General features: G+C 53.8%; 40 protein-coding genes, 1 tRNA gene, 3 rRNA genes and 3 pseudogenes (2 of these 47 only partly in view). 6 read left to right on the forward strand and 41 right to left on the reverse strand.

The window, feature by feature from the left end; translation table 11 throughout:
• A protein-coding gene (locus NL510_RS21660) for an ABC-three component system protein (protein ID WP_253380262.1) crosses the window boundary here: on the reverse strand, positions 1–690 show its 5' portion. The gene continues 459 nt to the left of window position 1, outside the view; only the first 690 of its 1,149 coding nucleotides appear in the window; the start codon lies at positions 688–690; its stop codon lies off the left edge, out of view.
• Between the two features lie 8 nt (positions 691–698).
• Here NL510_RS21660 and NL510_RS21665 point away from each other — a divergent pair.
• Positions 699–1,543 (forward strand): IS5 family transposase gene (locus tag NL510_RS21665; RefSeq protein ID WP_253376809.1). Its coding sequence is split into 2 segments (ribosomal slippage): positions 699–1,044 and positions 1,044–1,543, totalling 846 coding nucleotides; the frame shifts between segments, so codons are not numbered across the junction.
• Here the strand turns inward: NL510_RS21665 and NL510_RS21670 are convergent.
• From NL510_RS21670 to tssB, 31 genes are all read right to left on the reverse strand, one after another.
• Positions 1,540–1,692 carry a hypothetical protein gene (locus NL510_RS21670; RefSeq protein WP_253385078.1) on the reverse strand — a complete coding sequence of 51 codons (153 nt, stop codon included), beginning with the start codon at positions 1,690–1,692 and terminating at the stop codon, positions 1,540–1,542. The genes NL510_RS21665 and NL510_RS21670 overlap by 4 nt on opposite strands.
• A 122-nt stretch (positions 1,693–1,814) precedes the next feature.
• Complete coding sequence (locus NL510_RS21675; protein ID WP_253380264.1) at positions 1,815–3,932, reverse strand: family 16 glycosylhydrolase; 2,118 nt, start codon at positions 3,930–3,932, stop codon at positions 1,815–1,817.
• Between the two features lie 24 nt (positions 3,933–3,956).
• Positions 3,957–4,826, reverse strand: coding sequence for a glycosyltransferase (locus NL510_RS21680; protein WP_253380266.1), 870 nt, complete (start codon positions 4,824–4,826; stop codon positions 3,957–3,959).
• A 69-nt stretch (positions 4,827–4,895) separates the two neighbouring features.
• Complete coding sequence (locus NL510_RS21685) at positions 4,896–6,509, reverse strand: carbamoyltransferase C-terminal domain-containing protein (protein ID WP_253380268.1); 1,614 nt, start codon at positions 6,507–6,509, stop codon at positions 4,896–4,898.
• Between the two features lie 120 nt (positions 6,510–6,629).
• Positions 6,630–7,373 (reverse strand): SANT/Myb-like DNA-binding domain-containing protein, encoded by a 744-nt coding sequence (locus NL510_RS21690; RefSeq protein WP_253380270.1) that lies wholly within the window; start codon positions 7,371–7,373, stop codon positions 6,630–6,632.
• Between the two features lie 171 nt (positions 7,374–7,544).
• Positions 7,545–8,924 (reverse strand): VasL domain-containing protein, encoded by a 1,380-nt coding sequence (locus tag NL510_RS21695; RefSeq protein ID WP_253380272.1) that lies wholly within the window; start codon positions 8,922–8,924, stop codon positions 7,545–7,547.
• A 47-nt stretch (positions 8,925–8,971) separates the two neighbouring features.
• Positions 8,972–10,216, reverse strand: coding sequence for a GIY-YIG nuclease family protein (locus NL510_RS21700; protein WP_253380274.1), 1,245 nt, complete (start codon positions 10,214–10,216; stop codon positions 8,972–8,974).
• Between the two features lie 67 nt (positions 10,217–10,283).
• Positions 10,284–10,682 carry a YdcA family protein gene (locus tag NL510_RS23125; protein ID WP_436298708.1) on the reverse strand — a complete coding sequence of 133 codons (399 nt, stop codon included), beginning with the start codon at positions 10,680–10,682 and terminating at the stop codon, positions 10,284–10,286.
• 129 nt (positions 10,683–10,811) lie between these two features.
• Positions 10,812–11,282, reverse strand: a complete 471-nt coding sequence (locus NL510_RS21705) for a hypothetical protein (RefSeq protein WP_253380275.1) — start codon at positions 11,280–11,282, stop codon at positions 10,812–10,814.
• 14 nt (positions 11,283–11,296) lie between these two features.
• Entirely contained in the window at positions 11,297–11,746 is a 450-nt protein-coding gene (tssE, locus tag NL510_RS21710; protein ID WP_253380277.1) for a type VI secretion system baseplate subunit TssE, read from the reverse strand.
• A gap of 2 nt (positions 11,747–11,748) precedes the next feature.
• On the reverse strand, positions 11,749–12,975 hold the full coding sequence (locus tag NL510_RS21715; RefSeq protein WP_253380279.1) for a DUF3396 domain-containing protein: 1,227 nt from the start codon (positions 12,973–12,975) through the stop codon (positions 11,749–11,751).
• A 9-nt stretch (positions 12,976–12,984) separates the two neighbouring features.
• Positions 12,985–14,268 carry a VRR-NUC domain-containing protein gene (locus tag NL510_RS21720; protein WP_253380281.1) on the reverse strand — a complete coding sequence of 428 codons (1,284 nt, stop codon included), beginning with the start codon at positions 14,266–14,268 and terminating at the stop codon, positions 12,985–12,987.
• Positions 14,268–16,799, reverse strand: coding sequence for a type VI secretion system Vgr family protein (locus NL510_RS21725; protein WP_253380283.1), 2,532 nt, complete (start codon positions 16,797–16,799; stop codon positions 14,268–14,270). Before NL510_RS21725 ends, NL510_RS21720 begins: the two co-directional genes overlap by 1 nt.
• A gap of 4 nt (positions 16,800–16,803) precedes the next feature.
• A complete protein-coding gene (gene tssJ, locus NL510_RS21730; RefSeq protein WP_253380285.1) occupies positions 16,804–17,331 on the reverse strand; it encodes a type VI secretion system lipoprotein TssJ in 528 nt (175 codons plus the stop codon).
• A 76-nt stretch (positions 17,332–17,407) separates the two neighbouring features.
• A complete protein-coding gene (gene tssG / locus NL510_RS21735) occupies positions 17,408–18,487 on the reverse strand; it encodes a type VI secretion system baseplate subunit TssG (protein WP_253380287.1) in 1,080 nt (359 codons plus the stop codon).
• On the reverse strand, positions 18,451–20,220 hold the full coding sequence (tssF, locus tag NL510_RS21740) for a type VI secretion system baseplate subunit TssF (protein WP_253380289.1): 1,770 nt from the start codon (positions 20,218–20,220) through the stop codon (positions 18,451–18,453). The genes tssG and tssF overlap by 37 nt, the downstream gene beginning before the upstream one ends.
• Positions 20,221–20,304: 84 nt before the next feature.
• Complete coding sequence (gene tssA, locus NL510_RS21745; protein WP_253380291.1) at positions 20,305–21,924, reverse strand: type VI secretion system protein TssA; 1,620 nt, start codon at positions 21,922–21,924, stop codon at positions 20,305–20,307.
• Positions 21,925–25,296 (reverse strand): ImcF-related family protein, encoded by a 3,372-nt coding sequence (locus tag NL510_RS21750; RefSeq protein WP_253380293.1) that lies wholly within the window; start codon positions 25,294–25,296, stop codon positions 21,925–21,927. It abuts the gene before it with no gap.
• Between the two features lie 26 nt (positions 25,297–25,322).
• Positions 25,323–26,483 (reverse strand): KPHS_23130 family T6SS system protein, encoded by a 1,161-nt coding sequence (locus tag NL510_RS21755; RefSeq protein WP_253380295.1) that lies wholly within the window; start codon positions 26,481–26,483, stop codon positions 25,323–25,325.
• 2 nt (positions 26,484–26,485) lie between these two features.
• Complete coding sequence (locus NL510_RS21760) at positions 26,486–26,743, reverse strand: PAAR domain-containing protein (protein ID WP_072000524.1); 258 nt, start codon at positions 26,741–26,743, stop codon at positions 26,486–26,488.
• Between the two features lie 56 nt (positions 26,744–26,799).
• Positions 26,800–27,738 (reverse strand): hypothetical protein, encoded by a 939-nt coding sequence (locus NL510_RS21765; RefSeq protein ID WP_253380297.1) that lies wholly within the window; start codon positions 27,736–27,738, stop codon positions 26,800–26,802.
• A gap of 12 nt (positions 27,739–27,750) precedes the next feature.
• Positions 27,751–28,284, reverse strand: coding sequence for a hypothetical protein (locus NL510_RS21770; protein ID WP_253380299.1), 534 nt, complete (start codon positions 28,282–28,284; stop codon positions 27,751–27,753).
• Position 28,285: 1 nt separating this feature from the next.
• The gene (locus NL510_RS21775) at positions 28,286–30,547 is read right to left on the reverse strand and encodes a pesticin C-terminus-like muramidase (protein ID WP_253380301.1); all 2,262 of its coding nucleotides are present in this window, start codon (positions 30,545–30,547) and stop codon (positions 28,286–28,288) included.
• Positions 30,548–30,558: 11 nt separating this feature from the next.
• On the reverse strand, positions 30,559–32,913 hold the full coding sequence (locus tag NL510_RS21780; RefSeq protein WP_253380303.1) for a type VI secretion system Vgr family protein: 2,355 nt from the start codon (positions 32,911–32,913) through the stop codon (positions 30,559–30,561).
• A complete protein-coding gene (gene tssH, locus NL510_RS21785; protein ID WP_253380305.1) occupies positions 32,913–35,570 on the reverse strand; it encodes a type VI secretion system ATPase TssH in 2,658 nt (885 codons plus the stop codon). The genes NL510_RS21780 and tssH overlap by 1 nt, the downstream gene beginning before the upstream one ends.
• Positions 35,571–35,738: 168 nt before the next feature.
• Positions 35,739–36,230, reverse strand: coding sequence for a type VI secretion system effector Hcp (gene hcp, locus NL510_RS21790; protein ID WP_253380307.1), 492 nt, complete (start codon positions 36,228–36,230; stop codon positions 35,739–35,741).
• 4 nt (positions 36,231–36,234) lie between these two features.
• The gene (locus NL510_RS21795; protein WP_253380309.1) at positions 36,235–37,917 is read right to left on the reverse strand and encodes an OmpA family protein; all 1,683 of its coding nucleotides are present in this window, start codon (positions 37,915–37,917) and stop codon (positions 36,235–36,237) included.
• Complete coding sequence (tssL, locus tag NL510_RS21800; RefSeq protein WP_253380311.1) at positions 37,917–38,645, reverse strand: type VI secretion system protein TssL, short form; 729 nt, start codon at positions 38,643–38,645, stop codon at positions 37,917–37,919. The genes NL510_RS21795 and tssL overlap by 1 nt, the downstream gene beginning before the upstream one ends.
• On the reverse strand, positions 38,642–39,991 hold the full coding sequence (gene tssK / locus NL510_RS21805) for a type VI secretion system baseplate subunit TssK (RefSeq protein ID WP_253380312.1): 1,350 nt from the start codon (positions 39,989–39,991) through the stop codon (positions 38,642–38,644). The genes tssL and tssK overlap by 4 nt, the downstream gene beginning before the upstream one ends.
• A gap of 17 nt (positions 39,992–40,008) precedes the next feature.
• On the reverse strand, positions 40,009–41,556 hold the full coding sequence (gene tssC, locus NL510_RS21810) for a type VI secretion system contractile sheath large subunit (RefSeq protein WP_253380314.1): 1,548 nt from the start codon (positions 41,554–41,556) through the stop codon (positions 40,009–40,011).
• A 33-nt stretch (positions 41,557–41,589) separates the two neighbouring features.
• Entirely contained in the window at positions 41,590–42,090 is a 501-nt protein-coding gene (tssB, locus tag NL510_RS21815; protein ID WP_253380316.1) for a type VI secretion system contractile sheath small subunit, read from the reverse strand.
• 700 nt (positions 42,091–42,790) lie between these two features.
• Between tssB and NL510_RS21820 the strand changes: the two are divergent.
• From NL510_RS21820 to NL510_RS21830, 3 pseudogenes are all read left to right on the forward strand, one after another.
• A pseudogene (locus NL510_RS21820) lies at positions 42,791–43,390 on the forward strand (DUF932 domain-containing protein); the annotation flags it as partial.
• A 35-nt stretch (positions 43,391–43,425) separates the two neighbouring features.
• Positions 43,426–43,659 (forward strand): annotated as a pseudogene (locus NL510_RS21825) (IS3 family transposase); the annotation flags it as partial.
• A 30-nt stretch (positions 43,660–43,689) separates the two neighbouring features.
• A pseudogene (locus tag NL510_RS21830) lies at positions 43,690–43,968 on the forward strand (integrase core domain-containing protein); the annotation flags it as partial.
• Between the two features lie 212 nt (positions 43,969–44,180).
• Here NL510_RS21830 and rrf read toward each other — a convergent pair.
• The 8 genes from rrf to pepQ all read right to left on the reverse strand — a co-directional run bounded on the left by rrf (position 44,181) and on the right by pepQ (position 53,525).
• Positions 44,181–44,296 (reverse strand): 5S ribosomal RNA (rrf, locus tag NL510_RS21835).
• A 64-nt stretch (positions 44,297–44,360) separates the two neighbouring features.
• Positions 44,361–47,267: ribosomal RNA gene (locus tag NL510_RS21840) — 23S ribosomal RNA — on the reverse strand.
• 184 nt (positions 47,268–47,451) lie between these two features.
• Positions 47,452–47,526 (reverse strand) — tRNA-Glu (locus NL510_RS21845).
• An 87-nt stretch (positions 47,527–47,613) separates the two neighbouring features.
• Positions 47,614–49,153: ribosomal RNA gene (locus tag NL510_RS21850) — 16S ribosomal RNA — on the reverse strand.
• The 16S, 23S and 5S rRNA genes sit together here with 1 tRNA gene alongside, the layout of an rRNA operon.
• Positions 49,154–49,532: 379 nt before the next feature.
• Positions 49,533–50,078 carry a menaquinone-dependent protoporphyrinogen IX dehydrogenase gene (gene hemG, locus NL510_RS21855; RefSeq protein ID WP_253380320.1) on the reverse strand — a complete coding sequence of 182 codons (546 nt, stop codon included), beginning with the start codon at positions 50,076–50,078 and terminating at the stop codon, positions 49,533–49,535.
• A gap of 10 nt (positions 50,079–50,088) precedes the next feature.
• The gene (gene trkH, locus NL510_RS21860) at positions 50,089–51,540 is read right to left on the reverse strand and encodes a Trk system potassium transporter TrkH (RefSeq protein WP_253380322.1); all 1,452 of its coding nucleotides are present in this window, start codon (positions 51,538–51,540) and stop codon (positions 50,089–50,091) included.
• Between the two features lie 39 nt (positions 51,541–51,579).
• Positions 51,580–52,194 (reverse strand): IMPACT family protein, encoded by a 615-nt coding sequence (locus NL510_RS21865; RefSeq protein ID WP_253380324.1) that lies wholly within the window; start codon positions 52,192–52,194, stop codon positions 51,580–51,582.
• A complete protein-coding gene (gene pepQ / locus NL510_RS21870; RefSeq protein WP_253385057.1) occupies positions 52,194–53,525 on the reverse strand; it encodes a Xaa-Pro dipeptidase in 1,332 nt (443 codons plus the stop codon). The genes NL510_RS21865 and pepQ overlap by 1 nt, the downstream gene beginning before the upstream one ends.
• Positions 53,526–53,715: 190 nt before the next feature.
• Here pepQ and fadB point away from each other — a divergent pair, with 190 nt between their 5' ends.
• Together fadB and fadA are read left to right on the forward strand one after the other, a co-directional pair.
• Positions 53,716–55,905: a fatty acid oxidation complex subunit alpha FadB gene (gene fadB / locus NL510_RS21875; RefSeq protein ID WP_253380326.1), complete on the forward strand. Its 2,190-nt coding sequence runs from the start codon at positions 53,716–53,718 to the stop codon at positions 55,903–55,905.
• Positions 55,906–55,914: 9 nt separating this feature from the next.
• Complete coding sequence (gene fadA / locus NL510_RS21880; RefSeq protein WP_253380328.1) at positions 55,915–57,078, forward strand: acetyl-CoA C-acyltransferase FadA; 1,164 nt, start codon at positions 55,915–55,917, stop codon at positions 57,076–57,078.
• Between the two features lie 107 nt (positions 57,079–57,185).
• Here fadA and fre read toward each other — a convergent pair whose 3' ends face one another.
• Positions 57,186–57,671 carry the 3' portion of an NAD(P)H-flavin reductase gene (fre, locus tag NL510_RS21885; protein ID WP_253380330.1) on the reverse strand. Its footprint extends 216 nt past the window's final position, so 486 of the gene's 702 nt are visible here — the last part of the coding sequence; its start codon lies off the right edge, out of view; the stop codon is at positions 57,186–57,188.

Below are 57,671 nucleotides of genomic sequence, written 5' to 3' on the forward strand. Positions count from 1 at the left end.
TTTGCGAATATGCTCACTCAGAAGTCTGGCTCTCTCATAAGTGGCATCACTCATTGTTGGTAGCATCTGATCCAATCTTTCTTCTAAATGGGTTTGGAGCCTGGCCTTTAATTCAACTGCATAGTAATCCCTATTCTGGTAGGGGTTTTCGGTCAGCAGTTCAGTTAAAATACGCCTAGCCTTGATACGCCCCTCGTATGCGGCTTTGTCTTCTGAGATCCCGTCAACTTGATTCAATTTATGGTTATATATTGCCTTGGTGCTAATTTTTTCTGACAGTAAGCAGTAGTTAAAATTTATAAGGTTATCGCTGACAATGATTGACTGTTTTTCACATAATTTTTTTATGAGTTCTTTGGTCAGTCCTTCAATCTCATCCAAACCACAATGATAGTTGTCTCCATAGCGATAGAATTTTACTGTTTCTCCGCTAGTGCCTCTGTGATCGCCTGTCTCATCTAGCGGGACAGACACATGGAAGTAACGCGTTGTCCCCTTGATTTTATCGTGTTCGATTAAAGTTGACTGTTCCAGCGCCTTGATATAACCACTTCGATATTTACTTATCTTAGCTTTGACTTGATGGGCGGTGTGTAGTTTTCCGTTTTTATAAATAGCGAAGTCGTCACTGCTGTCTAGGCTGTGTCCCTTAATCGTTTGAGCTATAGTAACTGTCTGTTTCCACAACATATTGAACTATGGCTCGCTACGACCTTCCTGATGAAGCATGGATTATCATCCAGCCTTTATTGCCTGCTGAACCCGTATCTCCACGGGCCGGACGCCCATGGGCTGAGCATCGTAAAATTATCAACGGTATGTTCTGGGTGTTGTGTTCCGGGGCTCCGTGGCGTGATTTACCTGAACGATATGGACCATGGAAAACGGTTTATAACCGCTTTAACCGGTGGTCAAAATCAGGTGTTATTAACATTATTTTCAACAGGTTGCTTTCGCTACTTGATGCCAGCAATCTTGTTGACTGGTCTGCTACGGCGCTGGATGGCAGCAATATCCGGGCGTTGAAATGTGCTGCCGGGGCTCAAAAAAACATCCCGATATCGCCGGAGATAATGGGCTGGGTCGCTCTCGCGGTGGTTTTGGCACCAAAATCCATCTGGCGACAGACGGAAACGGTCTTCCGTTAAACATAGTGCTGAGTCCCGGACAGGCTCACGAAAGCCAGTTCGCGCAACGTCTTCTCGACGGTATTGGTGTTCAGCGCCAGAACGGCAGCATGAAACGCCGTGGCCATGCGGTACTGGCCGACAAAGCGTACTCCGGGCATGCGTTACGCAACGAACTGAAAAGCAAAGGTATAAAAGCAGTCATTCCCCGAAAATCAAATGAGAAAATGGCATTGGATGGGCGTTCACAGCTCGATCGTAATGCGTACCGCAATCGCAACGTTGTTGAGCGATGTTTTGGTCGCCTGAAAGAATACCGTCGCATAGCGACGCGTTACGACAAAACGGCGAGAAATTATCTGGCGATGGTGAAGCTGGGCTGCATCCGGCTCTTTTATCAACGACTATATAATTAAGGGACACAGCCTAGCTGCAGCTCGAAGTCCAGATCGTTATCGTGAATCAGTTTAAGGGAGTGATATAACGCAATTTTCCCTTGATAAACGAAACCGCTCCACGAGGATACGGCGCTGGCTGGATACTTCTCATCATCTTCTTGGCTCACATAACCTCCTTTTATCATTAGCAAGTCGTCAGTTATCATCGGCGTTGTTCTGCTGCCGCCGGTGGCCGTATCGCAAACCTCAGATACAAGTTAAAAAAAGTCCTCATCGAGTCCTTTATGAATCATTCCCACAACTTTATATTTTTAAAGGTTGTCGTTGCTGGCAAAGCCTGAATATCAATTCTCCCGGCAAGTTCTTCCGAGCGAGGAGCCCAGAGATTTGCATGTAAACGCATTGCAAGATGCGGAACTGGTGTGGGATCCCAACTGGCGCGCTCGTGCACAACTCTCCCATCTACAGACCAGACGATCCGGTCTGGTCGCCAGTCAATGGTATAGCGATGAAAATCCAGAGAGGCATCGAAACCAAGTTCTACACGATATGGGGACCCTCTGTATCCATAACCTAAAGTTGCTCCTTCGTCGCCAGGATTGAAATAGACATTCACTAACATGCTCTCAGGAGCATCACCCGCTATTTCAATATCTATCTCCTGCCTTGGTGAATCACGATGCAGAAAGAAGCCGGTGACCAGACCAGAACCGCGAGCAGCTTTAATTTCTGCCTCAAACCGCCCGTATTCAAAAGATTGTTTTGATGCGAAGGCTCCCGCACGGTACGGCCTGTTGCCGGTAGGTATTGCACTGATAGTTAGATGCGTACCGTCCTCATCGCAGACCAGGTTTTCTTTAGAAAACGAAGCCATATTGCCAGGAAAAGTTTCGACAAGCCCAATGAAGGATGGCGTTTCAGTCGCCATATCTGTACATAAAAGACAATTGCCCACAGGATGCATCTCATTACCTGAGAGGTGTGCTGGTCGCCACCCATATTGAGGAGGTAGTACCCAGGGTGAAACATCCAGTAAAAAACATGTTTCAGGTGACTCAAATTGATCCTGATGAGATAAATTACAGAGCCGATCCCACCTGAATAATCGGGATCCACGCGGTGCACCAATAGGGTACCCCTGTGCAGGCCTCGAAAGATTGAGCAGGGTACAAAGCGGATCCCACATTTGAAAATCAGACTTAAGGTCCGATAAGAATGCCGAGCGTAATGAAGGTAAAGACTTCAGTTCAAATTTAAACCTCTGTTCAGTCCCCGCCTCCACAATGAATTTTATTTCGGTCCTTGCAAGCACAGTATTAAAAGTTTCAGGATTGAGTGGAACATCAAGAAGAACATCAAATACCGTAAAAAGATTCAGCAATTCCTGGGGCTGGATTTCCTCTTCATCAGCATCGAATACACAAACCCGCAGCCCCAGCATAGCCAGCGCCATCGCCAGCCCCTCTCGTTGACCACCAGCAGTCCAGGCCATCACTGAACATGAGTCAATTTGATCCGGAGCCATCAATCCCGTACCGGCATCAACAATCCCTGCGCGGGCCAGGTAAGGAAGTACGGAATAAGCGTTATCGGAAGCACCATCCTGTCGTTGCAAAATAGCTGGCTTTGAGAGCGCAAGCGCGCCAAGTTCATTAAAGCGGTAGTTCATCCAGAGATCCACTGGACCAACCACGGGCATTGCCCGCAACAGAGCTGCCGCTCCATCGCGTGATAACACATAGCCAGAAAGAAACCACAGTCCTCTTACGGGCCTGAAGAGGTCACCACAGCAATTCATACGTTCAGCTGTTCCCCCTGCATCTTCATAAGACAGATACAGTAAATGCGGCCCGTGATCCTCTGAACACTCTCGTATAGCGGCCCGCCAGCCTCTTGTGATAGCCGCAACAGCCCCCAACCGAAACCATACATCGTCTTCAAGGACAAGAACATATTCCTTATCCCCGGCAGCAATAGCCTTCCATACCTCCACATGTGACCTTGCAACAGCAATCTCCTGCCTGGTCATTTTGATGGGTTCATCATTGCTGAAATGTGCCTCCAGCCTTGCATCCGGCTGGACATAAAGCTGATCACCAATACAGTAGACCGAATCAACATCAGCCGTTGCGGCACTCGCGCGACCATCCCTGGCATCCACGGCAGAAAACCGCTGTATGATAGAGGCTAGTGGAAAACCATCATAAGTCCGGAATCTTTTGAGCTCTCTGCTCAACCTCCGCCACCTGCCGGGTTGACGATCGAGATTAATAACAACAATTGAACCGATCATTTCGGGACCTGAACCGAAAACGGGGATCCTACGACCAGGAAAGATACTTATTATTACACGTGAGATTTTGAATAATACCTTGCGCAAAACACCTGAAGCATCCTGAAGGTTCATTAATTCTGTCCTTGATATGTGGGATCAGGCTGAGCCCATATTACGCCAGTTACGTTCATCATTACGGTAGGACAGATCCCAGCGCGTTTCTGCAATCTTTTCCCAATCACGTAACAATTCGAAATCGAATGACTTCCCTTCCCTTATCAATTTGTGAGCGTGTGCTGCCAGTGCAGCTGTGAAGTTCCCAGGCCCAGTTGTTGATTGAATTTCGGGAGAATGTACATCACTCAGTAGCGTTTCGGTCGCCCTAATAAGCGCACTCTGTAGAACCGGATGGCCTGCAGGGGCCACAATAGGGTCATTATTAATGTAAAAAATGCGCTCAGTCGTCGGTAAATCACTTCTCCAGATATCCACAGCAGGCACCATTGAAGAGGACTGAATGTCGTAACATAAAGGTTGTACTTTGAGTGTCCCATCATGGAAAAGATACTTCCAGTTGTCGCCAAGTAAAACATCGTCAGCATCAACGTATAATCCCCCCTCAGCAAGTAAAACGCACATACGCAAATAGTCGCAGCGCATTGCCGGATGATAGCAAAGGGAGAAGGCTTTACACTCTTTAGCGCCAAATCGTTCGGCAATATATGCCATTGCCGATTCATCGTTAAACATGCTACATTCAAAACCATCATCAAGAAGCCGATCCCAGCTTCTGAGACAAACCATAACGTCTTCCGGTACATTGTGCTGGTCATGCCAGTAGCGAATCAGTTTCCTGGGAATAAGGGGCGATAACTCCTGATTATCAGTATGTAATGAAGCAGGATGTTCCAGTTGCTGCAGCGTAAGATCCCGGATGAATGAAGAGCGTAAGTCGTCATCCTCTTCAAAACCCGTTCGATATGAATTCATACTCCCCCCTATTAAATCAACTTTTGTGAACAGCATACATGAAGTCCTCTCCAGATTTTGCCGCTCAACGATGAAATGAACTGGCTCAGGGTAGCTCTTTATTTTTCATAAAAACAACTGGCTTTCCTTGTATGCCTGATAACGTGATGATTCAATTAAAAGATATACCTGACCTTCTACCACAAACCCATCCAGGTGATGCTCCTGAACGTATACAGCCAGATCATTGATATTGTTTATAAAACCTTTCCCATTGAAGTTGAGGGATGTATTGCACAAGACACCATAACCAGTCCGATTTTTAAATGCTGAAAGTAATTTATGAAGATTACTATTTGTTGCAGTTGTAACGGTCTGAATACGCGCAGTACCATTAACATGCGTGACTGCTGCAAGGGTTTCAGTCTTTGCTCTATGCGTAAAGAGCATATATGGGCTTTCGTTATTACAGCCGAACCACTTTTCAGCGTCCTCCAAAAGACAAACTGGAGCAATTGGGCGAAACTGTTCACGTTGTTTGATTTCGTTTAAACGAACCCTGGTACTTTCCTGAAAAGGAGCAGCAAGGATGGATCTGTTGCCCAGCGCGCGTGGACCTATTTCATATTTTCCATTCACCCAACCAAGGATGAGATCGTTAGCCAGCATGTCAGCAATCTGATCATTGTCGACATTATAGACATCATATTTCTCTGAGCAGAATGTATTATCCGCTCTAAAATCTAATCCGCTGTAAACATCCCATTCAATCTTAGGATTACCTGTAAAATAGAACTGAGCATCAATCGCAGTGCCTATAGCAACACCGGAATCGTTAGCAACAGGAGGAACGAAAACTTCAGAAAAAAGGTTTGTCTCCCTCCATTTAGTATTCCAGTCACAGTTCAGGCCGCATCCGCCAGCAATAATAAGTGGTTGCCTTTTCTTTAAGTTGTCTTTTGCAAACTGATAAAAAACATTAAACAGTGCATCACTATATATCCCAGTAAAGTTACGAAATTCTTTATCGTCCAGACCAACATTATAGTGCGGAGCTTTTTCAATATTCGCATAGTCGCTAAGTTTTCTGGCAGGGCCATTCAACAGAAAGTCGATGAGTTCTTGTTCTTCCGGGGAGGCTATACTTCTCTTTGAAAAAGATGCCAACGCCATAAGTTTCCCGGCATCTGAGAAGCGAGGGTAGGCACTGTCTTTGGAAAAAACTGGATCGGCTAACCCATAAACAATACCATAGCGGTTACCAGGCTGATTTTGAACATCGCCAATGAGCGTTATATTCAGATCTGCATCTAATTCGTAGAATGCTCCGATTCCTCCTTCCCAAACCAAAGCATAACAGGATGTTCCTTTTGGTAAGTCTGACATGCCAAATGCACAAAGTATGTGTGCTCGCTCGTGAGAAGACGAATAATATTTAATTTTCTTCTTTAGGAATCGTCTTTCTGAAACCATGACATCTGTATCTGAGATGCCCCGATAACCAACGTTAATTTTCGAACCATTTAAATATTCATCATGATCCCTGGGCCACCATCCCCCTGCGCAAATTACATCTGGTATATCGTCGATTTCACCAATAGCATCTAATACGTTCGAAATACCAAGTGGAGAATAGCGATGGTTAGAATCTTTTTCTGCTTCAATAGACATAATTAATCGTCCATTATCCAGAAATGCTACAGCACCATCATGTCCTGGATTATAAGAGAGAATTTTCATTAATTCATAACCTCTATATGTAATTAAAAGTTAGTCATCCATTCTTACTTGTATTAATTTATAAATTTTCAACGCACAACATCGCTGGCTTTAACGATACACTTAGATGCGTATTTTTTGTTATTCATCAACCTCCTTCACACTGGAATCGAAAATCGTTTTCCTGTTATGAAACTTCTTAATTTTCAGCCGACTGGCCTGAGTTTTAACTGCTGCCACAGTTCGGTGGGGTAATTTTTTGGCAACTTCTGAACCTGGATAAGGATAGTATTCTCGCAAAATTTCAATTTCTTCAGGTGACCAGTTCTGGGATTCTCTTATCCCCATTTTATTGGCCTGTACACCGATTGCTCCCTTAGTGCGTCCCGGAAGTAGGGCTTGTACACGCGTTATCCATGCACCAGAACCGTAATGGGCCCGCAATATTTCCAGTTCCTGCTCTGACCAGGGAACGTTGACGGTTTCAGGTCGCTTTGCCAGGCCCATTTTTCTGACCATATCAGCGACGCCCTTGGCACTTCGGCCCAGCGATGCCGCTATTCTCGCAATGGGCACACTGCCATGATGCGCCTCAAGATTCCGCAGTTCCTCGTCGCCCCAGGAGGCGTTCGTCACGCCCATAAGGCTTGCCTGAATGCGAATTGCATATATTGTTCTCCCTGGCAGAAGCGAATGAACAAACATAATACCCTTGTAATAATTCACACGAATAAGCGCCAGTTCCTCTTCCGTCCACACCGGAGGCCGGAGAGTGGATAACCCTAATTTTCGCGCTACTCCTCTGACGGCTCCTGCGCTTCTCCCCAACGTATCACCAATGTCCTGAGCAGAAAATTTTCCATAATTATTTTCAATAAAACTCATCTCTTCTACCGTCCATGGGGACAAATGGTTTCGGCCTCGCCGCGTCTTCTCTGGCATCGGTTCTTATCCTTACTCCGGTGATAGCTCTGTAGCAGATTCTGTCAGCAGGCAGGGACAGTAATCTGATCAACCCAGTGTATTTTTACACAATAACAGAATGCGGGTACTGGCCTACTGATCTGCCGTCACCGTCGAGTAGCTACTGATTAGCTGCTTCAGGCGCAGCTCTGTCTGGATTTTTTGCGCGGACGGGATCATCCCTGAGTTTTCCCGAATGCTCATCTGCCGCAGCTGTTCTTCAACGGGCACAGTTTTACTGAATGCCTGGGTAGCAGCAAACACCTGTGATTTCAGCTCGCTGACAGTAATATACTTTCCTTTTTGCCTATCCAGGGTATTGAGCTGTGCCGTCAGATCCTGCAGTTTGAGCATACCCTCATGCCATCCATTCATTGCATCAGTTGACAATGTTGTGACGTTAAGCTGTTGCTGCCACTGCTGTGTCAGAGGCTTAGCCTGCTCCGGCCACAACGACTGAACCTGTTCGATAAGTTTTCTGGCGTAAGTGATATTCCAGTCAGGAGGTAATTTATCCAGCCGGGTAAGCTGCTGCTGTGTCTGTGCGATAAGATCCTGCGGTAACGGTCTTTGCTGACGCAACATCCCCAGTTGTTCAGACGTGAGAGGTGCAGGGAACGGAGCCAGTGAAGCAGCAAGCTGAGTCTGTAGAGGGTCTGGACGGTGTAGAAAATGCCAGCTCCACGCTGAGACTATGCTTATCACCAGCATGGTACACATGCCGGCAGCGAAGGATTTCCACTTTTTAACCGGAACAGGCATTGTCGACAGCACTTCCACATTCGACTGCGGTTCCGGTTGCGCAACGTAAACCCACTTCACTGCACTCTCTGGCTTATCTTCATCTGGTCCACCAGCAAAGTCTCCCGTGGATGCTGTCGCATCATTCATCACGGTGGCAGGCAATACGATACCAGGCTGAATGCTAGACCCGGTAGTGGTTATGCCATCGCTATTTTCCAGCCGAACAGCACTGTTGTGCATCAGGGTACGCAACGTATCGAGCTGACTCAGATGCTTAAGCTCCAGACGCTGCAGTACCTCCCCCAGACCTGTAAGCAGTTGCTCCGCCCGGTACAACTGGCTGAGGTTGCTGTAATTCAGCGGGAGCGAGCGCATTCGTTGCTGCAGACGCTGACTCAGACTGCTGAGAATTTCCATGCGCGCATGGACTGGCTGAGGCCACAGTGCCCCCCACTGATGGCTTATCAGGGCCTCGAGTATCGTCAGCCCTTCATTGAGCCCGAATAAGCCAGCCAGTTGCGTACGCGCAAGCGTATACCAGGCTGCCGTCTGCAACTCAACACCGTTCTGCTCAAACAGTGAGAGACAGAGTTTTTCGACATAATGCCAGTTCACATCCGGACGCGCCGGATGCGTCAGCTTACTCAGTTCATCACGTAAGGCGGCATAATCCGGTAGTGTGCGCGGGTCACCGCCGGTTTTGATCTTACGTTGGGTAATGTCATTCATGACCAGTTGTCCATTCTGACGCGTTCGGGAATAGGGATGATTAACGCTTATGCAGCTTCGCTTTCTACATATTCGAGACTCTGCAGGTAATGCAGCGCCACCGGGTCAGCAATATATTCAACCTGCCCGTGGTGACGCTCCACCTCATCGATAATTCTGCTGAGCTCGACCCGGAAAAATTCCTTACGCAGGTTAACCCTGTTGATACGGTAGCTTTCCAGATGGTCGTGAAGTGTCTTTTCAAGCGCGGGGGCATCATCACAGGAAATCATGGCGTGGACGTCAAAATCAAACGGCACGGCTGCCCCGCTCAGTTCTTTCACACGCTCCATAGGCTCCAGTCGTCGGGTCATGCCGATTTTGAAGACGTTTTCACCGAAGGAGCCGATATTCGAAATCACATACACATGCCCCTGTTTTGTAAGCTGGGCCATGGATTTGGCGCGTTCATACTGCTGATGCACATCCTGGATTTTCTGCTCCAGCGCCAGACGCTGTCTTTCCAGCTCTTCCCTGTGAGCACCTTCAGCAGCGAGCAGGGCTTCTTCCAGTAAACGCTGCTGCTCAGCAAGGCGTTGCTCCTCCTCTTCAGCTTCGCGCTGCTGCTGCTCCAGCTCATCCTGACGCTGTTTTTCTTCCCGCATCTGACGCTTGAGCTCAGCCTGATATTCTTTTTCTTCCTGCGCTTTTTCCAGCATGGCGACCTTATCCAGAAACTGCTGTTTTACGCCTTCCCAGTCGGCGTTATCCTCAAGTTCCAGAAAGGTGATTTTCTCGCTAATGGCAGCGTAAGCCTCTTTTTCCTTCCTGAGCTGGTCGTACTTGCTTTGCCAGTTATTTACCGTGGTGCCGGAAAGCAGTGTTTTGACTTTGAATTTATACGCGGAGTCCACAATACGCTGCAGTGCGCGGGAGGCTTTGTTTCTGGCATTGTGAAAGTCATCCCACTGGCCGGAAAGCTGTTTCTTTTCCTGATACAGGCCGCGAGCCACTTCAGTACTGACCGTTTCTTCAAAGGCTTTCTCTTTCTGTGCCAGGTCAGACGCAGCCTGTTCGAGCTCCGCGGTTTTCTTCCGGAAGCCCCGGTAAATGAAAACCCGCATTATCAGCGCAACTGCTATCAGTAAGCCAAAGAACAGACCGATTACGCCAGCCGGATTAGAAACAAATTCAATAAATTGCTCATTAAGATTGATTAATGCTCTTACCGCGACATAAACACCCCAGGCAATTGCGCCAAGAATAACTAGGATGATACCTGCTGCATTGTCATCTTTTTTTCTTCTTGCCATGTTTTATTTCTTTCCTTTCTTATGTTTACCCTGACGATTTAATATGAATAATGGGAAGAGAATCTTTTTAATACTGATTCCCAGAGCAAATCGGTAAATGAGTGTATCCGGGCTTGCTGGCCATATAGAGGGGAGCGCATGTGGGCTGTCGGGGTTGGGTACTGACCGGCTCGTCGTTTTCTGCAACACTTTGCGGCTCCTGCTTTTTCGCAGTTGTCACTTTTTTCGCCTTAGCTTTGCGGGTGGAAGTGGACGGTTTTACCGGATTGCTGGTTGCTGAGGAACCATACCCGGAACAGAATCGTTTCGACTGACTCAGACTCCCGTCATTACAGACAAAGCGTCCATCCGATGTGCAGTGCGCTATACCGCCTTTTGAACCTGAGCAGGGCTGCCTTCCACGCGCAGCATCAGCCTGTGCCGTAAAAAGTATTCCTGAAACCAGAAGGAAGATTAATTTCCTCATTTCCATATCCGTAATTTATTCCGTAATTTTGTGGCTTTGTTCTCCGTCAGCCATTAACTGTTTCGCCAGGTAATTATGCAATGACTGACAGGCAAAAAAAATATATAACTATTGCTCATTCCAGTTGCACTATGGAAGGAGCGCCAGAATCAAACCAAAAAAAGTGCTCTCATCAAAACCCTGCCCTGGGCGGGATAAAACACCAGGCGGAATAAAGGTCCAGTTGTTCACCATTACTGACCGCATGAATAAACGTCCCAGTGAAGTCGTATGCCTCCCATCATGGAAAGTCGCCTCCACGCACCCGGTCACACCCTGACCATAAAGGAACGCCGGCACAAATTTTACAGACCGGTCGTCGATACGCAGAACGAGGGCGGTAATCTCAAAAGCCCCGTTCTCCACCAGCAGATCCGTAACGGATGTATTGTACGCCTCCACGCTTAGTCCGGTACCTTCCAGCCACACGTCCATCTGCTCCTTAAGTTGCGTCATTCGCAGGCAAAACTCAGCTATATCGGCCTGACTCTTACTGACAGATGAAGCCGGAGCAGACTGTCTGGTCTGCAATTTATCGAGAAACTGTGATTTTACTGACATGATGCTCTCTGGCCTTACAGACGGGTTGCAGTATCGATATACTGCTGTTGCTTAAGATGGCGTAACATTACCCGCCCCTCCGGCATAAACTCAGTGCCATAGCGCACCAGACCAATACCGCTAAGTTCTGCATCAATGGCGTAGCGGAGCTCACCAGGAATTTCCTGATCAAGCAGTAGCACCTCAATAGACTTCAGGCGCGGCTCATATTTCAGCAAGACCGCAGACAGCGTCGACATCAGCTTATATGCGGTGCCGGGAAGCCCCTGTAGAATGGTGGTCATATCCGGCAGGCCATAGTCCGGCAAATGCGCTAGCGTGCCTGCACGGCAGTTAAGGATCCGTTGCATGTTGTCCAGAACCGACAAAATGACCTGATTTTCTTCACTGATATGCTGAAGGTCGAGATCACCGACAAAATTGCCATAAAGCATCTCGCATAATGAGGGCGAATTGCGCGGCATGATCAATTTCCCTCATCAGGAGCTATGTCAAACACGCTGCCGCCATCATCCCTTTCCAGCAGTGACCAACGGGCCGGGTGCTTCTGACCATTCTTATCTTCATACTGCGGCATAAACTGCCCAACGCGGGTTTGGGTGTACTGCGTCGCCCCGTTAACAATGGAGGCCCATCGACCGTCAAACGGTGATGTTTCGCCACTCCAGCAGGTGATCCTGACCGGCTCCCAGGACTTACCTTCATCGTCTTTATCCAGCGCAGCACTGGCTTCATCGAAACGCCTGTACCATTTCGAACTGGACTCATCATCGAACTGGAAATTCTCGTGTTCGGAGTAGAAATGCAGAGAACGCTTACCATCAAAGCGAACAGGCTTAATTATCTGGTTTACTTTCACCAGTAATAGCGGTAATTCTTCCGTCTGCACCTCACCCAAACCAGGCGGTAACGCTCCAGCCTTTAGGATAAGTCCCCCATCATATGGCAGCAGTTCAATTTCCGGAGTCTGTTTCAGACGATGAGCCAGCCTCTCTGCGCCACCGAGTTTATCCACCCATGAATTACCCAGAATCGTATACCAGCAAACACTTTTCAGATTGTTGACGACAACTCTGCCATCAAGTGTGCCGATAGAATCCACCATTACACCCGGAAAACGCTGGGCCAGTTTGTATTCGTAGGGGAACATACGATGAAATTCGTAAGGCAGAATAAATGAAAGGCCTGCATAACCACTTTCAACACAGAAGGTACTGCAAAGCCACATCAGCCAGGCCTGATAACGCTCCCTGCCATCAGACTCTTTCAACAGTGAGAACGGAAATACCAGTTTAATAACGGAGCGATCAGTATCATTGCGGAAAATTCTTTTGCCCATGATGAGTATTTCATATTCGGGGGCATGATAATCTGTCGCTTCACTTCCCAGATACCAGGAAAAGATCTCTTCCGGAGACGAGTCCAGGATAGCCTGTCGCTTTTTTTGATAGTTTTTTTCCGTAATCCCAACCCATTTTGGTGTCAGCGTTTTCTTCAAATATGGTTTGAATTCGGCATAATAGCGATCTACGCACCCCACCATTTTCTGACGCACTTCTGGCAAATAGCCATCTTTAAAAAATACGGTGATTATCAGCCCGAGATTCACCGCCTGACTACCATCCTTATACTTCACGGACGCTTCCGGCAACCATTTTTCAATATAGTTCAGTTCTAAATCATTCAGTTCCATTATCGTTCCTTATTGGGTTGCCAGCGCACCGACAGTTCCGGCACCCAGTACGGCTGCCAGCGCTTCCCAGGCAGTAATCGCCAGCCGAATAATCAGTAAAAACGCGGCCAGCAGCGCTTCCGGAACACCTAACGTCACCACCAACGCCCCCACACCAACTGTGACAAGTACCACGCCAACCGTGACAGCCACATCCGTCAGTACCTGAACCCAGTCGACCTGTTTCAGCATATCCAGCGTCATATCGGTGGTTTTCTGGATTTTAAGCCATGCAGCACGAAGCTGTTCATCTGTCCATGACACCGCTGAGCACCCTGTCTGACTGACCCAACGCCATGCCTTATGCCCCTCAGAGTATACCCATTCTCCGCTGTCATTCAGCCAGCCCGCGGTCTGGCTGAGCTTTTGCTGCATCTCTTCTGACAGTGCATGCCAGCCGGCTGCGATATTGTTGACAGCCCCCTCACTGAGGTCTGCCACGGCTTTCCCGGCATATGTCCAGGGCTCAATTTTCGCCGGCACCGGGGTGGCAGGTGGACGTGGTGTGAAAATGGGCGGGTACAGGAACAGTGGCCAGTATTTCGCCCCGCTGGTCTTCCAGGCTTTCATCGTGATATTGACGACCTGATCGCTCCACTGCTGTTCCTCAGGCCGACAGTCGTGGATCTCAAGAATGGTCATGCGATTAGGGTCTTCACCGACAATAAACATATATTCATCATACTGATCGAGCTCCAACCTATCTCCCGGAAACTTTACCTCCACCAGGCGTTCCAGATTATCAGCGTGCATCAGTCCTTCCGTATCCGGGCCGGTAAGCCCCGGCCAGCGATCATTCATGTTTTTCACAATAATGATATCCGGACGGCGGTAGTTACCCTTCCCCGGCACCGGGAAAGGATTGATGGTGTGCCGCCTGCCTGCACCTTCGTCCAGTAACGTGCTGCTGAGAAACGGGCGTGGCGGAGTCGTTCGCATATCAAACGGCACTTCGGCTTTATACCACCACCGATAATCGCGTTTGATCTCATCCACCCGGATAAGCCCACTCAGCATCAGTTGCTTGAGGCTCATTTGAAAGCTTTTGCCGTTGCGACGGATTTCTGCCGACAACCGTGGAAAACGCATCGCGTACTCCACCTTAATGTGCAGGTATTGCCGGTTATCGCTCGTCGGCAAACGCGACTGTTTCTCCACCATCTCAACGCCGGTTGTCGTACAGTCCCATGGCTGATTATTGGTCCCGGTGGGGATGTCAGCGCTCGGGGTATTGGGTAAATCGGGCAGTTCCATTACACATCCTCCCTGTATTCGGTTGCCAGTTGCTGTTGGTCGCCATTACCGATAAACCACATAGACTCTTCCGGCTGCGGCTTGTCCGGTACGACATGCAGGTCTACGGCTTCCTGCTCACGGGTATATATCGCTACGGTCCGGCCTTCTGCATCACTGAATCCGCTCGCTTCCTGCCCGGAAGGGGTTTTCAGGTGATAGGGCCTTCCTGCAAGGATCCTGCCCTGCTCATCCTGCAACTGATAAACAGCAGAATAAGCATGTGAAATGCCCATCTCAGGGAAAACAAGTGGCCGGCTGCCCCCACCTTCCGTATCCAGCCGGCTGGCCTTGCGGGTATAAGTACCTGCAGTCTCGTATTTGATTTGTCCCTGTTCGATAAGGATGGAGCTCCCGCCCCCCACCAGGCGTATTCGCTTTTTACCGGCCAGCAGCATCTCGCTGGCAGAGATGAGGGTCAGTTTCTGCTCCGCACTCAGGTGCATCACGCCGTTCTGCGCCTGAAACTGTACGGGACCCTGAGCCGAAATCAGGCTCAGCTTACCGTGTTGGGCAAACAATCCCACGCTGTCGCCTGCCAGTCCGGTGATATGCGCCTGGGTCCCGATACTGATATCACCACCGGCATTCAGGGCGACATTCTTCGTGGCCGCCAGGTGCAGATGCTCTGCGCTGGTAAAGGCTATTCCCTCAGGTGCTGAGAAGTGGATCATCTCATTGAGGGTTTTCAGGCGGGTGCTGAACATCGCCTGCTGACTGGCGATATCAGCTTCCAGGGCTTTTGCCTGGCGGGTCGCGCTGGCAAGCCCCTCAATTTGTACGCGGACGGCCTCAATCTCCCGGAGTGCCACGTCCATATCCAGCACATCGCCTTCGCCGTGCACTTTGCCATCGGCGGTGACCAGTAGCCCTTTTGCCACACGGATAACCCCGAACTCATCGGTGCGCAGTTCGAACCCGGTTCCCCGTGGTTCGTTCTCCGTGTCAACGATGTGTCCCTGGTTCAGCGCAGTGGCTCCGAACGGGGTGCTGAGCGCGATATGCTCGCTCTGGCGCTGGTCTTCCATCCGCAGTTCGTTCTGACCCGCGGTGCGCAGGATGTTCTGGCTGCGGTTGTCGCGGGTGACCACATCCGGATGTTCTGAGTCATGGAACGCATGGGCGATGTACGGGCGGTCAGGGTCACCGCCGTCAAAGGCAATCCCCACTTCGGTGCCGTCAGTCAGCGGCGTATGCCAGCCGTACGTTTCACCAGCATACGGCTTCGCCTGGCGTATCCACAGGTAGTTATAGCCCTGGTCGGCATCTTCGCGGCTGAAGTCCAGCTTCACCCTGTAGCGCCCCGTTTCATCGAGATGCGCATACAGCGCATTCTTCTCGTCGCTCTCGACACGGGCGGTCAGCGTCCCGGCAATCAGTGGACGCGGTGCAGGCTCGGGTCTGAAGCAAAACTGCTCGCTGTACGGCATCCCCCATACCGAAACGTGCAGACGGGTGTCACGGGCTGCGCGGAAGGTGGTAAGCGTAATGACCATACCTTCTTTCAGCTCCGGCACATCACTGTCGCCGGTCTCCAGCACCATGCCCGGCGTCAGGTGACTGGCGTTACTGAAGAGGTGCAGGCGAATGGCGTTATTAAGCGCATGTTCATGCTGAATGCGGGCGTAAAAGGCCCCGCTTTCGGTTTCCGGTTCAGAGGTGGTGTCATCCCCGGCTTCGCGGTATGGGGCCGCGTAGTGATAGTGCTTGCCGGTGATGGCCGCCCCGTTTCTGACGCTGACCTTTGCATCCATCGGTGTGCTGGCGGTGCGGTAGTTGTAATCACGGGTGGCCACACTGCCGGTCACCGTGTGGTGCCACACTCTGGCATCCCATACGGCTTCAACTGCGCCGTCATGGAGGGCAGAAGGCTCACGGTAAGGCAGGCGGACATCAAACTGATACTGCAGCTGGCTGTCGCCAAAGGTCACCGTGTCCAACCCGGTGGTGGTGTTGACCCCAGTGCGGAACCAGATGCCGTCTTCGGCCAGTATTCGCTGAATAAACTGCAGGTCGGCTTCCCGCCACTGGGTAATCAGTTCGCGGACCGGGTAAGTGCGTTCCAGCCGGAACTCAAAATCTGTCCCTTCCAGACCGTGGCTTCGCAGGACCTGCTCCACCAGTTCCGGCACCGAAACATTCTGCCAGACCGCACAGCGGCGGGTGTGGCTGAGCAGCGCCAGGCGCGAGGAGAGCGTCACAGCGAAATGCGTCTGGTCCACGGTCTCCTGGAGGACCTCAAAGCCGGTGATGATGCCCTGCACTACACGGCCTGAGAGCATACTGAGGGTGGCATACTTCAGCAGCACATCTTCACGACTGATGCCTTTCTGTGGCGTGGTGAACTCAATGCGCCATTTAAACGGCGCATTCAGCGCTTCGCGCCCGTGAAAGTTCAGCACATCAGGCTTCAGGGGGCTGTCGTTAATCTCAAGGCGGTAGCGGGTCTGCCCGTCAAACAGCGCCAGCCAGTTATCTGACGTCATATCCATTGCCTTACTCCTTCACCGGAACCAGAGTCAGCCCGGTGCTGTTGAGCTGAATAGTGCGCGGTTTGTCCGGGTCGAGGTCGTCGCGGCTCAGTACCAGCTTCCAGGTGTTGTTTTTGATATCCGGCCGATTAAACAGCCCCACCACCGCCACAAATTTCGCCTCTTCGCTCATCGGCATATTGAGAGTCACGCTGCCTTTAGGCATCACCAGTAGTGACTTGCTGGCCACAATATCTTCTTTCAGGGTGTTATCTGCATCACGCAGCAGTTTCTGGTAGTCGGCGGCGTCCACCTTCCGGCTGTCTTTGAGCTGGTACACCTGCACCATGGTGGCAAGCGGCGTCTGGCTTTCATCGGCATTGGCAGCGGCACGTGGCTCGAAGTCCAGGTGCAGCACTTTTATTTTTTTGTAGAAGATGACTTTGGTTGCGCTGACCGTGCCGTCCGACACGGCCTGAGTCAGGCCACATGCGGTCAACAGGGAACAGAGCAGCATCAGTGCGGCGCTGCGCGACAGGGAAGCGAAAGTCATTCGGGGAGTCCTTTTCAGCCTTCAGAAACAGGGGCGTGTTGAATGTGTCTGGTGTTGGGTATTGCGTTCCGGAATATCAGTCGAAACGGTAGCCACCGGGTTCTGCCGGTCGCAGGGTCTCACAGGTCAGCCCTTCATAGGTGCCCAGGCTCACGGTCAGGTGCGTGCGGGTTGCGGGTTTGCCCCGCTTCAGGCCCAGCACGCCGGTACGTCCCAGTTGCACCCGGTGCGCCTTACCCAGACGGGGTTCGGGCAGGCAACTCACCGGCACCGTGAGACGAAGACGCACATCGGAGCGGTACCCCATGTACACCCGCAGCAGCACCATCATATCGGTGTGCAGCTGACCACCGGGCAACCAGCCCTGTGCCTCCTGCGGATTGTCAGTCGCCAGCATCAGCAGGATACGGCTGCAGGCCTCTTTCCCGGTCCTGCCGAGCGAGGCACGCTGTGACAGGGACACTCGGTTTTCTTTACCGAGCCCACTGCGATTCTCCACAGGAACCTTCACCGGGTCCGGGCTGATAATCGTAGCCCGGGTCTCCGGGGCCAGCAGGCTCACCAGTTGGCGTATCCCTTCGGCGTTGCGGGTGGGCAGCCGCATGGTGCCAAGCAGCGCCAGGAAGCGGGAAACCGGCGTGACAATCTGCTCCGCCGTACCCGGGATGCCAAGACCCACCAGCCCCAGCAGACACTGAGAAGTGTCATCCACGCCACCGGCTTCGAAGGTTGCCGGGTAAGCGTATTTGCGCCAGATACGGTAGTACTGGGTGTGGATACGGTGGCTGAAGATATCGAGAAACGCGGTGGTGGCTTCATGCCCTTCCCGGTGCTGGGCGATATCATCAAGGTACGCCGTCGGCAGTGGTGAATCCACGCCATACATTCCGAGGAAGGTCGTGCGCACCGTCGGCGACAGGTCCGGGTAGTCCTCGTCGGTTTCAACCGCTTTGAGTTCGCTGACCGGGAAGCCCATCCCCGGCCACGGGCGAAAGCGTACCGGGTCGGCGGACAGTTTCTCGGTACTACCGAGCTTCGGTGCATCCGGGTTTTCCTGCTCCAGCAACTGGCAGAAGCGGTAGAAATTAACCCGCCAGATGTCGTCGCGAAGCCGCTCCGTCAGCCCGGAATGTGCTGGCTGTGATTTTCTTTCCATCGCAGTCGTTTCCCTGTGGGTTGCAGTACCAGCGTGAGCTGGTTGAAGAGGTGAACATCGGCGTAGAGGGTAAAGAAGCGGTGCAGCATTTCACCGAACAGGGTGACATCGCCCTCCCCGGCAAAGTTATCGGCGTTGAGGGTGATTTCTATGTCGACCCCGCGCAGCATAAAGCCCTTCTCAAATCGACGAATAAGCGTGTGCTTCACCGCCACAATTGCCTCCAGGCGACGGCGATTCATCTCATCGTCGGTCCAGTCATACAGCGCCAGTGTGCCACGCAGCACTTCCGGGTTATCCATCATGCTTAAGAAACTGGAGCCCAGGTGGCTCATCACCCGCCAGTGGAAGCGGTCATTCGCCGGTGGGTAAAGCGGCAAAGTCGGCACCTTCAGGTTCAGCACCCTGACCGGCACCTTGCCCGCCTTCACCACCCGGTCAAGCAACGTACTTTCAAGAGAACGGCGCGGCAGCTGGCCGTTGGTGCCCGTAATGCGGATGGAGAGCGACTCCGGAGCCTGTGACAACTGCTCCAGTTCGAATGACTTTCCACCGAGGATAAGCCAGGTGTCATACAGCCCCGAGGGGCCACGCTTCATGCGGGTATGGAAGTAACGCTCCGGCGCATCGTGGCGCATCATGCCCCCGCGATGGCGGAAACTGGTGAACGGCACGTACGGATGTTTGCCGTTTTTCACCGCACCGTGAATGGAATCCACGCTGTAGATTTCAGTATGCCCGTCCTGCACGCGCATCGGGCGCAGCAGGTATTCATTCTGCAGCGGATCAGGCGTGAGCGGGTCGGCTTCCAGTGAGAACAGGTTAATGACCGGCGCACAGTGCAGGCGGAAATTATCGGTCTCAAACGGCATGTCTGATGGCCAGCCGCCGTCGAGTACGATATCGGTCTCAAACCAGGTGGTTTTCTGGCTAAGGCCGGCAAGCTCCAGACCTTTAAGCTCTACGAACATAAACTTCTCGCGGAAGCTGAAATACTCCAGCAGCAGCTGGTAACCACTGAACGCAGAATCGCCTTTCGGCCACAGGCGGTCGGCGTCATCAAAGCCCATCGGTTTGCACCAGCCCTCAAAGCGGACCCGCTCTGTACGGGTTTCACTGTGGCGGGCATACATCGCCTGAACCCGACGGGTCAGGGCCAGGTGCAGGGCCGACGCCACTGGGCTGTCGGCATCGAGGTAAATGGCGACCTTATCCATCCCGGCTTTCGACCAGTCCACCTTGTCCGGGCACTCAAAGCGCAGACGAATGGCGGCGCGGCCATCCGGCTCGGTCTGCAGGCGTGCCTCACTTAAATGCAGCGGCTGCAGGGGCACTTCGCGGGTGGTACGGTACTGACAGACCGTGTTATCCGGCCCGACCGGGCGAGACAGGACGGAAAAGCCATTTTCCAGCACTTCCATTTTACGCAGCTGTCGCCAGTCCGGCGTGAACGCCACCACGGAAAGCGACGGAATGGTACGCATGTAATGCGGCCACAGCAGGCTGACCAGCCCTTCGGTCAGTTCCGGCAGGTCATCATCGAGCTTTTCACGCAGGCGGCCCATCAGGAAAGCGAAGCCCTCGAACAGGCGCTCCACATACGGGTCACGGGCCCCGGTTTTATCCAGATTGAGCATAGCCGCGCGGTCGGGGTGGGCACGGGCAAACTCTTTACCGGCTTCGCGCAGATAGCGCATCTCGGCTTCATAATAACGCAGGGTTAAATCATCCATGTACGGACATCCTGGGTGTAGAAAATATCAAAAAGAAAACAGAAGGCGTCATCAGGGGTGATGACCCGTAATGTCTGGGAAGGCTTATCCGCACAGCACCATCGCACGTGCCGGGTCGAGGGCAATCAGACCGGCCAGCAGACTGTCCATTTCCGGGGCAAAACGGGCTTTATCGCTTTCACTGCGCCCGGCTTTCATGCGCAGCAGGCGCAGACGGCGGGCATGGACGTCAAACAGCAACCCGGGCTCCCACTCGCTGAGCGTCAGGTTTGGTGCACTGTTGGTGAGTTCACCCAGCAGGTGGAGCGCCAGTTCATTGCGTCCGTACTGCTCGGCCACCTTCGACATCAGCAGGCGAAGCAACCAGCGGCTGCGGGGTGAAGCCATGTCCGGGCGACTCTGCAGCCAGCTAAGTGCCGTCTCAGGTCCCTCACTGTCGCCCTTCTCCATCGCCTCCGCTTCCAGTGCCAGAATGTCATCTGCATGAGCGGCAGTGGCCACTGCCGGCTCGTCACTGAAGCCCGGCATGTCATCGTTGACCTTTTCGGCTATCCAGTTCAGCGTCACCTCATCGGCAAGCGGCGAGCCGTCGTTCCAGGAAAGTGTCTCCAGGCCGGGAAGACGTTTGAGCATCAGCTTCAGGTCGCTCAGAATATAGTCGGCCCATTGCTCCCAGGGGTTCCCTGCGCGGCTCAGCCCCTGCCACAGATACCACTGCAAATCGAGCCAGAAGCGGTTACCGCCTTCGGTAAACATCACATCCACCTGTTCCACCAGTTCGGTCCAGCTCTGCTGCAGGTACAGGCGTTTAAGCTGAGCGCGATAGTCAGCCTTTGGCGGCAGCAGGCGCGTGCGACCGCTCGCATCGAGTGCCGGCAGCTGCGTCACCAGGTCCCAGCGGGCAGCTTTCATCATCCGGTGGGCGGCAAGCCAGCCCTGAGGTTGATCGACCACCCAGCCGGACAGCACGCGCAGCTGACGAACCAGCTCCACTTCCGATTTGACGGCTGCGGTTTCCGGTACAGCAGCGCCTGACGTCGGTGTGCTGTGGGTACTTTCATCTGCATGATCCTGGCCTGATATTGCCACTGGTGTATCCAGCCCGCCGCTACCGGCCAGGCGGGTTTCCAGCATGCGCAGTAGCCCGGCAAGGGTGGGGCGTTCCGCCTCTGGCAGCTGTTCCAGCGCGTTCTCCAGCAGGGACAGGGCCGCCGCCGTTCTGGCGGTCTCTTCACGCGTCACGTCCGGCCAGCGTGCTAACGCATCCATAATGCGCTCACTGTTCATCCACTCCAGCGCCGCTAAACGGGCGGTACCTCGCCGTGGGTGGCAGTGCTGCCCCGCCTGCTCCAGCATGGCGGTCAGCAGCTGGATACCGTCCGTCAGCCCGGTATCGCCGTCACGCTGCAGGCGGGCAAAGGCATACCAGGTCACCACCCGGATATCGCGGGCATGTCGGGTCAGAATGCTTTCCGCCAGGCGGCAGAGCACGTCGGTATCGGTGCCGGAAAGCTTGTTGATCTCCTCGCGCATCAGCTGGAAATCATCCTCATAGGTCGGGTCATCTCCGGCCCCATGACCGGTCGGGAGTGGTGTCAGCCACGTCGACCACAGAGAGAGGCTTTCCCGGCTCTTAGCGAGCAGTGCGGTACGTTGGCCCGCATCCGGAAGACACAGGGTCAGGAGCGTTTCTGCAGTCGCCATTTATTCGTCTCCGGCAAGGGTCGGTGAGCCATCAGTCGCGCCCACGGAAAAAATAGTCTGCGGCAGGCTGAAGCCCTGCAGTTTGAGCAGCGCCAGTGGCCCGTCACCGAGTTCGCTGCGCATAATGAATTTCAGCGGATTACCGTCCGGGGTGATCCACACCAGCTGGGTGCGGCTGCTGTCGAGCGGAGTGATCAGCGCCTTATCCAGCAGGCGGATGAAGCCCCAGTTCCCCTGGTTGCTTTCATACAGGCGCATTTCGGTGTTCACTGAACGCCAGCTCAGGTCCACACCGGGGTAATACGTATTACCCGGCCAGGTAAAGCTCTGCCAGCTTTCCATCTGGTTGAAGTAATCCAGTTTCTGGCCATCCAGCGTCAGCTGGGTGCGGGCCACATCGCGCGATGGCCGGGCCATCAGTTCAAAATGAACCCCGGCATCGCCCTGGGCAAAGACGATATCCGAGATATCGGCAAGCTTATTGATAGCAGTAAGGAACGCCGGGCTGATGCTCATCCCCTGGCTGGCAGCCGGATCCACCCCCCAGTGACTGCCTTCCTGATGCAGCATGCCGCCGAGGTTAGTTTTGATAAATGTCGCGATGCGCCCGGAGTCGCTGCGCAGGAACTGGGCCAGCAGTGGCAGTGAAGCATCGCTGCCGGTGGCCTTAAACGGATAGCGTCCGGCAAAGGCGGTGTTCCACTGCGAAACAATAGTGCTTTGCCAGCGGGCATTCAGGCTACCTGCGGCAGGAGCCAGCACCTGACGCCAGGCCAGGTCGAGCGGCTGCACAAACAGCGCCTGCCCGAAGCCGTTCCACTCCTGCCCAAGACTTGCCGCCACCAGAGAGCCATAGTCACGGGTGTCAGTCAGGTCAATGGCTTTACCCTGGAAGACGGTCTGGGCCAGCATCTGCGCCATCGCCTGCGGATCGGGGGCACTGGTCACCTGCTGGAGTTTGAGCCGCACCTGGGTCACACGGGCAAGCCAGGACTGGAAGCTGAGGTTCCTGTTCGAACCAGTACCGTCCTTCCCGGCCATCAGGCCCGTGAGCGGACCAAACACGCCGTCCAGCGGCCCTTTGGGGCCCTGCGCCTGTTCAATAAACTGTTTTGCGTTTTTCTTACGCCCCACCAGTTTTTTCGCCGAATCCACCAGGGTGTCAGCCAGGGCTTCTCCTTTGGCACCCGTCTGACCCTGCCAGGCAAGGGTATTCATCAACGCCACCAGAGGAGACTGTCGTACATCCGCCAGCAGGTTGAGCTGGGCAATCGCTTCGGAGAGCGAGGCGGCTTCATGCCACTGGATGCTGTTGGCCATATTCAGCCAGGCGTTGCCAAAATCGGTGAAGTAACGCTCGGTCAGGCGCTGTTTCAGCGCTTCCGGTGACACATCACTGCCCGGCTGAAGGGTTTTGTCGGTCAGCACCCAGTCGATTTCATCGCGGCGGGTCTCCACCACTTCATCAATCGCATCTTCAACCTGCTCTTCCCATGCCTGACGGGTAAACATCCCCGGCACCACTTGCTCAGAAGAAAACAGGGTTGACGCGTCCGTGTCGCCGGTCATATCCGCCAGGGTTAAATCCGGCCAGTTTCGGGCAATGCGCCCGAGCATCTCCTGATACAGACCGGATTCAGCGTTGCGCTGACCAATCTGTTTGAGCAGGATCTGACGTACTGTGCCCACCAGTTCGCGGTCAGGAGAGATTTTCCACTCCGGGTGTGCCGGTAAGTTCTGCGCCCAGAAGCCGAGCAGCTTCGGCGCCTGGGTCTGCCATACGCTTGCCGGCACGCCGCTGCGTTGCGGCCAGGCCTTCAGCATATTGCCGGCAAGCCACTCCGCATCCGCTTTGTCTGGACGGGCCAGCATCAGATAGCCTTTAAGCAGGCCGTAGGTCTTCTGAGTGGCAGACGTGCGCGCATCGCTTGCCGGAGGCAACTGCACGAAAGCGTTGAGCTGACGGTGAAGTTCGTCAGCCAGTGCATCACGCATTAGCGCCTGATTGTTACGGGCATACAATGGCCAGAGCAGCTTCAGCGTGTCGCTGTCCTGGTTCAGACCAAAGCGGGTGTACCACGGCGCACCGTGCACTTCGCGGTTCTGCAGGCGGGCGATGGTCTGCTGCAGAGCTAACTGGTTACGCAGGCGATCCGACAGAGGATGTTTAGTGTCAGCAGCAATCCGGGCCGTATCCTGAGCCAGCCAGATTTGGGTGCGGTTGACGGACAGGGACAGTAGCGTACCCGCCCCCCAGAGCAGAACCAGTCCCAGCAGCACCAGGCGCAGCACCTTTTGCCGGTGGTAACCGATTTTACGGGCATGCACCTGCAGGCTGTCGTTTTCGAGCGCCTGCCAGACCGGTGGTGAAAGGCGCGCATGCGGCACCGTTTCGGTCCCTGGCAATGCCGGACTGAACATCACCCCACGCAGACGGTATGGAGCTGGCCCTGACATCAGCGTGGTCAGCAGCGGGATCAGGGAGCGTCGCAACGAGCCGCGCAGGGCTTTCGACAGGCTCAACAGCCAGTGGTGCTGAGAGTTCTCCAGCAGCGCCGACACGCCTGGGGTTTGCAGGTCTGACGAGAGTGAGGTCAATGTCGAACGGACCTCTTTCGTTGTCGCACCTGGACCAAACAGCGCGCCGGCTGGAGGTACACCCACTCCATCCTGGTCCCAGGAGCCTTCCCGGACAAGCCACAGCCAGACCGGCAGCTGCCAGCCCAACTGAGTATCGGTTTTCTGACGTACACGCACCAGCGTGTCCTGCTTCGCTGTATCGGGCAGTGCAGCCGTGTTCATCACCTGCACCACGCCATCCAGCGGACGCTGTGGTCGTACTGCTTTCAGCACGGACAGGAACTCATCATCGGGCACGCTTTCCGCCAGACCGCCGTAAATAATCACAATCCCGTCACTTTCCTGCCAGTGATCGCCCTTAAGACCCGGCAACACCTTTTCGATATCACTGTCGGTACCCTGTACCAGCAACAGGCGAACTTTGGCTTTCCAGCGACGGCGGTAGCGCAGGCGCAGATGATCGACCAGCGCCTCAGCCACAAACCGGGAGGTGTCCGCGTCGGTATGCTTTGCTTCAGGCTGGGATGCAGCAGCCTGCTGTCCGGAGGCGACCACATTCAGCTTTCCCTGTTTATCACCGTTCTTAGCGAATACGGTTTCAAGCACCCAGCCGATAATCAATGCTGCCAGCATCAGCAGCAGGCTGATTATCACTATGCCGGTCGTACTGAATGGCCCGATATTGAAGGTGTCCTTAACCCACTCCGGCCATAACAAGAGTGCGCCGCCAATGAGGCAGACAGATAGTGCGCCCAGAAGCAGCGCAAGCAGAAAAGTGGATACGATTTTCATAACGGAGGAGAGCAATCCCTTGAGAGTTATTCCGGGGTGACAATACATAGTTGTCGGTTGTCTTCTGAAAGTTCGGTGACAATTAGCTGGGCTTCGCTGTCACTCAAACACTGACGGGCTGCCAGCTGTAACGCCTGCCAGGGAGCGGCAACCCCCGCAAACCCGACAACCGTATCAATATGGGTAATTTTATCGGCTTTAAGCCCCGGGGCATGTGCCTCCCGGGCCTTGCTGAAGATATCCCCGGAGGCCATCTGGCCGCCGCTGGTCCAGGCCTGCTTCAGTGCAGTTTTTTCCAGTCCTGACCACATCATGACGCGCTCAAATGCCCGATCGAGATTGCCATCGCGACAGATCTGCGGCCGGTGAACCCTGACCGACACATCCTGGATGACCTTCAGGCGGCAGTTGGTCAGCAGTAACATGGAAATGGCCTCGCCACTGTCCTCTGGCGGATGTTCGTAAAGCTGAGCGCTGACCACCAGTAACGCAGCAGCACGGCCATAATCGCAGTCAAGCCAGTAGTCCAGGATTTCCAGCCCCGTCAGGTCGCGAATGCGTACCAGCGGATGATTAACGCTTTTTTGCAGGAGCGATGGCAGTGTCGAGAACTGTTCACCGGTATCCACCGCCAGATAGCAGGTCAGCGTCGGCGGGAGCAACGACACCAGATTCTGGACGTGGGCGATTACCTCCTGAAAATAGTGCGCTTCCCGGTCAGCCATCTCTCCGGTGGCGGCCAGCGCCATGTGACGAACCGGATTGCCACCATTAACGGGCTCACAGGGCATCATCAGGGGCTTTTTAGCTAACACAGCCTCGTGCGTCACTGGACTGGCAGGCCCCAGCCCGTTAATCAGTACTTCGCCGATAAGCCAGGCAAAGCGCTGTCCGCGCGCAACGTCTGAGCGGTACCGGGCGGCGGTTGTGGCGTTTTTTCTCTCACAACGGGCACAAAGGAGCACGTAGCCAAAATAGCGCCCGACAATCAAAAGGCCCCATAACACGACAGGTAGTCCTGTTGACAGCCCCCAGAACGCAGCACCGGAGCGCTCGCCCTTCCAGAACAGGAATGTAGCTGCAGCTCCCGCCAGCAGCATCACAATGCCCAGGAGCAGCCAGCGTTTAAAACGCGGACGGGGCGGCAGTTTCTCCTGCGCGGGAATGCGCTCAAGTTCAACCGGCACGTTTACCCCACCAGAGCATTGGGCAGTGAGCTGATAAGCGTGCAGCCACAACCGCACTTGTGGCCATGGAATGCCACAGGAACACCGCGATCGCGATAATTTGGGTTACCTTCGACAATAGTGGTATCACCATGCTCAGGGCAGGAAACACGATCACCTTTACGGGCCACGCCAATATCACCAAAGAGCATGGTCGTTGAGCAGGACAATACGGCACCACCGTGTGTGGTTTTGTCACCGAGACGAATAATTCCTTGCATATTCACACCTATTCTCTACAAATCAGAAAATTAAAGCGTTAGCATCTGAAGAAGGATTAGTTAAAAACATTCAAGTCCTGGCAAGAAATGTAGCCATCAATAACTTTATTTTTAGCATTAGTATATTCAATCAAACACCTATCCTCACCGAGATTTAAGAGAGTTATTTTATCACCTTTAACCAAATATGATCTCCTCTTCTTCCCAGCCGATGTCTGAAAATAAACTTTTGAGGATTTAAATTCAAACGGTGAATTTTCACCCACGACGAAGTTAACTTTTTTAGCATTCGCCTTTTCAAAAGTAGACTGACCATTTAAACTCATCAAGACATTAAAATCTATCGATGGGTTTGGCACATTCTGAATTACCACCCAGGTATCACTCCCATATAACTCACAAGTGCCGCTATTATTTTCACAAGAAATTATTTTATAGTTCCCATTTTCTAAGTCGCTTTTGCTTTCATATAATTTATATGCATATCGCTTTTCATTCTGAAATATGATTATTGGCAAGTATTTAACCTTGTCATTCATAAAGTACGATGTCTGAATTTTGTCATTGTGATTAATAATTCCATTGATAAAATCGTCTCCTTCGCCCCCTGAAACAGATGATTCATTATCAATTTTCTTATCTAATCCACAAAGCCCCTCTTTGGACACAATTCCATTATTGCCGCTTTTAAAATCCGCATAAATGCAGTTAATCCTAAAGTTAATATTATCCCGTTCGATTACTGAGAACACAGAGTAAGAATCTAAAGAATCACTATCATGCACAACAGCAGAGCGTCCTCCAAAGTAGTCAAAATAATACGCCGCATTCCCTTCATCCCGCTCTTCAAACTTAAGAAATGACCGACCATCATCTGACTTTATTTGCTGCAAACCTTTATCGTAAGATAATTTAGAGCCTGTATCATTGGCTGCAAATGATACACTTATGCTACAAAAAATGAAGCCAACAATAAATGCACTGGTTTTTTTCATATCAAAATTCATTTACACCCCATATTTGCTGTGTAAATATTTCTTGATTTTAGTTGCATTATCCATTGCGTAGTTCGATACCTTGCCATTGATTTTGGTTTGATAACCAGACAAAGCAGCATCCTTATCTGAATCAAGATATAACTCATATCCTGTTCCATCAGTAGGACGATATGTTTTAACTTCATAATGATAGGGGTACAGAACTCCGTTTGTGGAATAGTTCACACTCCAGCGAAGAAGCACCACTACATTTCTTTCACCTGCAATAGGTGTAAAGAAAACCGATAAGACCTCTGCTGGCGCATCTGCGTAGTTAAAGGTATCAACCTTGCGATTGTATTCGCCATTTGATTTTGAGTAACTTTGATAAAAATCAACATCTCTTTTATCTGGAGAGCTTTGAAAACAAATTACTCCATTATTAAATGCGCTATCTTTGAATGGACCTTGAACCATTGCATTTGGGTTATCACCACAAGCATAAACCAATGATGATACTAAAAGCATACTTAAAGCTATGACTTTAATTATAATACCTTTCATTTTAATCACCTTTACCTAACTCGTTCTCGATCAACTGGGCTTCGCCTTCACGGCGTCTTATCAAACCTCGCTGATTTGACCATAAGCGCTTCATACTTCGTAGGCGGCTCGGGATTTTAATTTCATTTCCTTGAGCGAAGTCATCTCGAATCTCTCTCATTTCTCGTCGGCTATCTATTGGATCATTTGGTTTAGGAAGTGCTAATGATGGCCCACGATTGTAAATTAGTGATAGCATTGCTCCCGCGCTATCCGGTGGTAGATTAATGGCCTGTGGATAAGCATCCACAACTTTCTGACAATACCTTTGCTTTAGAACCATTGCCATATCTAAAGCTTTGTCTTTAGTTATGGTTATATCTGCCAGTCCATGAACGATTGCTCTGGCATTATCACCTTTTTTCCCGATTGCGGTCAGCAATCTTTCAACTTGTGCATTTGAGTAATAAGCACTTAATAATTCGCGAGCTGATGATGTCGTCTGTTGCCCTAAATCATAACCATATCCGACAGTCACTCCGCTTGACTGATCCCCACCAGGAACATAGGGTTTGGGAGCATATGCTTCCCAAGATAAAATGAATTCGGCTGATTTTTTTGATATCCGATACACACCTAAAGTTGTATTAAAATCAATAGTATCACCATATTTTTCAGCAATTGCATTTAAAAATACCACCGGATGCATATGCCAGACAGACTTACCACTGCTGAATCCGTCCACCTTGCTCATCCATTCCATGTCATCAAACCACTTTCTGACATAGCTGATGCACAGCGGATCCATCTGCTTTAAAAACGTTCTCCAGCGGTGATGGCTGCTGCCACCAAACCATTCACTGTCGTGTCTGACCACCATTCGCGCCGCGATATCCCTGACATCCAGCTCCGCGTAATTAACCGCCTGACGCAGCTCTTCACCGGAAAGGTCACCACTGTTATCGCTGTCTATTTTTCTCAGCAGGGCTTTGTAATAGTCAGAGACCTGTTTTTCCCGGATACCGCGTTCAGGGCGTACCCACTCAGCAATTCTGGTGAACCCGTCCTTGATCCATCCCTCACGCAGGGATTTCGTCATATCGGATGTGGAAGGTTCTTCAAAGGCTTTAAAGCCCAGTTTATCCAGGTCGTACTGGCAGATATCCGCATCCACATCAGCATCACTGACCCAGGCACCGTCCCCGATATCAAACCAGCGCTTACCGCTGCTGTCGGTGAACGGATGGCATTTGTCCTGCGGCATAATTTTGTGAATATCTTTCTTCACCTTCCCCTTGGTTTGGGTGAAGGTATCGCCTGAACGGGCATAGACAGAACTCTCAGGGTGGATATGAACATATTTCGGGCCGCTCTTCACCTGTGCCTTATTGCTCAGAAAATCGATCATCCGGCTGTCGGTGCTGAGTACTTCAACATGAACGAACGCACTTTTCTCCACACCGTGTAAGTCGCAGGGGGCAATATCTTCCGCCAGATAACCCACGGCATCACCTGCTGCAACCTCCATTTTGGTTGCCGGTTTAACGACGGTATCAAACGTCCCCTGCGTAACCGCCTGCTGCATCCAGGCCGGCAGGTGTGCCCTCTGCTCACCCACGGGGGTCACAAATTGCGGGTCAAGCGACACCCAGAACGCCCCGCCGGTCATTTCGGATTTGCTGTTCAGCATTCGGGCAAGCCCGAACGTCTGCGTCTGTCCCTTCAGGTCGAAGGTGATCTCACGCAGCACAATGACGCTGTCGCCCGTTTTCAGCTTATTCTTCACAACCGGAGCCTTATCTCCGTCTTTTTCTTTGCCGGTATATTCACGCTGACTCAGCCCGTCGCCCTTGTCAGTAACCTGATACAGCTTGTGCTCTGGAAAAGCAGACAGCGGAGCAAGCCCGATAAACAGCGAGTAAAAATCGAGGCTGTTGTCCTTTTTTTCGGGATCGGGGGTACAGGTCGATTTGACCAGTACAAAGGTACTGGAATACTGCAGCGGGCTATTGATGTATTTACCGGTCAGATAGTCCTGATTAATGCGCCAGGCCACCACTTCGCCGCCCGCCATAAACTGAAGCGGCACCGCCGTGTCTGCCGTCTCGTTTGTCAGCACAGAACCCGGGGCGCTCTTACTGATGATGTGGATCCCGCCGTGCCACATGTTATTCGTTCCGGCCAGCCAGGAGCCGTGTGGCTCCTGACAGAGCGGCTGCATCATGTCATCCACAGTGGCGTACTGCTCGCCATTCGCTTTACGGGCAGGGAAACAGATTTTCATTTCGGTTATCCTTAACGTGAAGGGATATTACGTGTTTTGGGCGGCGTCACGCTGGCGTTTGTCTGGCTAAACCTGGGCGGCGTAATGTCCATGCTGCCACCCGCCATCGGTGAGCGGTAATGCGCGGATTTGACCAGGTAATCCCCCGGGGTTACTTCCAGAATGCCGCCGTTGTCCAGCGTGATACTGGAGCCGCCGCCATTAAGTCGCAGTTTAGGCGCACTGATGAGCAGTTCATCCTTGTTACTGCTGATGGTAAACAGCAGCTCCGATGTCATCTCCATCGAACTCGCTTCAGCGCGGATCTCAACATCACCCTGATTAGCAATCATCTTCGCCCCGGACTGATGAGCAAACAGCCCGACAGACTTACTGGCAGCCAGCGTGATGTTCTTCATTGCTCCCATATCCAGATGCTGACCCGCATTCAGGATGGTGTTCAGCTTGCTGGTCATCTGAAGGTGCTCACCCGAGGTGAAAGCAACGCCCTGCGGCGCACTACCCAGCAGTGCCGCAGACTGTAGGTCTTTGAGACGGTTTTCCAGCAGGCTGTTCTGGCTTTCCAGGTCACAGGTGAGTGCCTGAGCCTGCTGTGCGAGAAGATTAAGGCGGTTCATTTCTGCCGCCGACTGGTTAAGACGCTCAATGGCCGGTGCCATATCCAGCATTTTTCCCTGCGCCGCCGGTTGTGCATCGGCGCTCAGGAACATCCCTCGTCCGGCACGCAGCGTGCCATACTCATCGGTTCGCAGTTCAAAGCCGGTACCGCGAGGCTCACGCGCACTGTCCACGACGTGGCCACCGTTGAGTTGCGTCTTGCCAAACGGCGTTGCGAGCTTGAAATGCTCTTCCTGACGCTTGTCTTCCAGGCGGAATTTATTGTCCCCGGCCGTGCGCCAGATGTTGCGCGTGTGATTATCGCGGGTGACGTGGTCCGGGTGTTCGGCATCATGCTGCGCGTGGGCAATATACGGACGGTCCGGGTCGCCACCGTCGAACATCACCGAAACTTCGGTACCGTCAAGCAACGGGGAGTGGAAGCCGTAAGTATCCCCGGCGTACGGTTTCGCCATGCGCAGCCAGAGGTAGGCATACCCCTGTTCGGTGCTGTTGCGGTCAAAATCAAGCCGGACGCGGTAGCGCCCCTGATTATCGAGATACGCGTAGGTGTCATGTTTCTCATCGCTTTCCACCCGGGCAGGCAGGGAGCCGGCCATCACCGGGCGGTTCAGCAATGCCGGGCGATAGCAGACCGTTTCACTGTACGGAATGCCCGTAAAGCGTAGCTGAAAGCCCTTATCGCGTGCACCTGAGGTACGAATTCCGGTGATGACGATGCCGTCTTTCAGCGAATCGGGAAGACCGCTGCCCTGTGGCTCCAGCACTTCGCCCGGAGTCAGAACCGGGCTGCTGGCTCGTCCCGTGACAATCTGCTGGGCATTGAGGTAGCGCTCATGCCGCAGACGGGCAAACCAGGCCCCACCTTCGGGGGTTTCGGTATCCCCTTCGCTCAGGAACGGCTCGGCGTAGTGATACACCTCACCGATGGTGGCTCCACCTTCCCGGCGAACGGTCACAGAGCTGTCCTGCGGAGTCAGTGCATCACGGTAATTATAATCGCGGGTGGCCACCGAGCCTGTGACCACATGGTCTTTTGGCTGAATGTTCCAGACGCTCTCCTGACCGTTATCACTGGTGCGTGACGGTGGAATTATGGGCAGCTTCACGCCAAACTGATACTGCATCTGGCTGTCCTGGAAAATCACCACATCCTGTTCAATGCGGCCATCCATCTCAAAGCGCCAGAAGATACCGACTTCGGCCAGCAGACGCTGAACAAAGGCCAGGTCCGTTTCACGCCACTGGGTAATGAGCTCGCGGACCGGGTAGGCCTGCGACAGACGGAATTCAAAATCCGCCCCTTCCAGCCCATGGGAACGCAGGATTTGCTCCACCACTTCCGGCACAGACTGGTTCAGATACACCGCACAGCGCTCGGTATGCTGCATGAGCGCAATACGCGGCACCAGTCTCAGGGCATAGGTAATTTCATCCCCCGAGACAGAGATACGGCGAAAATCATCCACCACGCCATACACCGTACGCACAGGTACGGCAGGCGTACCTTCATAAAGCGGCGTCTGGAAGGTAAAAGAGGCGGGTTTGAGCATCAGCTCACTGCCGGCAATGTTCGCCGCACAGGTGACGGTGACATCGTAACGCCACGGCTGGCTCAGGGTTTCAGTGGCACGAAAGCGCAGGACATCGAGAAAATGCGGGCAGTCATGGACGTCCACGCGATAGCGGGACAACCCCAGAGCTTCATCGATTTTCTTCTGTGCCAGGCTGGCAATGCTTTCCATCATCACGCCTCCTCTCTGGTATCTGTGGCATCAAATTCCAGCCCAATCCCCTCTTTGTCATTCCAGCCGAGCGTCAGGGAATGTAGTTTTTGCTTCGCCGCCATGTGAGTGAGCAGCTGCTGACTCAGCACTGGCAGAATTTGCTGATTGAGCAGGCTGTCAACATTGCGTGCTCCAGTATCCGGCAGCAGACAGGCGGCAGTCAGTGCGTCATACAGACTTTCGTCAATATGCGTGGTCAGGCCGTAGTGACGATGTAAGCGCTTGCTGACCTGCGACAGCTTCATTTCCACGATAGTGCGCATGGCGTCTTCTGCAAGCGGACGGTAAATCACGGTCTGGAAGCGGGCCAGCAGCGCAGGCTGGAAGTGATCACGCAGGATCGGACGCAGCAGTTCATGCAGATCGCCTTCGGTGGCCTCCGGCTGTTCGTCAAGCAGTTGCATCAGGTGATCGCTGCCGAGGTTGGAGGTCATGAGGATGACGGTATTGCGAAAGTCTATTTCGCGCCCTTCGCCGTCACGCATAAAGCCGCGGTCAAACACCTGGTAGAACAGGTTCATGACGTCGCGGTGCGCCTTTTCGACTTCATCCAGCAGCACCACGCTGTACGGGCGCTTGCGCACGGCTTCGGTGAGAATACCGCCCTGGCCGTAGCCAACGTAACCCGGCGGTGAGCCTTTCAACTGGGAAACGGTGTGCGGTTCCTGGTACTCGGACAGGTTGATGGTAATCAGCGATTTTTCGCCGCCGTACAGCACATCCGCCAGCACCAGCGCGGTTTCGGTCTTACCGACGCCACTCGGGCCAATAAGCAGGAACACGCCCTGCGGACCATTCTCGGACGTGAGACCCGTTTTTGCCGCACGCTGGCGCCGGGCGATGGCGGTCAGCGCCACGTCCTGCCCGACCACGCGCTTGCCGATTTCGTTTTCGAGTGTCAGCAGTTCGGTCTGTTCATCTTTCATCAGGGAGGAGAGCGGAACGCCGGTCCAGTCGGCAATCACGTTGGCAACCATACGGACATCCACATCCGGCCGGATAAGTACACCGTCCTGCTGCAGAAAATCCAGCTGTTGCTGCAGGGTGTGAATATCTGCCTGACGACTGATGTCCTGACGGCAGGCTATCAGCTCCCCGACCAGCTGGCGCTCTACCTCAAGACGGGCTTCCTGCGTTTTCAGCTCCGATTCAAGCTCCGTACGCAACGTGTCAATGACTGCCAGCCGTTCACCGTGTGACGATGCTCCTGCGGCAATGTCCTCCAGCAAGTCCTGTGTTTCCATTCCAAGTGCTATCAGACGGGATTTCAGGCGTACAATGGCTTCCGGCACAGTATCAAGACTCATGCGCACGCGCGCGGCGGCGGTATCCAGCAAATCAACAGCCTTGTCCGGCAACTGGCGACCGGTCAGGTAGCGACGGGACAGGGTGACCGCAGCACGGACCGCATCGTCAGTGATGTGCACGTTATGGTGTTCGGCATAGCGGGATTTGAGACCGCGCAGCATCAGGCACGCCGTCTCATCGTCCGGCTCGTCCACCTTCACCATCTGGAAGCGACGCTCCAGAGCAGCATCGCGCTCAAAATATTGTTTGTATTCAGACCATGTGGTGGCGGCGATAGTGCGAAGTTCGCCACGCGCCAGCGCAGGTTTCAACAGGTTGGCCGCATCTGCGCCTCCCGCCTGGTTACCCGCGCCGATGATGGTGTGGGCTTCGTCAATAAACAGCAAAATTGGGGTGGGCGACTGCTGTACAGCATCGATGACGTTTTTCAGGCGCTGTTCGAACTCGCCCTTCACGCCCGCGCCCGCCTGCAGCAGGCCGAGGTCGAGAGTACGCAGAATAACCGGCTTCAGGCTTTCCGGAACGTTACCTTCTGCGATACGTAAAGCCAGACCTTCCACCAGCGCCGTTTTGCCGACGCCTGGTTCACCCACCAGAATCGGGTTGTTCTTGCGACGGCGCGAGAGAATGTCCACCATCTGGCGGATTTCAGTATCACGACCAAAGACCGGGTCAATCCTGCCCTCTTTCGCTTTGGCGGTGACGTCGAGCGTAAATTTATCCAGCGCGTTTTGCAGCGCGGGGGTCAGTTCCCCCTCTTTCAGTTCTGCACCCACCGGACGGCCAACAAACTCCACCTCGCCACCGTGGCTCTGCACCAGCTCTGCTTCCTGCTGCACGTCCGGACGTTCGTCCGACTGTGCGTCGAGCAGCGGACGCAGACGCTCCAGCTGGCTCTGGCCCAGCGTCAGCAGCGGCCACAGCCCATCACAGCGAACCAGTTTCTGTTTCTCAACCAGCGCCATCAGCAGATGGATGCTGCGAATTTGTTCCTCGCCGTTAAGAGAAGCAATCAGCCAGGCTTCCTGCAGCAGAGTCTGAATGGTATCAGACAGCTGCGGACGGTGTCGTACCGAACGCGGCTGTTTATCGAGCCAGCCCAGCAAATCCTGCCAGATGGCGTCCATGTCCCACTCGTAGCGGCGTGCCAACACCGTCAGGTCACCTTCGCCCTGCTCCAGCAGTTTCAGCAGCCAGTGTTCCGGCAGGATTTCTGCATGGGCGCGGGTCTGACACAGGGAGGCAGCCCCTTCCATTGCGCGGGCGCAGTAAGGGTTGAGGCGTCGAAGGAGGATTGCCGGGTTTTCCATGTTTGCTTGCTCACTGTTGAGGACCGTTCAGGCACGCTACCGCCCCTGGCCGTTACCGAGGCCCATAAGGTCTGTTTCCGGGATGTGATGTTTTTTGCTCAACGCCCGCACAGGCAGACGCTCAGCAAAAGCAAAAAAGCGGACAGAGAAGCTCCGCCCGCTCGTGACTTACGCGGTGGCGCGTTCGTTCCAGGAGTCGGAATGAATGATGTTGCCGTCTTTGTAAGTCCAGGTGATTTTTTCGTAACGCAGCTCGATCTGCTCGAGGTGGTTGTGCTTCTCGAAAGAAGGATCCTTGATGTCGTGCATCACCGGATTCACTTTCACCACTTTCACGTTCTCGAGCTTGGTGTTGAAGTATTCAACTTCCTGACCCGCGTCATTGATTTTGTACCACCTGAATTCCGCAGACTTGAGGGTCTGGCCGGTGGTCACCGCCTTGTACAGGTACGGGCTGGACGAGTCGATTTCCTTGGTGAACAAGAACGGGGTGTGGATACGGGTACCGGTCAGCTTGCCAGTGTTGTTGTCGGTCGGGATGTACAGATCATGCTGCTGTGCAACCACCTCGATGCTGCCGTCACGATCCTGAACGTCCACAGACCCTTTGATGTCCGCGCCGCCGTCGTCTTTCAGCCAAAGATAAACAGGAATTGCCATGGAATTACTCTCCATTGTGTTGTGATGCGCCATCATCCTGCGATGACGCCTGGGTGTGGCCCGGTATCTGACAGGCGTTCGCCTGCGGTACCAGACTGATTTCGACACGGCGGTTGAGCGCACGGCCCTCCGGGGTGTCATTGGTCGCGATCGGACGGCTTGCGCCATAGCCTTGCACCGCAAAACAGCTTTCCGGAACGTCACCGGTGTCACGCATCCAGTCACGCACCGCCTCGGCACGTTTTTGTGACAGCGTCTGGTTCAGCTGTGCGTTACCTGTATTGTCTGTATGGCCCGCGACCACAATCAGCCAGCCCGGTTTGGCCTTCACGCCGACCAGAGAATTGACCAGCATTTTGGTCGAACCGGTTTTCAGCACCGCTTTGCCGGAGTCAAACAGCGACATACTGTCGAGACGGACAATTTTCGGTACCGGCTTTAGCTTCGGTATTAGCGGTGGCGGCGGAGGCACATACGTATCAATGGCCTGCTGCACGGCCAGCCACAGACGGTTGCCCGGATACAGCCCGAGCCCGAAGCGATATGGCTCTCCCTGACGCTGCCAGCGCTCCAGCAACAATGCATCCTGCTGCAGGGCATGCAGGGCCTGAGCTTTCGGGGAATAGTGGTTCATCGGGATTGCCTGCCAGCGCTGAAGGTCGGCGCTGACCGTGCGGATAAGCGACTGGTTATGCCGCACGGACAGGGCAATGGCACCCAGGGCGCATAACAGCAGAATCATCACCACCCGACGCCCGGTTTTGCCACCCTGCAACGGGGTGGTATAAGGAGCCAGCAGAGGAAATACCGCATCGGCAAAATGCCAGCGCGGTTCACAGGCAGTGACATGGCCGGCAGGGGCAATGCGGGTCTGGCGGAACAATAACTGTGGCCATAGCGCGGCTATCGAGGTGGATACCGACCCGAGACGCAGGGTGACAGCAAATGGTCGTAAGGCCGGACACAGCCTGTCCGCTTTGCTCAGTTCATCCAGCATCACGGCGTGAAGCAGCGATGTCGCCTGGGACAGGTATGGCTGAATTAGAGCCGTCTGCGGGAACTGCTGCCATTCGCTGAGGGTGACAGCAGGTTCGTTTTCAGGACATACCAGGGTCGTATTTCCCCGTACCACTATCCAGGGCGTTTCCGGACCGCTGAATTCGGCACTCAGGACCACCGGCACGCTAAAGCCGGTCAGGTCCCGCAACTGCTTCATCTGCAGGCGCAATGCTTTCAAAGAGGCACGCAACAGCGCCTCATCTTCATGCTGGTCCGGCAAACAGCGGTACATTACGGCGAGCTGGCCTGCCATCGTCGGCGTACGGGCCAGCAGACGCTCAGCAAAAGGCGTGAGTCCGGACAGTTCCGTTATCCGGAGGTACCACCCCTGCGCCGTGCCACGTGTCTGCCCTGCTGCGAACATGCTATCGCCCACATCCCCGCAGACCAGCACCACCGGTCCGGTATGACTGTCGGGCGGGAAAATTCCGACCTCATCAGCCAGTTGTACTGGTTGCTGTTGACGGTAACGGCGACGGGCAAGCATGCCCGCAACCAGCAAGACCACCAGAGTCAGGATGGCTTTCCCGGCAACCGGCCAGGTCAGGAATCCCCATACCAGCCACAACACGGCGGCAAGGCAGAGCACTACCGGCAGAGCAGCCCGGACGACTGTTTTTCCACGCATCAGGGCTGCTCCGGCAGTTGCTGGCGCAGCAGATCCTGCAACCACAAATGACCACCCAGCCACACCACACCGGTCAGGATCACCGCCAGCACAATCCAGAACCAGACGGATCGCAGCAGGTTATAACGACGGCGACCGGTCTTCTGAACCACCAGTGATGTCCCGCTTTCCAGCGGTGGCACGCGCTCATTCAGGGCAGCGATCACTTCATCGCGCTGAGACTGTCCCACCCCGGAGAGGCTGTATTGCCCCTGAAACCCCAGCGCCAGCACCCGCTGGTAGCAGGTCAGCACCGCAGGCTCCGGCGAAGGCTGACGCAGCACCTCTGCGATACGATCGTACAAGGCACCGCCCGCTCTCAGGGATCCGAAGTAAACCGCCTGCAGTGGCGCAGAACGCCAGGCGCGTTGCCCGGCATCCAGGGTCATATTCAGCGCATCGGGTGCACTGTCGCCGGACACAACCGCTTGCGCATTTGCCGCTTGCTGACCCTCCGGCTTACGGTTCATGACGGTTTCATCCAGCAGGGCGCACTGGGCATAAGTGATGTGATCAATACTTTCAGCACCCAGCCCCGCGCGCTCCAGCGCCTCGCGTACGCTTTCCACCTGCACTTTACAGGCCGCATACAGCGCAGGGCCATCCGTCACCAGCCCACCATGGCGCAACTGCGCCACGGTAAGCCAGGTCTGTGCCATCAGGGCATCAATGTCGATAACCTTATTCATGAGCGCAGCACCGCAAACAGTTCTAGCTCCAGCTCGCCGAGCAGGGATGGAACGTAGAATACGCACACACCCTGATCCAGCATTTCGCGGGCCGCCGGACTTTCCATATCCAGCACGAAGTACTGATTTTCCAGACGCACCGGCAGTGCAGCCGGGACACCGCTAAGGGCAATGAGACCAATCCCCTCGACGGCCACACCAGACACTTCGCAGACATTTGCCGGCGCACCGGCAATACATATCTCAGCGAACCGTTCGGCAATCTGCCATGCCGGCTGGCTGGCTCGTACGGAAAGGTAAAAATCCGCTTCATCGCGCAGACGGATATCATGCAGTACCGCTTTCCAGGTTTCCGGATCCAGACGATCCATCCGGACCGCGACCACACGTGACGGCAGGCTGGCTTCCAGCAGCTCACTGATGAGATCAAACAGCGGCGGGAAAGTCTTTTCCGGTGCCCGGTGGTCATACCCCGGAATGGCTTCCAGATCGTGCTCAAGCGAGAAGGTCAGCATACTGCCGGCCAGACGGGCGAGCTCTGCCCAGACCTGTTCAGGGTGCCGGTTCGGAAAACGCTCATACTCAGAGAGCACCCGGGCATGGGAGTTCAGGGCATTCAGCAGCCAGAAAAGCGAAACATCAGCGACCGCAAAATCGGCCATCCTGTCGTTGCTTTCACGACGCATGGACATCAGGCGCTGACGGCGGGAGCGCAGCTGGCGATTCAGCAGTGCCAGGCGCTCACACAGATTACGACTTGCCGAGAACAGCGCCATCGGCGGGATAAAGTCCGGATCCTGACGCCAGCCCCCCTGCCCGTCCTGCAACAGACGAGCAATGGCGCAGGTATCCCAGGCACCGTTGTCTTCATGTCCGAAACGGAATGCCAGATTAAAGCGGGCCACCGCCATCGACTCTTCTTCCTGGCCGAAGCGATCGGCGATCGTCTCCCAGGCTTCCCGATAGCGCAGCGGGCGCTCTGCAGGTACCGTGTCCATCTGCACATTCACGATCCCGGCCTGCATCACCGGTAACGCCACATACACTGTCACCGGGGCATTTCCGGCAGAAGCGGGTGCCTCGATTTCACGTGGCTCCGGAGGCAGGTCACTGAACCGGGTATCAACCAGCGTGTCATCCGGGAGCCAGAGACGAAGTGACTGCGCCTGCACGCGGCCGGAGGCCAGCATCGCGTCATCAAGCTCAACCCGACCAACGCCCCAGGGAAAAGCATTTCCGCGGGCGGCAATACCGGCCCGGGAAAATGCATCCCATTCAGACTGCTGCTGAAACTGCTGGGGGCTCAGCAGAGCCCCTTCATTCCATAACGGACGATGAATTTTCATCCCTGCTCTCCCTCGCCTCAGGATTTAGCTTTCGGCATCTGGGAAACCAGTGACAGGTTGACGTCCATCCCTTCCACCTGGAAGTGCGGAATAGCGAACAGTCGGACGCGGAAGAATCCCGGGTTGTCTTCGATGTCTTCCACCACCACTCTGGCGTCACGCAGCGGGTGTGAGGCCTGCAGCTCGTCGCCCGGGTCGGTCATTTCGGTGACCAGACTGCGCACCCAGGTGTTGAGCTCCAGCTCTAGCAGACGACGGTCCTTCGTCGTACCGATATTTTCACGCTGAATCAGCTTAAGGTAGTGTGCAATACGCGACAGCAGGAAAATATACGGCAGACGCGCATTGATACGGCTGTTGGCCGTTGCATCCGCAGTGTCATACAGGGCCGGCTTCTGGGTGGAGTTAGCGCTGAAGAAGCAGGAATAATCTCTGTTTTTATAGTGACTTAATGGAATAAAGCCCAGGTTCGCAAACTCAAACTCACGGGTTTCCGGGATCATCACTTCTGACGGGATCTTCACCTGATTGCCGGTACCCAGATCGTACAGATGAATAGGCAGGTCCTGCACGGCACCACCGGCCTGCGGGCCACGAATTTGTACGCACCAGCCGTTGTTGATAAAGCTTTTCACCATGTTGGATGCAAAGGCGAACGAGGCATTGGTCCACAGGTATTTGTCGTGGTCCGGGCCTTTCACTTCTTCCACGTAGTTGAAGCTACGAACCGGCACGGTGTCCGGGCCATACGGCAGGCGACCCAGCACGCGCGGCATCACCAGACCGATATAGCGGGAATCGTCCGTCTCGCGGAAGGATTTCCACTTGATGTACTCCGCACGGTCGAAGTAGTTACCGATATCCTTGATGGCCGCCACTTCCTCCATCGAATCCTTGAGGAAAAATTTCGGGCCGGCAGAGCCGATAAACGGCATGTGGGCAGCAGCGGAGACTTTTGATATATTACGCAGCAGCGCGACATCCTGCGCAGACGCATCAAATTCGTAGGCAGAAATCAGCGCGGCAATCGGCTCTCCACCCGGGGTGTCATACTCATCGATATATGTATGTTTATACAGACCACTCTGGATAATTTCCGGGCTGTCTTCAAAGTCCTGACGCAGGTCTTCTTTTGACATATCCAGCAGCTCAACCTTCACGTTCTGACGGAAATCGGTTTTGTCGACCAGGGATTTCACGCCACGCCACAGGCTCTCCACCGCCTGGAATTCTTCGCTATGCATTACCGCGTCCAGCTGACGGCTAATCTGGTAGTCCAGCTCCGCGATATGGTGGTCAATCAGGTTTTTGTCGAGTTTTTCAACTTTTGAGCCCGATTTTGTCAGACACTCCAGGAACACCTGCATCCCCGCCGTTAAACGTTCATCCGCAGTCGCATCCGACATCGCCTGTGCGTCCTGCCAGATGTCCAGCGCACTCAGCTCGGACACCGGGTTCAGATTGATTTTTTCAAACAGGGACGCATAAACCCCGCCCGCAGCAGGACGTTCCAGCACCACACTCTCGCCACCTGCGGCGTTCTCATTTTTTACAGACATCAGCATCTTCCTTATTAATCCGTTAAATCATCGTGACCGTTATGACTGTTTCGGTGCCAGGGCAGAGAGTTCGGCTCTGAGTTCTGCGCTTAACGCCGGGTCGAGCAGAATTTTTTCCAGCTCCTTTCGGAAAGCCTGATTGTCCAGCAGGTTCGCTTTTAAATCGCGAAGCAGATTGCGCATGGAAAGCATCGCCTTGAGCTGAGGTATCTGACGGGAGACCTGCTCCGGGGTGAAATCCTTCATGCTCCGGAAGGTCAGGCTGATGTTGTCTTCGCTACCGTCATCAGCCAGCGTGTTTTTAACGGTCAGACTGACGTTTGGGGAATATTCGGACAATACTGAGTCGAAATTATTTTTATTCAAATCAACTTTTTTGCGCTCAGACAGGGGGGCAGACTCCTGACCATTACTGAAGTCGCCCGCCACCAGCAATTTCAGGGGGAGCTCCGTTTTCTTGCTCGCGCCACCAGTATGCAAATCAAGTTTTAAATTAATACGCGCTTTAGGGATTTCGGACTGAAAGGAAGAGTTAGACATAGCTGTCCCTGTTCTATGGAGTAATAGAAACGGTCAATGCCAGTGAGAAATAAATATGAAAAAATTACCCTGCCAGAACAACTTTCCGGTTCGCGTCATCCGACGTAAATAAAAATCCCGGAACTAAAAAGCGGGCGCATTCCATCCACCAGCATGCCGGCACTGTACTTTGAGTATTTGTCTGAAATGAAAAATTTCGGATAAGACCCAATGGTCGGAGTGTAGGAACGTTCCCTGTCAGATCGGAAACAAAAAAATGTAACAACATTTTACATGTTCAGCTTTTAACAATTACAGATCATCTTTTTGATTTATAAGAACTTTCTTGCATAGCCCCTTCAGGCCTTATGGGATAAGGGTGTGCAGCAAATGATCAATTTAGCTTAGGGTGTAAATTTGTACGAAATACCACCAATAACGTGAAATATCTGATTTTGTACTTTTATCAAAAATGAGAAGCAGGACGTGTCTGATCATGTGAAAAATTGATGACGTTTTCAGGTTTTAATCATTTCTTATTTTTCATTTAAACGGGGCTTATTTGTTGTCGTCAGAAGAAAGGAAATGTCACGACGACCCTATACACATGCCTCAATACCGGAAGTAAGCACGGCCTAAACACCTGCCGTTCAGGAAATAGACAGTGTTCAGACTGACTAATGCGTTGAGAATATTTGTTCTATTGCTCAGGTTGTAATGCGACCGTCCGTTAACCCGCGATGAACTGGCGCACTACGTGCCCAGCGTCTTCAGCGAAGAAAAACATGAATCCCGCAGCGAGCGTTACACGTACATCCCGACCATCACCCTGCTGGATAACCTGCAGCGGGAAGGCTTCCAGCCGTTCTTTGCCTGCCAGACCCGCGTGCGCGACCTGAATAAACGCGACCACACAAAGCACATGCTGCGTCTCCGACGTGAGGGGCAAATCACCGGTAAACAGGTCCCCGAAATCATCCTGCTTAATAGTCACGACGGCTCCAGCTCATACCAGATTCTGCCGGGGTTGTTTCGCTTTGTCTGCCAGAACGGGCTTGTCTGCGGCGAAACCTTTGGTGAAGTGCGCGTGCCGGTGACGGCATCCCAGATACTGACGCCCCGACGCTATGAAGACCGTCAGGACGACCTGTGGTCAGTTTTCAATCGTTGCCAGGAGAACCTTCTTAAAGGGGGCCTGCCAGGACGTTCCGCCAAAGGTAAACGCAGCCATACCCGCGCGGTTAGAGGCATAGACGGCGACGTTAAGCTCAACCGGGCGCTCTGGGTAATGGCAGAAGAACTGCAGCAGGTACTGAGCTGATGCCACCGCTGCCCGATACCGATGCACAAGGTCTGTATAACCTGCACGGCAGCATGAGTGCAAAAGGTTGCTGTTACGACAATGCTTGCGCGAAAAGCGTCTTCCACTCACTGAAAGTTGAATGCATTCACGGTGAACGCTTTATCAGCCGGGAAATCATGCGGACGACGGTATTTAATTATATCGAGTGTGATTACAATCGGTGGCGTCGTCACAGTGCCTGTGGCGGTCTCACCCCGGAACAGTTTGAAAACCAGACCTTCGCTTAGGGCTGTGTCCACATTACGTGGGTAAGATCAGGTTCACAGTATGTGTCACTGGCGTACACACAGCGGCTGAATGACGCAGCATTACTGGCCTCAACAGGCAGCACGGGCGACTCGTATGACAATGCGATGGCAGAAAGTATCAACGGGCTATACAAAGCGGAGGGGATCCACCGGCAAAGCTGGAAAACGCGACAGGATGTGGAGCTGGCCACGCTGAAATGGGTGGACTGGTACAACAATCACTGGTTGATGGAACGAACCGGCTATATCCCGCCAGTAGAGACAGAAAAAGCGTATTACGCTTCATGAATGAGCGGGATGTGGCAGCCTGATCACTCAGGCAAAATACTCTCCAGGAAAACCGGAGCGGTTCAGTTTCATTTGCAGAAAGATGTTCCCGAAGGAGCAGGGTAATTTCAGTCGCCATAAATGTGGCGGCGGTACATATGTGTTGGGATATCAAGCACCCTGAAAAAGCAAAAAACCCCGCACCTTACGGTACGGGGTTCTTCTTTATTGATGCCTGGCAGTTCCCTACTCTCACATGGGGAGACCCCACACTACCATCGGCGCTACGGCGTTTCACTTCTGAGTTCGGCATGGGATCAGGTGGGACCACCGCGCTACAGCCGCCAGGCAAATTCTGTATCTGTATCAGGCTGAAAATCGTCTCAAATCCGCCAAAACAGCTTCGGCGTTGTAAGGTTAAGCCTCACGGTTCATTAGTATCGGTTAGCTCAACGTATCGCTACGCTTACACACCCGACCTATCAACGTCGTCGTCTTCAACGTTCCTTCAGGACTCTCAGAGAGTCAGGGAGAACTCATCTCGGGGCAAGTTTCGTGCTTAGATGCTTTCAGCACTTATCTTTTCCGCATTTAGCTACCGGGCAGTGCCATTGGCATGACAACCCGAACACCAGTGATGCGTCCACTCCGGTCCTCTCGTACTAGGAGCAGCCCCCCTCAATTCTCCAGCGCCCACGGCAGATAGGGACCGAACTGTCTCACGACGTTCTAAACCCAGCTCGCGTACCACTTTAAACGGCGAACAGCCGTACCCTTGGGACCTACTTCAGCCCCAGGATGTGATGAGCCGACATCGAGGTGCCAAACACCGCCGTCGATATGAACTCTTGGGCGGTATCAGCCTGTTATCCCCGGAGTACCTTTTATCCGTTGAGCGATGGCCCTTCCATTCAGAACCACCGGATCACTATGACCTGCTTTCGCACCTGCTCGCGCCGTCACGCTCGCAGTCAAGCCAGCTTATGCCATTGCACTAACCTCCTGATGTCCGACCAGGATTAGCTGACCTTCGTGCTCCTCCGTTACTCTTTGGGAGGAGACCGCCCCAGTCAAACTACCCACCAGACACTGTCCGCAACCCGGATTACGGGTCTACGTTAGAACACCAGCCATTAAAGGGTGGTATTTCAAGGATGGCTCCACGCAGACTGGCGTCCACGCTTCAAAGCCTCCCACCTATCCTGCACATCAAGGACCAGTGTTCAGTGTCAAGCTATAGTAAAGGTTCACGGGGTCTTTCCGTCTTGCCGCGGGTACACTGCATCTTCACAGCGAGTTCAATTTCACTGAGTCTCGGGTGGAGACAGCCTGGCCATCATTACGCCATTCGTGCAGGTCGGAACTTACCCGACAAGGAATTTCGCTACCTTAGGACCGTTATAGTTACGGCCGCCGTTTACCGGGGCTTCGATCAGGAGCTTCGCCTTACAGCTAACCCCATCAATTAACCTTCCGGCACCGGGCAGGCGTCACACCGTATACGTCCACTTTCGTGTTTGCACAGTGCTGTGTTTTTAATAAACAGTTGCAGCCAGCTGGTATCTTCGACTGGCTTCAGCTCCGTGAGCAAGTCACTTCACCTACGCGCCAGCGTGCCTTCTCCCGAAGTTACGGCACCATTTTGCCTAGTTCCTTCACCCGAGTTCTCTCAAGCGCCTTGGTATTCTCTACCTGACCACCTGTGTCGGTTTGGGGTACGATTTCGTGTTACCTGATGCTTAGAGGCTTTTCCTGGAAGCAGGGCATTTGTTACTTCAGCACCGTAGTGCCTCGTCATCACACCTCAGCGTTAAAAAGGTTCCGGATTTACCTGTAACCTCCGCCTGCATGCTTAAACCGGGACAACCGTCGCCCGGCTAACATAGCCTTCTCCGTCCCCCCTTCGCAGTAACACCAAGTACAGGAATATTAACCTGTTTCCCATCGACTACGCCTTTCGGCCTCGCCTTAGGGGTCGACTCACCCTGCCCCGATTAACGTTGGACAGGAACCCTTGGTCTTCCGGCGAGCGGGCTTTTCACCCGCTTTATCGTTACTTATGTCAGCATTCGCACTTCTGATACCTCCAGCAACCCTCACAGGCCACCTTCAACGGCTTACAGAACGCTCCCCTACCCAACAACGCATAAGCGTCGCTGCCGCAGCTTCGGTGCATGGTTTAGCCCCGTTACATCTTCCGCGCAGGCCGACTCGACCAGTGAGCTATTACGCTTTCTTTAAATGGTGGCTGCTTCTAAGCCAACATCCTGGCTGTCTGTGCCTTCCCACATCGTTTCCCACTTAACCATGACTTTGGGACCTTAGCTGGCGGTCTGGGTTGTTTCCCTCTTCACGACGGACGTTAGCACCCGCCGTGTGTCTCCCGTGATAACATTCTTCGGTATTCGTAGTTTGCATCGGGTTGGTAAGTCGGGATGACCCCCTAGCCGAAACAGTGCTCTACCCCCGAAGATGAGTTCACGAGGCGCTACCTAAATAGCTTTCGGGGAGAACCAGCTATCTCCCGGTTTGATTGGCCTTTCACCCCCAGCCACAAGTCATCCGCTAATTTTTCAACATTAGTCGGTTCGGTCCTCCAGTTAGTGTTACCCAACCTTCAACCTGCCCATGGCTAGATCACCGGGTTTCGGGTCTATACCCTGCAACTTAACGCCCGGTTAAGACTCGGTTTCCCTGCGGCTCCCCTATACGGTTAACCTTGCTACAGAATATAAGTCGCTGACCCATTATACAAAAGGTACGCAGTCACCCCACATGGAGGCTCCTACTGCTTGTACGTACACGGTTTCAGGTTCTGTTTCACTCCCCTCGCCGGGGTTCTTTTCGCCTTTCCCTCACGGTACTGGTTCACTATCGGTCAGTCAGGAGTATTTAGCCTTGGAGGATGGTCCCCCCATATTCAGACAGGATACCACGTGTCCCGCCCTACTCTTCGAGTTCACAGCAAGTGTATCTTCGTGTACGGGAGTATCACCCTGTACCCTGCGACTTTCCAGACGCTTCCACTGACACACAAACTGATTCAGACTCTGGGCTCCTCCCCGTTCGCTCGCCGCTACTGGGGGAATCTCGGTTGATTTCTTTTCCTCGGGGTACTTAGATGTTTCAGTTCCCCCGGTTCGCTTCATTACGCTATGTATTCACATAATGATAGTGTGACGAATCACACTGGGTTTCCCCATTCGGACATCGCCGGGTCAAAGGTTCATATCACCTCGCCGGCGCTTATCGCAGATTAGCACGTCCTTCATCGCCTCTGACTGCCAGGGCATCCACCGTGTACGCTTAGTCGCTTAACCTCACAACCCGAAGCTGTTTCGCTTCTGATTGTGAAAATTTGAGAGACTCAAACACACCATTAAAGATGTGTCGTTTCAATTTTCAGCTTGATCCAGATTTTTAAAGAGCAACTATCTCAAACGTGACTCACTGAGTCAGTTTTGAGATATCGGTTGGTTGTGCCTTTCACTCACACCCAGCAAGTGGCGTCCCCTAGGGGATTCGAACCCCTGTTGCCGCCGTGAAAGGGCGGAGTCCTAACCGCTAGACGAAGGGGACACGGAGTGTCGCGACTTCGCAGCCGTCTTGCTTCTTTACATTCATCAGACAATCTGTGTGAGCACTACAAAGGCAGGTTCTTTAAGGTAAGGAGGTGATCCAACCGCAGGTTCCCCTACGGTTACCTTGTTACGACTTCACCCCAGTCATGAATCACAAAGTGGTAAGCGCCCTCCCGAAGGTTAAGCTACCTACTTCTTTTGCAACCCACTCCCATGGTGTGACGGGCGGTGTGTACAAGGCCCGGGAACGTATTCACCGTAGCATTCTGATCCACGATTACTAGCGATTCCGACTTCATGGAGTCGAGTTGCAGACTCCAATCCGGACTACGACGCACTTTATGAGGTCCGCTTGCTCTCGCGAGGTCGCTTCTCTTTGTATGCGCCATTGTAGCACGTGTGTAGCCCTGGTCGTAAGGGCCATGATGACTTGACGTCATCCCCACCTTCCTCCAGTTTATCACTGGCAGTCTCCTTTGAGTTCCCGGCCTAACCGCTGGCAACAAAGGATAAGGGTTGCGCTCGTTGCGGGACTTAACCCAACATTTCACAACACGAGCTGACGACAGCCATGCAGCACCTGTCTCACAGTTCCCGAAGGCACTTCAGCATCTCTGCTGAATTCTGTGGATGTCAAGACCAGGTAAGGTTCTTCGCGTTGCATCGAATTAAACCACATGCTCCACCGCTTGTGCGGGCCCCCGTCAATTCATTTGAGTTTTAACCTTGCGGCCGTACTCCCCAGGCGGTCGACTTAACGCGTTAGCTCCGGAAGCCACGCCTCAAGGGCACAACCTCCAAGTCGACATCGTTTACGGCGTGGACTACCAGGGTATCTAATCCTGTTTGCTCCCCACGCTTTCGCACCTGAGCGTCAGTCTTTGTCCAGGGGGCCGCCTTCGCCACCGGTATTCCTCCAGATCTCTACGCATTTCACCGCTACACCTGGAATTCTACCCCCCTCTACAAGACTCTAGCCTGCCAGTTTCGAATGCAGTTCCCAGGTTGAGCCCGGGGATTTCACATCCGACTTGACAGACCGCCTGCGTGCGCTTTACGCCCAGTAATTCCGATTAACGCTTGCACCCTCCGTATTACCGCGGCTGCTGGCACGGAGTTAGCCGGTGCTTCTTCTGCGGGTAACGTCAATCGGTGAGCTTATTAAACTCACCGCCTTCCTCCCCGCTGAAAGTGCTTTACAACCCGAAGGCCTTCTTCACACACGCGGCATGGCTGCATCAGGCTTGCGCCCATTGTGCAATATTCCCCACTGCTGCCTCCCGTAGGAGTCTGGACCGTGTCTCAGTTCCAGTGTGGCTGGTCATCCTCTCAGACCAGCTAGGGATCGTCGCCTTGGTGAGCCTTTACCTCACCAACAAGCTAATCCCATCTGGGCACATCCGATGGCAAGAGGCCCGAAGGTCCCCCTCTTTGGTCTTGCGACGTTATGCGGTATTAGCTACCGTTTCCAGTAGTTATCCCCCTCCATCAGGCAGTTTCCCAGACATTACTCACCCGTCCGCCACTCGTCACCCGAGAGCAAGCTCTCTGTGCTACCGTTCGACTTGCATGTGTTAGGCCTGCCGCCAGCGTTCAATCTGAGCCATGATCAAACTCTTCAATTTAAGTTTGATGCTCGTGAATTAAACTTCGTAATGAATTACGTATGTTCACTCAGAGACTTGGTATTCATTTTTCGTCTTGCGACGTTAAGAATCCATGTCACTTTGAGTGCCCACACAGATTGTCTGATAAATTGTTAAAGAGCAGTGCAACGCGGCTTTCGCTCACCGTTGCGAGGTGGCGTATATTACGCTTTCCTCTTTCAGAGTCAAGCGCTTATTTTCGCTTTTCTCTGCTGGCGTTCATCGCTGAACCCCGCTAACCCGGCGGCCTGTAAGCCGTTATTCCGTGTCAGTGGAGGCGCATTATAGGGAGTTATTTTGAAGTGACAAGCATAAAATACAAAAAACTTTTTGTTCGCTCACTTTTCAAACTTTACGTTTATTTAAGATGCGAATCGCCGGTTAAATGGGCAATTTCCCGCGCGAAACTGGTCACCTGCGCCCAGTCGGTATAAACCACTTCCTTACGCGTATCGGTTTCGCCACCGGTCATCTTCATAATCAGGCGGATCATGAAGCGGTCATACCAGCGATAGCGTGGATAGCGCAGCGCACCGGCAAACACCGCACACAGGGTGGGCTGCCACGGTGAGCTCAACAAAAACTTGCGCGTATAGCTATTGGTCTGCGGGGTGCGTTTTTCCGCTTTACGGGCAACGAGGTTTACCGAATAGAAAGCACCGGGCAACGTATTGAGTACCGCCGTATGCTTTTTCACGAAACGATCCAGCGCTGGGTGGAAATGACCGTAGCGAATAGAAGCGCCAATCACCACGCGATCGTAATCCTGCCAGGCAATCTGCTCCGTTCGATTCAGGTTAACCACGTCAGAGTAAATGCCCAGCTCTTTTAATTCCGAAGCCAGATAAGAGGCAATCTCACGGGTTTGCCCATCTCGCGTAGAGAACAAAATAAGTGTTTTCATTGACGACTCCTTACTCGCGCCAGAATGTTGGGGTAAATAGCACCAGCAGCGTAAAGACCTCAAGACGACCAAACAGCATGTTGGCGATTAAGATCCACTTCGCGACCGGGTTCATGCTGGCAAAGTTATCCGCCACCACGCCAAGCCCGGGCCCCAGGTTATTCAGCGTCGCCACAACAGACGCAAAGGCGGAGAAATCATCCACCCCTGTTGCGATGATCGCCAGCATACTGACGATAAAGACCAGCGCATATGCTGAGAAAAAACCCCACACCGCTTCAAGGATGCGTTCCGGCAGTGCGCGGTTACCCAGCTTGATGCTGTAAACCGCGTTCGGGTGAACCAGACGTTTCAGCTCGCGGTTCCCCTGCTTAAACAACAGCAGAATACGAATCACCTTCAGACCGCCGCCCGTTGACCCCGCACAGCCACCGATAAAGGCAGAGCACAGCAGCAGCACCGGCAGGAACAGCGGCCAGCGCGCAATGCTGTCCGTGGTGAATCCGGCGGTGGTCGCCATTGAGACCACCTGGAAGAACGCCTGATTTAGCGTCGTTACCGCCGAGTTGTACACATCATGGAACCACAATACCAGGGTGCAGATGACCACCAGCGTCAGTTGAAAACCAATAAACATGCGAAACTCAGGGTCACGCCAGTAGACCTTCAGACTGCGTCCGCTGAGTAAAGAGAAGTGCAGGCCATAGTTACAGCCGGAGATCAGCAGGAAGATAGCAATAATCGTGTTGATGGTTGGACTGTCGAAGTAGCCCACGCTGGCATCGTGCGTGGAGAAGCCACCGATGGCGATGGTCGCAAAGCTATGTCCGATGGCGTCGAACGCGGGCATTCCGGCAAACCACAGCGCCAGCGCGCAGGCAATCGTCAGCAAGACATAGATAAACCACAGGGTCTTCGCCGTCTCGGCAATACGCGGGCGCATTTTGTTATCTTTCAGAGGGCCGGGCATTTCCGCGCGATAGAGCTGCATCCCCCCGACGCCCAGTATAGGCAGAATAGCCACCGCCAGAACGATTATCCCCATACCGCCAAACCATTGCAGCATCTGGCGATAAAAGAGGATGGCGTGCGGGAGCGAGTCCAGTCCCACCAGCGTGGTTGCCCCGGTGGTTGTCAGGCCGGAGAAAGACTCAAAAAAAGCATCCGTGACGCTCAGGTTGGGTTGTTCAGAAAAGATAAACGGCAGCGAACCGACGCTCCCCAGCACGGTCCAGAAAAGAACCACAATCAAAAAACCTTCGCGAGATTTCAGCTCACTTTTTTCGCGGCGGTTTGGCCACCACAGCAGCGAGCCAATCACCAGCGCGACAAAAAAGGTCTGAGTGAATGCCCGCCCCGCACCGTCCCGGTAGATCAGCGCCACCAGGCCTGGGAGAATCATCGTCCCGGAGAAAAGTATAACCAGCAGTCCAACAATTCGGGTAATGGCACGAAAATGCATTCTGCCGCTTCCTTTGGTATTCAAAAAGTAAGGTGAGGATTATTCTTCAATCGGCAGCAATTGCAACGAGCCGCGACTCAAATCAGCCAGTTTAGCTGAAAAGGCAGCCCGTTCCGCCTGAGGAAGCGCCACGCGTAATTGCACCATCGCCTGGTAATCACTGTGGGCGATGATGCCGTTAAATTGTTTGAGCAGCGTTTCAACGCCCGCAAGCTGGGCGTAGTCACATAACAAAGTATATTCCGTCAGCGGCGTTTTGCGGGTCGTTATCAGCAGATTAAGTGCCTGCTGGACACCGCCCCCGTAGGCTTTAACCAGCCCACCCGTGCCTAATAAGATACCGCCGTAGTAGCGAACCACCACGGCGGTAATTTCACCCACGCCACGGCCCATGAGCTGCGAGAGCATGGGTTTACCGGCCGTCCCTGCGGGTTCACCGTCGTCAGAAAATCCCAGCTTCTGTGAATCGTTCGGCGGCCCCGCCACCCACGCCACGCAGTGGTGGCGCGCATCAGGATGCTCAGCCCGTACAGACTCAACAAAGGATTTTGCCGCCTCTATGCCGTCGGTATGCGCCAACAGCGTAATGAAACGGCTTTTCTTGATTTCCTCAGTGAAAGCGACCGGTTCAGCCGGTATCAGCCAGCTTTCCATCAGGCCAGCTTCAGATCTCGCGTCATATTTTCGATGCCGTTTTCATGGACAACCACGTTATCTTCGATCCGGATCCCGCCAAACGGTTTCAGCGCGTCAATTTTCTCCCAGTTGAAGTGCTTGCTGAACTGACCTTCGCGCCACGGCGCGAGCAGGGACTCGATAAAGTAGATGCCCGGCTCAATGGTCAACACCATGCGCGGCGCGAGCACACGCGTGCAGCGCAGGTAGGGATACTTAGACGGTGCCGCCAGGTGCGTGCCGGTATCATCCTGCATAAAGCCCGCAACATCGTGAACCTGCAGGCCCAGCGGATGGCCAATGCCGTGCGGCATAAAAGGACCGGTCAGATTGTTCTCGACCATCGCCTCTTCACTCATGTCTTTCACAATCTGATGCTTGCGCAGCAGTTTCGCTATGCGCTGGTGGAACTGAATATGGTAATCCACATAGCGGGTACCGGCTTTCATGGTGCCGATAAGCGCCAATTGTTCATCATTGACGTCTTTAATCAGCTGCGCAAAATCCGTATCCGCATTTGCCGCCCAAGTGCGGGTCAGGTCAGCCGCATAGCCATTGTACTCAGCACCTGCGTCCAGCAGGAAGCTACGCATTTCCACCGGCGCCTGATGATCGAGTTTGGTGTAGTGCAGAACCGACGCATGCTCATTCAGCGCAACGATGTTGCTGTAGGGCACGTCGGTATCGCGGTGTCCGGTCGCCGTCAGGTACGCCTGGTTGATATCGAATTCGCTCATGCCTGACTGGAACGCTTCATGCGCGGCACGATGGCCATTTACCGCCGTTTTTTGCGCTTCACGCATGCAGTAAAGTTCATAATCGGTTTTATATGCGCGGTAGTAGTGCAGATAATCCAGTACCCCTTTTGGGTTGAGTTTATCTGCCGGAATATCCAGCCCCAGCGCACGCTCAGCGACAGAACCAATATAGGCGATATTGCCACGCGCGGCGGGCAGCAAGCTGCCAATGCCCTCGGCTTTGGGCAGGGCAATAACGTCCACTTCTTCAGTCCAGAAGCTGGTTGGCAATGGCTCAACGTTATGCCAGTAATCCACCGGTAGATAGAACCACAGTTTCGGTTTATTCACACCATCGACCAGCAGCCAGCAGTTCGGCACCTGGGTGACCGGAACCCAGGCTTTAAACTGCGGATTGACCTTAAAGGGATACGCATGGTCATCCAGAAAGGTATTGAGCAACTCGCCAGAGTGAATAAGCAACGCATCCAGCTTGAAGCGCGCCAGTACATCGCGGGTACGTTCCTGTAGGGTAACGATATGATTTTTATAAAGCGAAGCCAGTGAGTCCATCATTCTTCCTTTCGTTTTCTTGAGCTCAAGTCCTCGCATCTTAGCACACCTCACTCCGGCTGCGTGATTTCCACCGACCGTGATCGGCACTGCATTTTTTTAATGACTTATTTGCATTTTATTAACATAAATCCCACACTCCGTCTCATCTGGTATGACCAGATCCCCTTGCTGGATTCAGGAGACTGACATGCTCTACAAAGGCGACACCCTGTACCTCAACTGGCTGGAAGATGGCATTGCCGAACTGGTGTTCGATGCTCCCGGCTCAGTAAACAAGCTTGATACTGCGACGGTGGCCAGTCTTGGTCACGCGCTTGAAGTACTTGAAAAACAATCTGATTTAAAAGGTCTGCTGCTGCGCTCAAATAAAGCAGCGTTCATTGTCGGTGCCGATATCACCGAATTCCTGTCGCTGTTCCTGGTCCCGGAAGAACAGTTGAGCCAGTGGCTGCACTTCGCCAATAGCGTCTTTAATCGTCTGGAGGATTTACCGGTTCCAACGGTCTCTGCCGTTAATGGCTACGCCCTGGGCGGCGGCTGCGAATGCGTGCTGGCCACTGACTATCGTCTGGCCACGCCGGACCTGCGCATCGGCCTGCCGGAAACCAAACTGGGCATCATGCCAGGCTTTGGCGGTTCCGTTCGTCTGCCGCGCATGCTGGGTGCCGATAGCGCACTTGAGATCATTGCTGCGGGCAAAGATGTTGGTGCGGAGCAGGCGCAGAAGATAGGCCTGGTGGATGGCGTTGTTAAGCCTGAAAAATTGATTGAAGGTTCACTCGCCATTCTGCGTCAGGCAATTCGTGGCGATCTCGACTGGAAAGCGAAACGGCAGCCAAAACTGGAGCCGTTAAAGCTCAGCAAAATTGAAGCCACCATGAGCTTCACCATCGCCAAAGGCATGGTGATGCAGACGGCGGGGAAACACTACCCGGCACCCATCACCGCGTTAAAAACGATTGAAGCCGCTGCCCGTCTGGGCCGTGATGAAGCCCTGAAGCTCGAAAACCAATATTTTGTGCCGCTGGCGCACACTCAGGAAGCCCGCGCGCTGGTTGGGATTTTCCTCAACGATCAGTTCGTGAAAGGTAAAGCCAAACAGCTGACCAAAAACGTTGAAACGCCAAAACACGCGGCAGTGCTCGGGGCTGGCATTATGGGCGGCGGCATCGCTTACCAGTCGGCCTGGAAAGGCGTACCGGTAGTAATGAAAGACATCAGCGAAAAATCCCTGACGCTGGGTATGAATGAAGCGGCCAAGCTGCTGAATAAACAGCTGGAGCGTGGAAAAATTGACGGGCTCAAACTCTCGGGCGTGATTTCCACTATAAAGCCAACGCTGGAATATAGCGGTTTCGACCGCGTAGACGTGGTGGTTGAAGCGGTTGTTGAGAACCCGAAAATCAAAAAAGCGGTACTGGCAGAAACGGAAGACAAGGTTCGCCCGGAAACCGTGCTGGCGTCAAATACTTCCACCATCCCGATTAGCGAGCTGGCAAGCGTATTGAAGCGCCCGGAAAACTTCTGCGGTATGCACTTCTTTAACCCGGTGCACCGTATGCCGCTGGTTGAAGTGATCCGTGGCGAAAAAACCGCTGACGACACCATCGCAAAAGTGGTGGCGTGGGCCAGCAAGATGGGCAAAACGCCGATCGTGGTCAACGACTGCCCGGGCTTCTTCGTTAACCGCGTGCTGTTCCCGTACTTTGCGGGCTTCAGCCAGCTACTGCGCGACGGGGCGGACTTCCGTACAGTCGATAAAGTGATGGAGAAACAGTTCGGCTGGCCGATGGGCCCGGCGTATCTGCTGGATGTAGTCGGCATTGATACTGCCTATCACGCTCAGGCGGTGATGGCCGCAGGTTTCCCACAACGTATGCAAAAAGATTATCGCGACGCGATTGACGCGCTGTTCGACGCCAACCGCTTCGGTCAGAAAAATGGCCTTGGCTTCTGGCGCTATAAAGAAGACAGCAAAGGCAAACCGAAAAAAGAGGAAGATGCGGTGGTGGAGGGGCTGCTGGCCGACGTCAGCCAGCCCAAACGCGACTTCACTGACGATGAAATTATCGCTCGCATGATGATCCCGATGATTAACGAAGTGGTGCGTTGCCTCGAAGAGGGCATTATCGCCAGCCCGGCGGAATCCGATATGGCGCTGGTCTACGGCCTCGGTTTCCCGCCGTTCCACGGCGGCGCATTCCGCTGGCTGGACACGATCGGCAGCGCCCGCTATCTCGATATGGCTCAGCAGTATCAGCACCTCGGCCCGCTGTATGAGGTGCCGGACGGTCTGCGTGACAAAGCGCGCCATAACGAACCCTATTATCCACCCGTTGAGCCAGCCCGTCCGGCTGGCGCGCTGAAAACGGCTTAAGGAGTCACAATGGAAAAGGTTGTCATTGTTGATGCAATTCGCACCCCAATGGGCCGTTCAAAAGGTGGGGCGTTCCGTAACGTACGTGCGGAAGACCTCTCCGCGCACCTGATGCGCAGCCTGCTGGCGCGTAATCCGGCGCTGGATCCGGCGGCACTCGACGATATTTACTGGGGCTGCGTGCAGCAGACCCTGGAGCAGGGTTTCAACATCGCCCGTAATGCCTCGCTGCTGGCCGAGATCCCACATTCAGTGCCAGCCGTTACCGTAAATCGCCTGTGCGGATCGTCGATGCAGGCATTGCATGACGCGGCCCGCACGATCATGACCGGCGATGCGCAGGCTTGCCTGGTCGGCGGCGTGGAACATATGGGCCACGTCCCGATGAGCCACGGAGTCGATTTCCACCCGGGCATGAGCCGTAACGTCGCCAAAGCGGCGGGCATGATGGGGCTGACCGCTGAAATGCTCTCTCGCATGCACGGCATCAGCCGTGAAATGCAGGATACCTTTGCCGCACGCTCTCACGCTCGCGCCTGGGCCGCCACGCAATCCGGCGCGTTTAAGAATGAGATTATCCCAACCGGGGGACACGATGCCGACGGCGTACTGAAGCAGTTTAACTACGACGATGTCATCCGTCCGGAAACCACCGTTGAGGCGCTCTCTGCGCTGCGCCCGGCATTTGATCCGGTTAGCGGCACGGTGACGGCGGGGAGCTCGTCTGCTCTGTCTGACGGCGCCGCCGCGATGCTGATTATGAGTGAAAGCCGCGCCCGCGAGCTTGGCCTGACGCCGCGCGCTCACGTGCGTTCGATGGCTGTGGTGGGTTGTGACCCATCAATCATGGGTTACGGCCCGGTTCCGGCTTCGAAGCTGGCGCTGAAAAAAGCGGGATTAACCGCCAGCGATATCGACCTGTTCGAGATGAACGAAGCCTTCGCCGCGCAAATCCTGCCGTGCATTAAAGATCTGGGACTGATGGATCTGATAGACGAGAAGATTAACCTCAACGGCGGCGCGATTGCACTCGGTCACCCGCTGGGCTGTTCCGGGGCGCGAATTAGCACCACGCTGATTAACCTGATGGAGCGTAAAGGCGCCCAGTTTGGACTGGCAACGATGTGTATCGGGTTGGGTCAGGGTATCGCGACGGTGTTTGAAAGAGTGTAATTTCAGGAAAAGTATCTCAAGGCCAATGGCGTCAGCGCAGGGCGTCATTGGCGCAGAGAGGCAGTTTAGTTGCCGTTCTTCCCGCCTGTCAGGGGCGGGTTTTTTATTTAGATAAACGCAAAGGCATCGCCGAACAGACGGTCTTCACGCGCGTCACGTTCGTTACAGAACAGGTCGCGGGCAATTTTCGCCATCTCAAAACGACCCGCAATGTAAATATCGTGACCGGCTAGCGTACCGTGATCCTGCAATACTGCCGTCAGCACCGTCCCGCTACGTCCACGCCAACCCTCTTCCGGCTGCTCAACGACCGGCTCAATGCGCAGGTTCGGATGAGTGATGCTCAGCGCTTCCAGTTCAGACAGATCGTAAAGATGCTTCTCCTCACGGCCACCCCAGTAGATGGTGATGTCGCGGTTTGGATTACGCGCCAGCGCGGTCAACAGAATAGAGCGGACATAGGAGAAACCAGTACCGCCAGCAATGAGGATCAGCGGACGGTCTTCATCCTCGCGTAACCAGGCCTCACCGTGCGGAATGTCTACCACAACTTCACGCTCTTTCAGGATGCGGTCCATGACAGCCATGGCATA

Source organism: unidentified bacterial endosymbiont (assembly GCF_918797525.1).
Lineage (GTDB): Bacteria > Pseudomonadota > Gammaproteobacteria > Enterobacterales > Enterobacteriaceae > Enterobacter.

Bases quoted from the DNA above. Each gene is read 5' to 3' on its own strand.
- NL510_RS21675 (WP_253380264.1), bottom strand. From the start codon at position 3,932: ATGAACCTTCAGGATGCTTCAGGTGTTTTGCGCAAGGTATTATTCAAA.
- NL510_RS21680 (WP_253380266.1), bottom strand. From the start codon at position 4,826: ATGCTGTTCACAAAAGTTGATTTAATAGGGGGGAGTATGAATTCATAT.
- NL510_RS21685 (WP_253380268.1), bottom strand. From the start codon at position 6,509: ATGAAAATTCTCTCTTATAATCCAGGACATGATGGTGCTGTAGCATTT.
- NL510_RS21690 (WP_253380270.1), bottom strand. From the start codon at position 7,373: ATGAGTTTTATTGAAAATAATTATGGAAAATTTTCTGCTCAGGACATT.
- NL510_RS21695 (WP_253380272.1), bottom strand. From the start codon at position 8,924: ATGAATGACATTACCCAACGTAAGATCAAAACCGGCGGTGACCCGCGC.
- NL510_RS21700 (WP_253380274.1), bottom strand. From the start codon at position 10,216: ATGGCAAGAAGAAAAAAAGATGACAATGCAGCAGGTATCATCCTAGTT.
- NL510_RS23125 (WP_436298708.1), bottom strand. From the start codon at position 10,682: ATGAGGAAATTAATCTTCCTTCTGGTTTCAGGAATACTTTTTACGGCA.
- NL510_RS21705 (WP_253380275.1), bottom strand. From the start codon at position 11,282: ATGTCAGTAAAATCACAGTTTCTCGATAAATTGCAGACCAGACAGTCT.
- tssE (WP_253380277.1), bottom strand. From the start codon at position 11,746: ATGCCGCGCAATTCGCCCTCATTATGCGAGATGCTTTATGGCAATTTT.
- NL510_RS21715 (WP_253380279.1), bottom strand. From the start codon at position 12,975: ATGGAACTGAATGATTTAGAACTGAACTATATTGAAAAATGGTTGCCG.
- NL510_RS21720 (WP_253380281.1), bottom strand. From the start codon at position 14,268: ATGGAACTGCCCGATTTACCCAATACCCCGAGCGCTGACATCCCCACC.
- NL510_RS21725 (WP_253380283.1), bottom strand. From the start codon at position 16,799: ATGGATATGACGTCAGATAACTGGCTGGCGCTGTTTGACGGGCAGACC.
- tssJ (WP_253380285.1), bottom strand. From the start codon at position 17,331: ATGACTTTCGCTTCCCTGTCGCGCAGCGCCGCACTGATGCTGCTCTGT.
- tssG (WP_253380287.1), bottom strand. From the start codon at position 18,487: ATGGAAAGAAAATCACAGCCAGCACATTCCGGGCTGACGGAGCGGCTT.
- tssF (WP_253380289.1), bottom strand. From the start codon at position 20,220: ATGGATGATTTAACCCTGCGTTATTATGAAGCCGAGATGCGCTATCTG.
- tssA (WP_253380291.1), bottom strand. From the start codon at position 21,924: ATGGCGACTGCAGAAACGCTCCTGACCCTGTGTCTTCCGGATGCGGGC.
- NL510_RS21750 (WP_253380293.1), bottom strand. From the start codon at position 25,296: ATGAAAATCGTATCCACTTTTCTGCTTGCGCTGCTTCTGGGCGCACTA.
- NL510_RS21760 (WP_072000524.1), bottom strand. From the start codon at position 26,743: ATGCAAGGAATTATTCGTCTCGGTGACAAAACCACACACGGTGGTGCC.
- NL510_RS21765 (WP_253380297.1), bottom strand. From the start codon at position 27,738: ATGAAAAAAACCAGTGCATTTATTGTTGGCTTCATTTTTTGTAGCATA.
- NL510_RS21770 (WP_253380299.1), bottom strand. From the start codon at position 28,284: ATGAAAGGTATTATAATTAAAGTCATAGCTTTAAGTATGCTTTTAGTA.
- NL510_RS21775 (WP_253380301.1), bottom strand. From the start codon at position 30,547: ATGAAAATCTGTTTCCCTGCCCGTAAAGCGAATGGCGAGCAGTACGCC.
- NL510_RS21780 (WP_253380303.1), bottom strand. From the start codon at position 32,913: ATGATGGAAAGCATTGCCAGCCTGGCACAGAAGAAAATCGATGAAGCT.
- tssH (WP_253380305.1), bottom strand. From the start codon at position 35,570: ATGGAAAACCCGGCAATCCTCCTTCGACGCCTCAACCCTTACTGCGCC.
- hcp (WP_253380307.1), bottom strand. From the start codon at position 36,230: ATGGCAATTCCTGTTTATCTTTGGCTGAAAGACGACGGCGGCGCGGAC.
- NL510_RS21795 (WP_253380309.1), bottom strand. From the start codon at position 37,917: ATGCGTGGAAAAACAGTCGTCCGGGCTGCTCTGCCGGTAGTGCTCTGC.
- tssL (WP_253380311.1), bottom strand. From the start codon at position 38,645: ATGAATAAGGTTATCGACATTGATGCCCTGATGGCACAGACCTGGCTT.
- tssK (WP_253380312.1), bottom strand. From the start codon at position 39,991: ATGAAAATTCATCGTCCGTTATGGAATGAAGGGGCTCTGCTGAGCCCC.
- tssC (WP_253380314.1), bottom strand. From the start codon at position 41,556: ATGCTGATGTCTGTAAAAAATGAGAACGCCGCAGGTGGCGAGAGTGTG.
- tssB (WP_253380316.1), bottom strand. From the start codon at position 42,090: ATGTCTAACTCTTCCTTTCAGTCCGAAATCCCTAAAGCGCGTATTAAT.
- hemG (WP_253380320.1), bottom strand. From the start codon at position 50,078: ATGAAAACACTTATTTTGTTCTCTACGCGAGATGGGCAAACCCGTGAG.
- trkH (WP_253380322.1), bottom strand. From the start codon at position 51,540: ATGCATTTTCGTGCCATTACCCGAATTGTTGGACTGCTGGTTATACTT.
- NL510_RS21865 (WP_253380324.1), bottom strand. From the start codon at position 52,194: ATGGAAAGCTGGCTGATACCGGCTGAACCGGTCGCTTTCACTGAGGAA.
- pepQ (WP_253385057.1), bottom strand. From the start codon at position 53,525: ATGGACTCACTGGCTTCGCTTTATAAAAATCATATCGTTACCCTACAG.
- fadB (WP_253380326.1), top strand. From the start codon at position 53,716: ATGCTCTACAAAGGCGACACCCTGTACCTCAACTGGCTGGAAGATGGC.
- fadA (WP_253380328.1), top strand. From the start codon at position 55,915: ATGGAAAAGGTTGTCATTGTTGATGCAATTCGCACCCCAATGGGCCGT.